Here is a 57,671-nt window from a genome sequence, read left to right as displayed (position 1 = left end):
ACCGTGGCGAAACCCAGTACCTTGCGGGTATCGAGCCCGGCGGTCTGCGACGGCGTCAGTTGTTCGGCGATCAGGATCGCCCCTTCAGGCAGCTCCATCACCTGATCCCGTACGCCGAGGATCTGCTTGAGCACCCGCTGGCTCACATCGGCGAGGTCCGCAGCCCGCTCCGCGAGCAGGGAGTTACCCAGACTCTTGAACAAGGTGGCTGCTGACTCGGTGGCCGAGCGCCACGCAAACCCGGCGCTTTTGCCTTCATCGATCAGCACGTGAGCCACTTCCAGCAGACCAGGATCTTCGAGCAGCTCCTGATGCGCCTTGAAAATGTCGGCCTGCGCGTCGCTCTTGGCGTTGTCACGCAGCTGTTGCAGGGCCACCAGTGCTTCGGCCAGGGCACGGGACAGATGATCGCGTTCCACCTGCGGTGTTGAGCCGAGTTCATTCACTTCCAGGTTTTGTTCGGCGATCTGTACCACTTGGCCAAACGCCGACCCGGGTGATGCACAAACCCCGCGCAGCACCGTCAGCGATGAAGCTTCGACCGCATTTACCTCAACCTGCATCGGACCCGCGACCACTTCACCGCATCCAGTCAGCAGCAGTTCGGCCAGCGTCTTGATCGCCGCTTCCGCATCCGGACCGGCCGCGCTGACTTGCATGACATCACCGTGCGCCGTCTGCAACGCCATGATCGCCACCAGGGATTTCGCGTTCGCAGTCTCCTGCTTTTTATGCAGGTAGATGCTCGCCGAAAAAGCTTTTGCCGCCTGGGCGAATACCGCGGCTGGACGGGCGTGCAAGCCGTTGAGGTTGGCCAGCGTCACCGGTTTTGAAAACAGCGCTTCGGCCGCTTCGGTTAGCGGCGTATCGCTTGTCTGCTCGACAAGGTTCAGGCTCAGCAGCGGCTGGCCACTGTCTACCAGACCCGTTTCCGGCGCCAGCCAGGTGAACGATTCTCCACTGACCACCAGCATCAACGTCAGCAGGCTGCGGGCATTCAATGCAACAAAATCGGCATCGAACTCGATCAGCGCCTGCCCAACGTCAACCTGCTGGCCTTCCTCCACCAGCCGCGTAAACCCGTTTCCGGCCAGGTTCACCGTGTCGAGGCCGATGTGCATCAACACCTGCACACCCTTTTCGTCAGTGATGCTGACGGCATGCCCACTGGCCTGCACATTGCTGACAACCCCGGCCAGCGGCGCGCACAAGGTCGTTGAAGTCGGGTCGATGCACAGCCCGTCGCCGATGAGACGGCTGGAAAACACCGGGTCGGGCACGAGGTCCAGCGGCACCAATACGCCTGACAGGGGGGCGTGCAGTTGCAATTGTTGGGGTGTGGCCATGACGTCACCTGCTGTTTTGTTCTTTGAAGTGCCGATGGAGCGCGAGGCTCCGACAGCATCGCTTATTTCCACCAATACTCGACCTGCAATCCGACATTCGCACCGTGCCGCGCCGTGCCGAAGGCGCCGGTATCGGACAATGCCGAGCCCGCCGCCAGTTCATTGGCTGCCCGTTTGGCCGCCTCGTTCCAGCTGGCATAGGTGTAATACAGACGCACTTCGGGCCGCGCCCAGAATTCCGGACCTTTGGGCGACCATGTCGGGGCGAAGGTGAACTTGCTCAGCTTGCGCGTGCCGCCCGCAGCTTCGACCTGATCGTGGCCCAGTTCGGTCACCAGTTTGAACTGCTCGGTGATCGCGTACGCCGGACGAATTCCCAGGGAAATCCAGTTCTGATCGGCCCCGTCCGGGCGAATATCCTTCTGGTAAACCGCCTCGACTTGTCCGCCAAACCGTGGCGTCACTTGCCAGTCGAAGAACTCCACCACCCGGTAGCTTTTGTTGCTGTCGTCCAGCTTTACGTTGCCGGTATAGCCCAGCCCGGTGCCGGGGCCTTCGCCGTACTGGAAGGCCAGTTTGTTCTTGCCGCCCAGAAAACCTTTTTGCACATGCTGTGCGGTGATTGCCCAGCCGCGGTGTGCGTCGCGGCTGTCGGGTTTGTCGATGTAGCTCAGTCCGAGTTCCAGTTCACCACCGGGGTTGGTGTGGAAACCGGCGACGTTGAAATCGTGACGGTTGATGTAGTCCTTCTGATACAGGTTGTCCTTGCGCGAGAAGGCATAGCTGTATTTCAGATCGCCGATCAGCACATCCTCGATACCACCGCCCGTGGCGCTCTGGTTCCAGTAGTAGAAGTCGGAGATGTGGATGTCGTTTCGCTTGTAGTAACGCCGACCGGCCCACAGCGAACCGCCGTTGAGGCTCGGCATGTTCGACCACTGCGCGTACAACTGCGGCATGCGCACCGAGCCATTGTCGCCATTGAACGTCAGGTCCTTGTCGTACTGGTTATACAGAGAAGCCATGCCGTCGACGCTCAGCACCGAACCATCGTCCAGGCTGTACAGGTCCTGGCGAAGTTCAAGCTCACCGTACTGCTCACACTCGTTGCCCAAGCGGTATTTGGTCTGCGCGCCGGGCAGTTGGAAACACTGTTGTTTTCCACTGTTGACCGATGTCCCGACGCCGCTGCGCACGTAGCCGCCGAACTCCAGGGCCTGCGCTGACAACGGCAACGCCAGGCATAAGCTCGCGGCAGCAAGGCTGCGATTTAGTGTTGTTTTCAAGAACCACCCCATTATTTTTATTGTGTTGTTCCGCAAATTCGGCGCGCAAAACTCCCCCGCGCAGCGTTCTGCGTTTTTTTTGAAGTCGGTGTTTTTAGTGGTCGGTCAGTCGGTCAGGTGCAAAACGAACGACTCATAGGGCCTTAAAGAAATCTGCCGGTTTCGCGGCGGACAGTTCGGGTAATTGCTGATGACCAGGCGTTGAGTCATGGCTTCGCTGATCACGTCATCGGGCAGCTCGACGTCGCACGGCGTGCCATAGAAGTTGTTCAGTACCAGCAAACGCTCGCCTTGACCTTCACGCACATACGCCCAGATTTGCGGGTGCTCCGGCAACAATTGCCGATAGACGCCATCGGAAATCAGCGCTTCGCTACGGCGCAGGGCAATCAACTGACGGTAGTGATGCAGCACGGAGTCCGGATCGTCGAGCTGGGTGGCGACGTTGATCTGCGTCGCGTTGGCCGGCACGCCAATCCAGGGTTCTGCGGCGCTGAATCCTGCGTTCGGCTCGGTGTTCCAGTGCATCGGCGTACGGCCGTTGTCCCGGGATTTCTGCATGATCGCCGCCATGTTGTCGGCATCACTTGCACCGGCCTCCCGCTTGAGGCGAAAGATGTTGAGCGTCTCGACATCGCGGTACTGATCGATGTGATCAAACCCCGGATTGGTCATGCCCAGTTCTTCGCCCTGATACACAAACGGTGTGCCCTGAAGGAAGTGCAGCGCGGTGCCGAGCATCTTCGCCGAGATCACCCGAAACTCGCCGTCGTTGCCGAAACGCGACACCACCCGTGGCTGGTCGTGGTTACACCAGAACAACGCGTTCCAGCCACCGCCGGCCTGCATGCCGGTCTGCCAGTCCGAGAGAATGCGCTTGAGTTCGAGGAAGTCGAAGTCGGCGCGAATCCACTTCTGCAGGTTCGGGTAATCGACCTTCAGGTGATGAAAGTTGAAGGTCATCGACAGTTCTTTCGACTCTGGCTTCGAGTAGCGAATGCAGTGTTCCAGGCTGGTGGACGACATCTCGCCGACGTTGATCAGGTCGTGACCTTCGAAGACTTCGCGGTGCATTTGCTGCAAGTATTCATGCACGTTCGGGCCGTCGGTGTAGAAGCGTCGACCGTCGGTGTTGTCTTCTGGAAAGTCCGCTGGTTTGGAGATCAGGTTGATCACATCCAGACGGAAACCGCCCACGCCTTTATCGCGCCAGAAACGCATCATCTTGAAGACTTCGGCGCGTACGTTCGGGTTGTCCCAATTCAGGTCGGCCTGGGTGTGATCGAACAGGTGCAGGAAATACTGACCGGTCTGCGCTTCGTATTCCCAGGCCGAACCACCGAACTTGGATTCCCAGTTGTTGGGCTGATCGCGCCAGATGTAAAAGTCGCGGTACGGGTTGTCGAGGCTGCTACGGGCCTGCTGGAACCAGGCGTGTTCGATCGAGGTGTGGTTGACCACGATATCGAGCATCAGCTTGATCCCGCGCTTGCCCGCCTCGGCAATCAGCAACTCGCAATCGGCCATGGTTCCGTAGCTAGGGTCGATGGCGTAGTAATCGCTGATGTCGTAACCGTTGTCGCGCTGGGGCGAACGCAGGAACGGCGTGATCCACAGGCAATCGACACCCAGCCATTGCAGGTAATCGAGCTTGGCCACGACGCCGAGCAAATCTCCCGTGGGGTTGCCGGCGTGGCTGTGAAAACTCTTCGGGTAGATCTGATAGATCACCGAACGTTGCCAGTCTTGCATGGCGCTATTCCTTCAATAATTTTGTCCAGGCCTTGCTCGGGAATCCGGTCTGTCAGGCAACCCGATACCCTGGCCGGATAATCTTCATGCTCAACCCACAGGTCAGAACAAACGGCACGACCATCGCAATCACCATTCCAATCACAAACATCGGAATGAACTGCGGAATGATCGAGATGAAACCGGGCAAGCCGCCCACTCCGATGGCCGAGGCCTGGACCTTGTTCAGCGACAGGAAGATGCAACCCAGGGCCGAGCCGCACAGGGCCGCATAGAACGGAAACTTGTAGCGCAGGTTGACCCCGAACATGGCCGGTTCGGTGATGCCGAAATAGGCGGAAATCGCCGAGGTCGAGGCCATGCTTTTGTCGCGTACATTGCGGGTCATGTAGAACACCGCCAGTGCCGCGCTGCCCTGGGCAAGGTTGGACATGACGATCATCGGCCAGATGAACGTGCCGCCCTGGGTGGAGATCAGTTGCAAGTCGACCGCGAGGAACATGTGGTGCATGCCGGTGATCACCAGCGGCGCGTAGAGCAGCCCGAAAATCGCCCCGCCGACCATCGGCGCGAGGTCGAACAGCATGACCACGCCTTCGGTGATGAGAATCCCCAGATGCCGGGTCACCGGGCCGATCACGGCCAGTGCCAACACGCCGGTGACCACGATGGTGGTAATCGGCACCACCAGCAATTGCACGGCGTTCGGCACCCGCGCCCGCAGCCATTTTTCGATGACGCTCATGACATAGGCCGCCAGCAGGATCGGCAGGATTTGTCCCTGATAACCGACCTTCTCGATCTGGAACAACCCGAGAATGTCGAAGTACGGCAGGCTTTGCCCGTCCAGCCCGGCCACCGCTTTGCCGTAGTTCCAGGCGTTGAGCAGGTCCGGGTGAACCAGCATCAGGCCGAGCACGATGCCGAGAATTTCGCTGCCACCAAACCGCTTGGCCGCCGACCAGCCCACCAGTGCCGGCAAGAACACAAACGAGGTGTTGGCCATCAGGTTGATCAGGCTCCAGAGCCCGTCGAGTTTCGGGTAGGCATCCAGCAGGGTCTGGCCTTCGATGAACATCCCCTTGGCGCCGATCAGGTTGTTGATGCCCATCAACAGACCCGCAATGATCAACGCCGGCAGGATCGGCATGAACACGTCGGAAAACACCCGCACAAGACGCTGCATCGCGTTTATCTTGTCGGCGCTTTTTTGTTTAACGTCGGCGATGGTTGAGGCGGCTAGACCGGTTTGACGGCGCAGTTCGGCGTACACCTTTTCAACCTCGCCGGGGCCGATGACCACCTGGAACAGACCACCGGTGAAGAATGAGCCTTTCACCAGGTCAATCTGATTCAACGTGGCGCTGTCGACCAGGCTAGGGTCCTTGAGGGCCAGACGCAGACGTGTGACGCAGTGCGCGGCCTGCTCGAGGTTGTCGCTCCCACCGAGGCTTTGCAGCAGCTCGCTGGCGATGTTCGGATAGTCGTGGCTCATGCTTTTCTTCCGCTGTAGTTTTTTGTTTTTGGCAGCACGCCGAAGCGAAAAGTACTCGTCTGTACGAGTTAAAGCAACAACTCGTACAGACGAGTTTGATTTTGTTTACTACGACCCCGTCAATCGGCGACTTTTCCTACCTCCCGAAACGATGAAACCCAAAGCCGCATGGACAAACCCCTACCCTGCCCTTAAGGTTCGAAACCTTGAGTACATCGCGGCACAGAGCCATCCCCATGAGTAAATACAACCAGATCTACAGCGATCTGCTTGCCAGCATCACGACCGAACGTCTGGAACGCGGCGCCCGGTTGCCTTCCGAAACCGAATTGATGGACACCTATCAGGCCAGCCGCGGCACCGTGCGCAAGGCCATCGAGCAATTGCAGGAGCGCGGTTTCGCCCAGAAAGTCCACGGTAAAGGCACTTTCGTGTTGTCGACCAACCCGATCGAATTCCAGTTGGGCGGCATCGTCAGCTTCCAGGAGACCTATCCGCGACTGGGCAATGACGTCAGCACCGAGGTGGTCGAATTCACCCAAATCCCCCTCGAAGGCCCGCTGCTCGACCACATCAAGGCTGAAGAAGGCAGCCTGATCACGCGGATCAAGCGCGTGCGGCGGATTGACGGCAAACGCGTGATCCTCGACATCAACCATTTCGTCAGCGACGTGATTCCCGGCCTGAACCGCGACATCGCCGAGCAGTCGATCTATGCCTTCATCGAACAGACCCTGCAGCTGCAAATCGCCTACGCCCAGCGCACCATCGAAGCGGTCCCTCGAAGCAAGGACGACCAACACCACCTGGACCTCGACGGCCAGAGCCATGTGATCGTGGTCAGCAACCAGACGTTCCTGCAGGACGGTCGCCAATTCGAATACACCGAATCACGGCATACCCTCGACAAGTTCTACTTTTCGGATGTGGCACGGCGCTGACCCTACACGGTCACGAAAGGCATGTGGGCATAACTATGTAGTGCACTTGCCTTGAGCAAACGGGTCATCCTCACGGCCCATTTCTCAAGGAGCGAGATCATGCCTGCCGATCAAAGTACTGAAGCGTTACCCAATGCTGCCGACAGGGAGCAGCTGAAAACGATTGCCCCCGTCGTTGTCACAGCCTGTCCGGGGTTGAAGGAAGAAGCCCACGCGGTCGCCAGTGAAATCCTGAAAAAACACGGCATCACCGACAAGGACCCTGACCAGGTCTGGTGGCATCGGTTCGATAACGTCTCGGCCAGCAGCACCAAGGCCTTTCTGAGTTGGGAACACGCCCCCAAACCCTGTGAATCACTGACCCTGACGCAACTGGTGATCCAGGGATATCGCGTGACCGATCAAGACGACGCCCTCGAACTGAACAGTAACGGCGGGTTTTACACTGAAGACGCAAACGCCAGCATTTTCAATGAAACCAACGAGGTGCGGATGTACCCCAGCAAGGTCCTCACAGACCTGTGGGAGATGAACCTCAGTGAACGCTACCTGAATAAGCTGAACGCTTTCTGGACCACGCATTTCGATGACTTCCGGACCCTGGCCAAATCCAGCTACCTCAGCAAAGCGGTCGAGGCGCGGCAAAACGGTCAGCTGGAAGAGGACGATTTCCAGACCGTCGTAAGGGCCGTTGTCGCTGACGCAGCCTGGCCGATTACCCTGGCGACGCTGCAATCCCAAACCACGGCGCCTGCGGATCTTCGTGTCTGCGCCCTGGATGTCGCAGGGCACGTCGCCACCGATATTCTGCGCATCGTTGACCGCAACGGCCGACAGATCACTTATGTTCCCGGCGCCGCACAGGCCTTCCACGTGCATCCCACACAAACGGACATGCACTGGTGGATGTTGCTGCAAATGAATGAGGCGCAGCCGCGCACCGAGTTCATGACCCATTTCCCGCTGTCGGTTCGCAAGGAAGTCCATGACAACATCACTCCGCTGATGAACCAGCTGGTCGGCACCTGGGGAAAATACGACCATCACTTGATCAATCAGAAAAACATCACCATCAGTGGCGATGCCTTCACCTGGCAGAGCCGGGCAGTCCAGAGCACGATGCTGGAAGAGGCGGACCTGACGCTGGTGACCCACGGACAAATGCGCAAACAGCTCTGGCTGGGTTACCTGAGTGCCGGTCTGCATGTTTTTGGTCCCTTGGCGATGATGGGCTGGCCAATCGCGCTGCCGGTGATCGGTGCCAGCCTCGCCGCGATGGGCTTGAACATCGACAAGGCGGTGAATGGCAAAACGGCGGCGCAGCGCAAGGCCGGCGTCATTGGCGCGGTGCTCGATGGCATCAATGCGCTGTTCAACATTCCGCTGCTCAAGGAAGTCAACGTATTGGAAGACGTCGGGGCTGCGGCCGAGGCGGCTGAAGCGACCGAGATGGCGGATTTGAACAAGACCCTCAATCCGGAAGAAAGCGTCGTCACGCAAGACCCTCTGGCGCCCGGAGAGTCAGAGCAAGGGCCTGTGCAACCGGGTGTGTTGCCGACCCTGCCCGAGGAAACCGCCGAAGCTTTTGAAGTGCCGGAGCACTACCAAAGCAATGAAATCCTCGAAAACTACCCGATGGCCACGAGCGGAAAATTCCAGGGTATCTATACGCTGGACTCAAACCCTTCCACCGCCATCATGATGAACGATCAGGCTTATTACGTGCGCTACGAAGCCGACATCAACGGTGGCGGTACGTGGGCGATCATCGACCCCAGTCATCCGCAGGCGTCCACGGGATCGATTCCCGTGCGCCTGAATGACGAGGGCGAATGGGAGTTGGCACCCACAGCCGGATTGAAAGGCGGCGGCAAAGGCCTCAGCAAGCCTGCGCCCGTACCCGGTCCTTCCAGGCCGACGACTCACGCCCGGCCAAGGTCTGATTTTTTCAGTCATTTGACGCGATACGATGCACCCAATGGACGTTCGCTGAACTTCCTGGCCCTGGGAAAGCCGGAAACCCATATAAAAGTCGTGGCCATGCCTAACGGGTTCATCAGAGGAGTCTCCCCCTACGAAGAGTATGTCGCTGGGCGTCGAGCGGTGCTGATCAGGGATGCGATCGTATTCCAGACCCCGGAGGACTTTTTTGCCTCGTTGCCCGCCCGGCCGGTGCAGCCCGTGATCACACCCTCCACCACCGTGACGGAACTCATCGAGAACATTTTCAACACTGCGCCCGGCCTTGTCGTCGGTGAAAGTCAGGATCGCATTGCCAGCATGCGGTTCCTGATCGAAAACATGCAGACCCTGGCGAAACAAGGCGTCAAGACGATCTACATGCATCGCCTGCTCAACGACTTCAATCAGGTCGACCTGAACGAGTTCGCCGAAACCGGGGACATGCATGGGATGCTGGAGAAGTACCTGCAGAAACTGCCAGGTGATCCTGCCGGACAGTACACCCCTCTTGAAGTCGTCAAAGCGGCCCAGCAGAACGGCATTCGAATCCAGGCCACCGATTGCCTGGCGAGTTATCGCTACACAGATTCAAACTTCCGTGCCATCTCACGACAATCCGTCAAGACCTACCTCACCCATACCATCATGCAGGCCACTCAAGCCCGCAATGGCGGCGGAAAATGGCTGGCGCTCACCGACCAGGAGAGTACAAACACATTCAGGGGGATGGCCGGCATCAGCGAAACGGAGGGAGGTATCGGTCTACGCATCGAAGAAGTGGGCCCAGACCAGCCTATGCACCTGGGCATCGACCATGGCATCGAGGTCGGCCGTGATGTTTCGGAGGCCGGCGCTCAAATGCGCGGTGATTTCGACACCCTGTATGCCGACATCAGCTTGCAGATGCCGACTCCGGTCATTCAACGATCGTCTGAGCAAATCAATCAGCTGCTGTTCCGCCAGGGCATGTTCACCATTGAAAGGTCGGAAGACACGTTGACGCTGATCCATCGCAGCCGGTCGAATCAGATTGTGCGAACGATGATTGAGCGAACGGCGAATGGGGGCTTTCTGATCAACCGCCCTGCCTGGGCCGCCGTGCATCAGGTCACTTACGCGAATCTGATCAGCCTTGTCCACGCGCTCAATCGCATGGGCCTGATGCTTGAAGGGCGCCTGCCCACTGTAGCGGCCTGATCGCAAAAAGGCCCCGTGAACTCACGCTCACGGGGCCTTTCAGGTGTTACGGGCGATCAGTCAGACCGGGATCATTCCCACTCGATCGTCGCTGGCGGCTTGCTCGACACGTCGTAAGTCACGCGGGAGATGCCTTCGATTTCATTGATGATCCGGCCGCTGACGGTTTCCAGCAGTTCGTAAGGCAGGTGTGCCCAACGCGCGGTCATGAAGTCGATGGTTTCCACTGCACGCAGGGCCACGACCCAGGCGTAACGACGGCCATCACCAACCACGCCAACCGATTTCACCGGCTGGAACACCACGAAGGCCTGGCTGACTTTGTGGTACCAGTCGGCTTTGCGCAGTTCTTCGATGAAGATGTGGTCGGCGCGACGCAACAGGTCGGCGTATTCCTTCTTCACTTCACCGAGAATGCGCACGCCCAGGCCCGGGCCCGGGAACGGGTGACGGTAGACCATGTCGTACGGCAGGCCGAGTTCCAGACCCAGACGACGGACTTCGTCCTTGAACAGCTCGCGCAGGGGTTCAACCAGCTTGAGGTTCATTTCTTCCGGCAAGCCACCCACGTTGTGGTGCGACTTGATCACGTGGGCCTTGCCGCTTTTGGCGCCAGCCGACTCGATCACGTCCGGGTAGATGGTGCCTTGAGCGAGGTACTTGATGTTGTCCAGTTTGTTGGACTGGGCATCGAAGACGTCGATGAAGGTACGGCCGATGATCTTGCGCTTCTTCTCCGGGTCGGACTCGCCGGCCAGGTTGTTCAGGAACTGGTCTTCAGCGTTGGCGCGGATCACCTTGACGCCCATGTTCTCGGCGAACATGGCCATCACTTGCTCGCCTTCGTGCAGACGCAGCAGGCCGTTGTCGACGAAGACGCAGGTCAGCTGGTCGCCGATGGCTTTGTGCAGCAGCGCGGCAACCACCGAAGAGTCAACGCCGCCGGACAGGCCGAGCAGCACGTTGTCAGTGCCGACCTGGGCGCGGATATTGGCGATGGCGTCTTCCGCAATCTTCGACGGCGTCCACAGGGCTTCACAGCCGCAGATGTCGAGGATGAAGCGCGACAGGATGCGACCGCCCTGCTTGGTGTGGGTCACTTCCGGGTGGAACTGCACGCCGTAGTAGCCACGAGCATCGTCGAACATGCCGGCAATCGGGCAGCTCGGGGTGCTGGCCAGGATGTGGAATTCCTGCGGCATCTTGGTGACCTTGTCACCATGGCTCATCCACACGTCGAGACCGAACAGGCCGTCAGCGTCGATGTGGTCTTCGATGCCGTCGAGCAGGCGGCTCTTGCCGACCACGTCGACACGGGCATAACCGAACTCACGCAGTTCGGAACCTTCAACCTTGCCACCCAGCTGTTCAGCCATGGTCTGCATGCCGTAGCAGATACCGAAGACCGGAACGCCCAGGTCGAACACCGCCTGCGGGCAGCGAGGGCTGTCGGCTTCGTGCACGGACTCGGGGCCGCCGGCGAGAATGACGCCTTTTGGAGCGAATTCGCGAATCGCGTCTTCATCCATATCGAACGGATGCAGTTCGCAGTACACGCCGATTTCGCGCACGCGGCGGGCAATCAGCTGGGTGTACTGGGAACCGAAATCGAGGATCAGGATGCGGTGAGCGTGAATGTCGAGGGCCATGATTCAGTCTCGTCTAGTAATTCAGAAACAGTCGTGATTCAGAAACAACTCGGGGCTGAATAAAACAGCCCCGGTTACTTAACGTTTTGCTTGAAGCCTCAACCTACGCGGTAGTTTGGCGCTTCTTTGGTGATCTGTACGTCGTGGACGTGGGACTCGGCCATGCCAGCGCCGGTGATCCGCACGAACTCAGGCTTGGTGCGCATTTCTTCGATGTCGGCACTGCCGGTGTAACCCATCGAGGAACGCAGGCCGCCCATCAGTTGATGGATGATGGCGCTCAGGCTGCCCTTGTAAGGAACACGCCCTTCGATGCCTTCCGGAACCAGCTTCTCGGCACCCGCGGAGGAGTCCTGGAAGTAACGGTCGGAGGAACCCTGGGCCTGGGACATGGCGCCCAGCGAACCCATGCCACGGTAAGCCTTGTACGAACGACCCTGGAACAGTTCGATCTCGCCCGGGGCTTCTTCAGTACCGGCGAACATCGAGCCCATCATCACGCAGGAAGCACCGGCCACGATGGCCTTGGACAGGTCACCGGAGAAACGGATGCCGCCGTCGGCGATCAACGGAACGCCAGTGCCTTCAAGGGCAGCGGCGACGTTGGCGATGGCACTGATTTGCGGGACGCCGACACCGGCGACGATACGGGTGGTGCAGATCGAGCCAGGGCCGATACCGACCTTGACCGCATCAGCGCCGGCTTCGGCCAGGGCCTTGGCAGCAGCGCCGGTGGCGATGTTGCCGCCGATGACCTGCACTTCAGGGAAATTCTGTTTGACCCAGCGAACGCGGTCGATCACGCCTTTGGAGTGACCGTGTGCGGTGTCGACCACCACCACGTCAACGCCGGCATTGACCAGGGCCGCGACGCGGTCACCGGTGTCTTTACCGGTACCGACTGCTGCGCCAACACGCAGACGACCTTGATCGTCCTTGCTGGCCAGCGGGTACGCCTTGGCTTTTTCGATGTCGTTGACGGTCATCATGCCTTTGAGGGCAAATTTGTCGTCGACGATCAGCACGCGTTCGATGCGGTGTTTGTGCAACAGCTCGCGAACGTCGTTCTTGTCGGCGCCTTCCTTGACCGTGACCAGACGCTCTTTGGGCGTCATCACTTCGCGGACCGTGGCTTCCAGACGATTTTCGAAACGCACGTCACGGGAAGTGACGATGCCGACCAGGTCGCCATTGTGCAAAACCGGAACGCCGGAGATGTTGTGCAGACGGGTCAGTTCGAACAGTTCACGCACCGTGGCTTCAGCCTCGATGGTGATCGGGTCCTTGACCACGCCGGCCTCGTAACGCTTGACCTTGCGCACTTCGGCAGCTTGCTGCTCGATGGTCATGTTCTTGTGGATGATACCGATGCCACCTTCCTGAGCCATGGCGATTGCCAGACGGGCTTCAGTGACGGTGTCCATGGCGGCAGAAACCAGAGGAATATTCAGCTCGATGCCACGGGTAAGGCGGGTCTTGAGACTGACTTCGTTAGGAAGCACCTCGGAATAACCGGGCACTAGGAGAATGTCGTCGAATGTCAGAGCTTCTTGGCTGATACGCAGCATCGCGGGGGCTCCCGAGCGGGAAAATGGAAGCGCGCCATTATAGTCAGACACCCCCTCGTGTTCAATGTAAAACTCTTTCTATTATTAGCATTACTGATATACGGGGATTGTCGCTTCCTACAACTCGACTTTCACCCAACTGACGGGCTGATCCAGCCAATCGGCAAACTCATCGATAAAGCTCTGCTTGAACCCGGCTTCGGCCCAGTTGTTGAAAATGAACCCCAGGTTGGAAAAGCCGCATTCCTGCAGGAAAAGAAAGCCGTTGATGTCGTCTTCATGCCCGCATTCCGGGCAGGTGAAGTTATCGGTGCGCCCCGGCATCCAGTCTTCCAGGCTTTCGAACAGCGCTTCGCCGATTTCCTTGCGGCACTCGGCGCACCCCGCCTCTTCCAGGAACCCCTTGGCCGGCGTGTAGATGCAGCGCTTGGTGATGATCTCCAGGCCATTGATCGGCTCGCCGAACGGCAGCGCTTGTGGGTGCAACACCACGGCGCGGGCACCGTCGGCGATGGCGTGGCCCATGCGGTTACCGGTACGGCCACACGTGGTCAGCTCTTCCTTGATGATGTTCTTGCGCACCAGCCAGCGCACGACCGCCCGGGCCCGGGGTTCGTGTACCGGCAGTGTGGAGATTTTCGGGACGATGATGCTTTGCGAATTCATGGTGCAAGCCTACTGCGTCAATTGGATGTTTCTGCGGTGTTCTTACTGACGCCTTCGCGGGCAAGCCTCGCTTCTACCAGAAAAGTTTGCGAACGACTGTAGGAGCGAGGCTTGCCCGCGAAGGCATCGGAACGGCCGGCAGCTTAATCCCTGACGAAATCCGGTCAAGTACTCAAATAACGCCCGATCAAGGCAATCCCGCTCGCCAGCACCAACCAGGTCACCAGCCGCACAAACGCCTCGCGGGACAATCTCAGGGTCAATCTCCGCCCGACCCACAGCCCCACGGCCATGGCCGGCAATAGACACAGGGCCAATATCAATAAGGGTAGCTCGGCATAGGCACCTGCGACGGCAAACAGGCTCAAGCGCACCACGGTGCTGCAACTGATCAGCGCACTCTGGGTCGCCCGTGCCGCCTCTTTCGGCAACCGGCTGTTCAGATAGATCGCATATAAGAAGCCGCCACTGCCAAACAGCGCGCCGAACAGCCCACCCACAGTGCCCATCGGTACGGCCCAACCGGCGGACAATTGCGTCGGCCGGGTTTTGACCCACAGGCTGTAAATCGCATAGGCGCTGATGAACAGACCCATCAACAGCAATAACACATCGGATTTGAGGTTCAGCAGAAAGATCACCCCCAACGTGCAGCCCACCGCCATGCAGGGCAGCAGCCGCAGCAACTCGGGTTTCGCCACATCCCGCCGCGAAGGCAGCAGATTGCCAAACGCTGCGACGAAATCCAGCAGCACCAGCAACGGCACGATCTTCGACAGCGGCATGAACAGAATCAGAATCGGCCCCGCCACCAGCGCAGTGCCAAATCCGGCGATACCAAACACGATATAGGCCAGGGCAATGCCCAGCCCGATCACCAGCCAATCCGTGGCGCCGAATGGCCATGGGTTCAACAACTCAAGCACACTCATTCCCTCGTCTTCCCTGAATCCCGGGGCTGACTTTACTCCTTATGGGAGCGCGCAGGCCCGCTCTCACAAGGGATTTGTGCGCACTCATGGAGATTGTTCGACGAATGCCTTTATCATGCGCTCCATGATTAAAGATCCCTTTGCAAGACTCGGCCTGGACCGTGAAGTCCTGACTGTCAGCCAGCTCAACGGCCGCGCGCGGGTGTTGCTCGAAGACGTGTTCAGCAACATCTGGGTCGAAGGCGAAATCTCCAACCTCGCCCGGCCGGCGTCCGGCCACGTGTATTTCACCCTCAAGGACAGCGGCGCCCAGGTTCGTTGCGCGCTGTTTCGGCAGAACGCAGCACGAGTTCGCCAGGCGCTGAAGGACGGCCTGGCGGTCAAGGTGCGCGGCAAGGTTTCGCTGTTCGAGGGGCGTGGCGACTATCAGCTGATCCTCGACACCGTGGAGCCGGCCGGTGACGGTGCGCTGCGTCTGGCGTTCGATGCACTGAAGGAAAAACTCAGCGCCGAAGGCCTGTTCAGCGCCGAGCGCAAAGTGCCGTTGCCGGCGCATCCGCAGCGCATCGGCATTATCAGTTCGCCGACTGGCGCGGTGATTCGCGACATCATCAGCGTCTTTCGCCGCCGCGCACCGCAGGTTCAACTGACTCTGATCCCGACCGCCGTACAGGGCCGCGAAGCGACTGCGCAAATCGTCCGCGCCCTGAAACTGGCGGACGCTCGCGGTTTTGATGCGCTGATCCTCGCCCGTGGCGGCGGTTCGCTGGAAGACCTCTGGTGTTTCAACGAAGAAGCCGTGGCCCGCGCCGTGGATGCGTGCGTGACGCCGATTGTCAGCGCCGTCGGCCATGAAACCGATGTCTCGATCAGTGACTTCGTCGCCGACGTCCGCGCCCCGACGCCCTCCGCCGCCGCCGAATTGCTCGCGCCGGATTCCAGCGACCTGGTGCGCCGGGTCGAAAGCCTTCACCGGCGCCTGGTGATGCGCATCCGCGACCGCTTGATGCGTGACCGTCTGCGCCTGGAAGGCATGTCCCGTCGCCTGCGTCACCCTGGCGAACGTCTGCGCCAGCAAGCGCAGCGCCTGGACGATCTGGACATGCGCATGCGCCGCGCGTTCGAACGCAGCCTCAATACCCGTCGCGAACGCTTGATCCGTCTGGAAACCCGCCTCGCCGGGCAACACCCGGGACGGCAATTGGCAATGCTTCGTCAGCGCCTCGACAGCTTCGCCGAGCGCCTGCCGCGAGCCATGCGCGAAGGGCTCAAGTCCCGTCGCCTGCAATTGCAAAGTCAGGTGCAGACGCTGCAAGTGGTCAGCCCGCTGGCGACCCTGGCCCGTGGCTACAGCATTCTGCTGGATGAACGCGGCAACGCGATTCGCAGCGCCGAGCAAACCCATACCGGTCAGCGCCTGAAAGCCAAACTGGGCGAAGGCGAGCTGCACGTCCGGGTCGAAGACAATCACCTGACGCCTGTCACCCTTTCTTTACTGGATTGATCCATGCCGCGTTTTTTAGCTCCGCTGCTGTTGCTATGCCTGACCTTCAATGCCCACGCCGACAGCTACATCACCCGCCTGTTGAATAAACCGGTGCCGGGGGGCGTGGCCGTGGTGGACCTGGGTGCTTCTGCACAGGCGCCAAAAGCCAGTTACCAAGGCAAGTCGGTGCTGGTGGTCAAGGAACAGAACAATTGGCTGGCGATTGTCGGCGTGCCGTTGACGGTTAAACCGGGCACGCAGCAGGTCAGCAGCGGCGGTCGCACTCTGAGTTTCACGGTCGGCAACAAGAAGTATCCGGAACAGCACATCACCCTGAAGAACACGCAGCAGGTCAATCCGAACCCGGAGAACCTTAAGCGCATCGAAGGTGAACTGGCCGAGCAAATCGCCGCCTACCGCACGTTCAGTCCGAATACCCCGAGCAACCTGCTACTGGACAAACCAGTCAACGGGCCGCTGTCGAGCAAGTTCGGCGTTCGCCGATTCTTTAATGGCGAAGAGCGCAATCCCCACTCGGGCCTGGATTTCGCCGTGGGCGCCGGCACACCGATCAAGACTCCGGCGGCGGGCAAGGTGATCCTGATCGGCAACTACTTCTTTAATGGCAATACGGTGTTCGTCGACCATGGGCAGGGCTTTATCAGCATGTTCTGCCATATGTCGAAGATTGACGTGAAGGTGGGGCAGCAACTGGCGCGCGGCGGTGTAGTCGGGAAAGTCGGCGCCACCGGGCGGGCGACCGGGCCGCACATGCACTGGAATGTCAGCCTGAATGATGCGCGGGTGGATCCGGCGATTTTTATTGGTGCTTTCCAGCCCTGAATCTTCTTTGAGGCGACTGGCCCATTCGCAATCAGGCTCGCGATAGGGCCTTCACTGCCGCCGCTTATTCAGCGTCCAGATCCTCAATACCATGGACCTCCCGGTTCGCCAGACAATTGCTGATCCATGTTTGAGTGTCTTGTGAGAAGCCAGCCAATTCTTCAGCCGTGATCAACTCGCGGGCACACAACGCCAGCAAGTGAGAGCTGGCGTCATTGCGTGAGAACCTGAAAGCGCCAAATGCCCAATACAGCTCCTTTTGCCCGGCTTTGAGCAGCTCTTCGCTCACTTCAATTCGATCATAAGGCGCTTGGCTTCTATCCAGCACCGTGCGCTCGACTTCGTCCATGATCCGGTTACACATCCGCTCATGGGCCAACGGGCGCAACGCACTGTAAAGCTTCCAATCCGACTCGTTCATCGCTGACTCCTGCATTCCAGTCGTCTGGTTGAGGCTTTAAGAATAGCTGCCGTCGCCAAGACAAGGCTGCCAACTTTCAATTGCGCACCCTTCAAACCTCGCGCAAACATCAACACAATAACCCGGCCTGACCGCAATAAAATCGCGATAATCCCGACTATTCGAGTATTCCTCTCAATTTTTTTCGACTGCTTGCCATCCTCAATCACGGCGGTTAGGGTTGAAGGCATGAAAACCTCTCACACCCTCATTCAGCTTCGTCAGCACCGCAGCCTGTGCCTCGTCAGTGCACGACTGCCAGGCTGAATCGCGGTGCCTCGCCCCACGCTTTTCCCCAAGAACATTGATCCACCGGCAGGCCGCCTTTTTTCGGCCCACACAATAAGGATTTCCCGATGAGCATGCTCAAAGACCCGTCTTCGAAATACCGCGCGTTCCCGACCATCGACATCCCGGACCGTACCTGGCCATCGAAGACCATCACCGCAGCGCCGATCTGGTGCAGTTCCGACCTTCGTGACGGCAACCAGTCGCTGATCGAGCCAATGGACGCGGTCAAGAAGCTGCGTTTCTGGAAGACGTTGGTGCAAGTCGGTGTGAAAGAGATCGAAGCGTCGTTCCCGGCCGCTTCGCAAACCGACTTCGACTTCGTGCGTACCCTGATCGAAGGCAACCACATCCCGGACGACACCACCATCCAGGTGTTGACCCAGGGCCGTGAAGACCTGATCGAGCGCACTTTCGAATCCCTGCGCGGGGCGAAGAAAGCCATCGTTCACTTGTACAACGCGACCTCCCCGTCCTTCCGCCGCATTGTCTTCAACCAGGACAAGGAAGGTGTCAAGGCCATCGCCGTGAACGCCGCCAAGCTGTTCGTCAAATATGCCGCCCAGCAACCGGACACCCAGTGGACCTTCGAATACTCGCCGGAAACCTTCAGCGCGACCGAATTGGAGTTCGCCAAGGAAGTCTGTGACGCGGTCATCGAAGTCTGGAACCCGACGCCTGAGCACAAGGTGATCCTCAACCTGCCGGCCACCGTCGAATGCGCGACCCCGAACATCTATGCCGACCAGATCGAATGGTTCGGCCGTCACATCAACCGTCGTGACAGCGTGATCATCAGCCTGCACACCCACAACGACCGTGGTACGGGCGTGGCGGCCACCGAACTGGGCCTTATGGCCGGTGCTGACCGTGTCGAAGGCTGCCTGTTCGGTAACGGCGAGCGTACCGGTAACGTTGATCTCGTGACCGTGGCACTGAACCTCTACACCCAGGGCATTCACCCTGAGCTGGACTTCTCCGACATCGACGGCGTGCGCAAAGTCGTTGAAGAATGCAACCAGATCCAGGTGCACCCACGCCACCCCTACGTCGGCGACCTGGTTCACACCGCGTTCTCCGGCTCCCACCAGGATGCGATCCGCAAGGGCTTTGCCCAGCAGAAACCGGACGCCTTGTGGGAAGTGCCGTACTTGCCGATCGACCCGGCCGACATCGGCCGCAGCTACGAGGCGGTGATCCGCGTCAACAGCCAGTCGGGCAAGGGCGGTATCGCCTACTTGCTGGAACAGGAATACGGCATCAGCTTGCCGCGTCGCATGCAGATCGAGTTCAGCCAGGTGGTACAGCGTGAAACCGATCGCCTCGGCCTGGAGATGACCGCCCAACAGATCCACGCGTTGCTGCACAGCGAGTATTTGCAGGCCAACACCCCGTATGCGCTGGTCAGCCATCGCCTGCAGGAAGAAAACGGTCACAGTGCCGTGGAAGTGGAAGTCTCGGGCAAAGGCCAGGGCGAAACCAACCTGCACTGGCGCGGCAAGGGCAACGGCGCGCTGGAAGCCTTGGTGGCCGGCCTGCCGATCCCGGTGGAAATCATGGACTACAACGAACACGCAATCGGCGCGGGCACCAATGCCAAGGCAGCGGCTTACATCGAACTGCGTGTGAACGGTGAACGTGCGGTGCATGGCGTCGGTATCGATGAAAACATCACCACCGCGAGCTTCAAGGCCCTGTTCAGCGCGCTGAACCGCTCCCTGAGCCAGCCGGAAGCGAAAGCGGCGTAAGCGTTCGCGGCAATGCAAAAGGCCCCGAGGTGAAAACCTCGGGGCCTTTTTGTTTGCCTGGCATTTTTAGGGTGCCTGTCATGGCCTCTTCGCGAGCAGGCTCACTCCCACAGGAGGCTTCGGGTGCACACAAAATCTCTATTCACGCGATCCACTGTGGGAGTGAGCCTGCTCGCGATGAGGCCGGCTCAGGCTGCCGAGATATCAGGTGAACTCGAACGTATCAGCATCGAGATTCGCCGGAAACCGTGTGCGATAGGCTTGCAGATCCGCCGCATTCAGCACGACCTGAAACACACCATCGGCTTCGCCGGCACTGAGCAATGTCTCACCCTGGAAATCCAGCACTTGGCTATCACCGGTGTAAGCAAAGCCTTTGCCGTCGGTACCGATGCGATTGACCGCCGCCACGTAGCACAGGTTTTCAATCGCCCGCGCTGGCAGCAAACGGTTCCAATGCTGACGACGCGCGCCGGGCCAGTTGGCGGTGTAGAGCAGCAAGTCAGTGTCTTGTGCATCGCGACTCCAGACCGGGAATCGCAAGTCGTAGCAAATCAGCGGCCGCACACGCCAGCCCTTGAGCTCGAACTGCACCTGGCGCTCGCCCGGTGTGTAGTGGTTGTGCTCACCGGCCATGCGGAACAGGTGACGCTTGTCGTAGTGCCAGACTTCCCCGTCCGGCCGTGCCCACAACAGTCGATTGCGGTGGCTGCCATCAGCGGCCTGGACGATGACGCTGCCGGTGATCACCGCATCAAGTTTCGCCGCCTGGACGCGTAGCCATTTGCTGGTCGGACCGTTTTCCGCTTCGGCGAGGGTCTGCGATTCCATGGAAAAACCGGTGGTGAACATCTCCGGCAGAATGATCAGATCCGCCCCGCGAGCCTGCTCAAGCAATGGCTCGAAATGCTCCAGGTTGGCCTGACGGTCGTGCCAGGCCAGGGTGGTCTGGATCAGCGCGACGTTCAGATTGGGCAGTGCACTCAGATCACGCATAGTTTTGCCGCTGCTTCACGCAACGTCTCCTCGCGTTTGGCGAAGCACAAGCGCACCAGGCGCTGGCCTTCAGGTGGTGTCTGGTAGAAAACCGAGATCGGGATGCTCGCCACGCCATGTTCACGGGTCATCCACAGCGCCATTTCGACATCATTGAGGTCCGGGCGGATCTGCGAATAATCGACCAACTGAAAATACGTGCCGGTCACGCGCTTGAAGCTGAAACGCGACGACGCCAGCAGATCGCAGAACAGATCGCGCTTGGCCTGGTAGAAACCCGGCAGTTCTTCGACGTGTTCAGGATGTTCGGCCATGAAGTCGGCCAAGGCGTATTGCAGCGGGGTCACGCCGCAGAAACTGACGTACTGGTGAACCTTGCGCAGCTCGGCGGTGAGCGCCGGCGGTGCGACCACGTAGCCAGTTTTCCACCCGGTGACGTGATAGGTCTTGCCGAAAGAACTGACCACGAAGGCGCGCTGATACAGCTCTTCGTGATTCAGCACGCTGACGTGAGGCACGCCGTCGAAGACCAGGTGTTCGTAGACTTCGTCACTGACGATGTAGATGTCGCGATCCCGAATCAACGCTGCCAGCTGGTCCAGCTCAGCACGGCTGATCAGCGCGCCACTCGGGTTATGCGGAGCGTTCAGCACGATCATCCGCGTGCGCGGCGTAATCGCTTCGGCGAGTTTCTCGAAGTCGATGGAAAAATCATTCAGACCCAGTTGCACATGCACGCATCGCCCACCGGCCAGCTCCACCGACGGCTCGTAGCTGTCGTAGCACGGATCGAACACGATCACTTCATCGCCGCTGTGGATAACCGCTTGAATCGCACAGAAGATCGCTTGGGTGGCACCGGGAGTGACCGTCACTTCATGGTCGGCATCCACGCTGACGCCGTAGGTGCGGGCGATCTTCGCCGAAATCTGCTGACGCAGCGCCGGCAGGCCGGTCATCGGTGAATATTGGTTGTGGCCATTGGCAATGTGCCGACCGACCGCATCGCACAGAGCTTGCGGTGCATCGAAATCAGGAAACCCCTGGGACAGGTTGATCGCCCCGGTTTGCGCCGCGAGCTGAGACATCTGAGTGAAGATAGTGATGCCGACATTCGGCAGCTTACTGGTGATCATCGGTAGCCCCTTGCAGGTGAGCTGCAAGTTTCAAGCTGCAAGCTGCAAGTGGTCAAGCAACAAACCATCAGACACAAAAAAGGGCTCTGACTTGAGCCCTTTTCTGCAGTGACTTGAAGCGCGCAGCTTGAAACTTAAAGCTGCTTCTATTTCTTATCGCGGCGCTTTTTGTCGGCCTTTTTGTGGTGCGACATCATGCGACGCTTCTTGTTGACCTGACGGTCGGTCAGCGTGGTCTTTTTGCCTTCGAACGGGTTCTCGCCGCCCTTGAACTCGATGCGGATCGGCGTACCGACCAGCTTCAAGACACGACGGTAAGTGTTTTCCAGATAACGGACGTAAGACTTCGGCACCTTCTCGATCTGGTTACCGTGGATCACGATGATCGGCGGGTTCGCACCACCCAAGTGGGCATAACGCAGCTTGATCCGGCGGTTGTTGACCATCGGCGGCGCGTGCTCGCTGACCGCATCTTCCAGGATTGTGGTCAGGCGGTTGGTTGGCCAGCGGGTAACCGCGGACTTGAACGAGTTCTGTACGGAGGCATAGAGGTTGCCCACGCCCGTACCGTGCAGGGCCGAGATGAAGTGGATGTCGGCGTAGTCGACGAAGAACAGTCGACGTTGCAGCTCGACCTTCACGAAGTCACGCTCGCTCGGCGTCATGCCGTCCCACTTGTTGATCGCGATCACCAGCGCACGACCCGACTCAATGGCGAAGCCCAGCAGGTTGAGATCGTGATCGACCACACCCTCACGGGCGTCCATCACAAAGATCACCACGTTGGCGTCTTTGATCGCTTGCAGGGTTTTGACCACGGAGAACTTTTCGACTTCTTCGTGGATCTTGCCGCGCTTGCGCACACCGGCGGTGTCGATCAGCGTGTACTTCTCGTCGTTACGCTCGAACGGGATGTAGATGCTGTCACGAGTGGTACCAGGCTCGTCATAGACGATAACCCGGTCTTCACCGAGCATGCGATTGACCAGGGTCGACTTGCCGACGTTCGGGCGGCCGATGATGGCGATCTTGATCCCGTCTTTTTCGCTAGGGCCAGGAATGCGCTTGGCTTCCTCGCCTTCGGCAACGATCTCTTCCTCGCCTTCTTCCTGTTCGTCATCGTCTTTCGGGAAGTCGCTCAGGGCGATTTCCAGCATCTGGGTGATGCCACGACCGTGGGCGCCGGCGATCGGAATCGCGTGGCCCATGCCCAACGGGGCGAACTCGGCGCGGGCCATTTCAGGGTCGATGTTGTCGACCTTGTTGGCAACCACGTAGGAACGCTTGTTACGTTTGCGCAAATGCTCGGCGATCATCTGGTCGGCGGCGGTAAAACCGGCCTTGGCATCTACCAGGAACAGAACGACATCCGCTTCTTCAATGGCCAGCAACGACTGCTCGGCCATTTTTTCGTCCATACCGTGCTCGTCACCGGAGATACCGCCGGTGTCGACCAGAATGTAGGAACGCCCTTGCCACTTGGCCTCACCGTATTGGCGATCACGGGTCAGACCGGACAAGTCGCCGACGATGGCGTCGCGAGTCCTGGTCAGGCGGTTGAACAAGGTGGACTTGCCGACGTTCGGTCGGCCCACCAGGGCGATTACGGGAACCATGCGGCTCTCCACTTCGTTATTTCAGAAAATACAAAAGCCGCTGCGAGGCAGCGGCTGGTGCTCGGGGCAGCGCTTGAAGGCGCCGCAAGCCTTGCAGAACAAGGCCGCCTGGGGGTTAAACCCCAAGCATAGTCAAACCTTTACTTAATGGTCAGGGCTTCCAGTTTGCCACTGTTGCCATACACATAAATCGTGTCACCCACCACCAGCGGACGGGCACGCAGGCCGTCGCTGTCGATGCGCTCGCGGCCGACGAAACGACCGTCCACCTGGCTCAGCAGGTGCAGGTAGCCTTCCATATCGCCGACTGCAACGTAGCTGGAGAACACTTCCGGAGCCGACAGTTGACGACGAGCCAGCGAATCGTTGCTCCACAAGGCTGTGGTGGAACGTTCGTCGACGCCTTCAACGGTGCCCGAAGACAGGCTCACGTAAACGCTGCCAAAACCCTGCGCGACGCCGGCATAGCTGGAAGCATCACGCTGCCAGAGCTGACGACCGCTTTGCAGGTCCAGTGCCGCAACGCGACCCTGGTAGCTGGCGACGTACAGTGTTTCGCCGGACAGCAGCAGGCCACCGTCGATATCGACCACACGCTCCAGTTCCGAACGACCTTGTGGAATCGCGACCCGTTGTTCCCACACCGGCACGCCGTTGGAAATATCGAGAGCGACCACTTTACCGGTCGACAGGCCAGCCACCGCGAGGCGGTTGGTGACGATCGGTGCGCTGGTGCCGCGCAAGGTCAGGACCGCAGGCGTGCTGTCATACAACCAGCGCTGGGTGCCGGTGGCGGCATCCAGACCAATCAGACGGTCGTCCTGAGTCTGAACCACAACCACGTCACCGTTGTTGGCCGGCGGTGCGAGTACTTCGCTGGACACGCGAGCGCGCCATTTCTCTTCACCATTGATCGCATCCAGAGCAACGATTTCGCCCTTGATGGTGCCGAACATGACCAGACCGTAACCCACGCCAACGGCGCCGGAAACAGGCAGTTCAAGGTCCTTCTTCCATTTGACGTCGCCGTTGCTGCGATCCAGCGCCATCACCACACCGGTGACGTCGGCAGCATAGATGGTATCGCCTTCGATCGCCGGAACCAGCATGTTGTAGGTTTCGCCCTGACCGTCACCGATCGAACGACTCCACTGCTTTTGCAGAACCACTTCTTCTTTGAAGTCGGTCAACTCGGCCGGTGGCAATTCTTTTTTGCTGTTGCTGCTGCAACCCGCGGCCAAAATGGCCAGAGCCAGCAATGCTGCATGTTTCCAACGGATCACGTCACGCATCCCCTTTGGCCAGGTCGTCCAGCTTGATTTGTAGGCCACCGACCGCCGCTTCATCCGACAGTGCCGCCTTGGCTTTTTGATACGCCGTGTTTGCTTCGTCGGTACGACCCAACTGCACCAGCAGGTCGCCTTTGAGTTCTTCGCGCGTGGCCAGGAATGCCTTGTCAGCATCGCCTTCGAGCAGCTTCAGGGCCTCATCGACCTTGTTCTGCGCCGCCAGTACCTGCGCCAGACGCTGACGGGCGATTTCGCCCAGCGCCGGGTTGGCCGGTTTTGCCACGATGGCTTTCAGCTCGGTGGCCGCGTCGTCCAGCTTGCCGCTGTCGACCGCGACTTTCGCCACGAACAAGCTGCCGTACTGTGCATAGGCGCTACCGCCGAACTCGCTGTTGAGCTTGCCGGCCAGGTCCGAAACACGGGCGGCATCAGGCTTGCCGTCAGGCGTCAGCGTGGTTTCGAGCAATTGCTGATAGAGAATCGAGGCGCCTTGCGACTGATTGCTCTGATACTTCTGAAAGGCCTGCCAGCCGAACACGATGACCAGCGCCAACAGGCCGCCAGTGACCAGGGGCTTGCCGTTGCGTGTCCACCAGTCCTTCAAATCTGCCAGGTTTTCGTCTTCGGTACTCGACACCCCAATACTCCTTAATCGCTAAATCGGCTGTTTATGACAGCTTCAACCCTGCACGACGCAGGTGGCCAGGTGTGCAGCAAGCGCATCCCAGGCAATGCTTTGTTGTTCGCCCTGGCCACGCAGGGGTTTGAAACCTACCACTTGCTGGGCCATTTCGTCGTCACCGAGGATCAGCGCATACAGCGCGCCGCTCTTGTCGGCCTTCTTGAACTGGCTTTTGAAGCTGCCCGCGCCGGCATTGACTTGCAGGCGCAGGTTGGGCAATTGATCACGTACACGTTCACTCAGGGCCAGACCGGCCAGCTCGGCGGCTTCTCCGAAGGCGCAGAGGTAAACGTCGACCTGACGGGAGATCTCTTCCGGAATCTGTTCCAGGGTTTCAAGCAACAGCACCAGGCGCTCGATACCCATGGCGAAACCGACGCCCGGGGTTGGCTTGCCACCCATCTGCTCCACCAGACCGTCGTAACGACCACCGGCACACACGGTGCCCTGGGCGCCCAACTTGTCGGTGACCCATTCGAAAACGGTCTTGCTGTAGTAATCCAGTCCGCGAACCAGCTTCGGGTTGATCACGTAAGGAATGCCGGCGGTGTCCAGTCGAGCCTTCAGGCCCTCGAAGTGCACACGGGATTCTTCGTCCAGGTAGTCGGCCATTTTCGGCGCATCGACCAGCACGGCTTGCGTGTCGGCGTTCTTGGTATCGAGCACCCGCAAAGGGTTGGTTTTCAGACGGCGCTGGCTGTCTTCGTCCAGCTTGTCCAGGCGGGACGAGAGGAACTCGACCAGCGCTTCGCGATAACGAGCACGGGACTCGGCGGTGCCCAGGCTGTTGAGCTCAAGCTTGACCGCATCACGGATGCCCAGCTCGCCCCACAGGCGCCAGGTCAGCACGATCAGCTCGGCGTCGATGTCCGGACCGTCGAGGTTGAAGACCTCGCAACCGATCTGGTGGAACTGGCGATAACGGCCTTTTTGCGGACGTTCGTGACGGAACATCGGGCCGATGTACCAGAGTTTCTGCACCTGACCACCGCCGGTGATGCCGTGCTCGAGCACAGCACGCACGCAGGCCGCCGTGCCTTCAGGGCGCAGGGTCAGGGAATCGCCGTTGCGGTCGTCGAAGGTGTACATCTCTTTTTCGACGATGTCGGTCACTTCACCAATGGAGCGCTTGAACAGCTCGGTGAACTCGACGATCGGCATGCGGATCTGCTTGTAACCGTAGTTATCCAGCAGACGCGAGACGGTGCCCTCGAAATGACGCCACAGCGGGGTCTGTTCGGGCAGGATGTCGTTCATGCCACGTATGGCTTGCAGAGACTTGCTCACTATAAATCCTTAAATTCGTTCGATCAGCCGCGGGCGATGACTGCCGCGTCGGCTTCGACCTTTTCGGCCGCTTTCTGGCGGATCAAGCGTTCAAGCTCATCCACCAGATTGTCATTCGTCAGTTTCTGCGACGGCTTGCCGTCGATGTAAATCAGGTTCGGCGTGCCGCCGGTCAAGCCGATATGGGCTTCCTTGGCTTCACCCGGCCCGTTGACCACGCAACCGATGACCGCGACATCCAGCGGCACCAGCAGATCTTCGAGGCGCCCTTCCAGCTCGTTCATGGTTTTGACCACATCGAAATTCTGCCGCGAGCAGCTCGGGCAGGCGATGAAGTTGATGCCACGGGAACGCAGGTGCAGGGACTTGAGAATGTCGTAGCCGACTTTCACTTCCTCGACCGGGTCGGCCGCCAACGAGATGCGAATAGTATCGCCAATCCCTTCGGCGAGCAGCATACCGAGGCCCACGGCGGATTTCACCGTGCCTGAGCGCAAACCACCGGCTTCGGTGATGCCCAGGTGCAGCGGCTGGACGATTTCCTTGGCCAGCAGGCGGTAGGCGGCGACGGCCATGAACACGTCGGAGGCCTTCACGCTGACCTTGAAGTCCTGGAAATTCAGGCGTTCAAGGTGCTCGACGTGACGCAGGGCAGACTCGACCAGCGCCGCCGGGGTCGGCTCGCCGTATTTCTTTTGCAGGTCTTTTTCCAGGGAACCGGCGTTGACGCCGATGCGGATCGGGATCCCGCGATCACGGGCGGCATCGACCACCGCGCGCACGCGGTCTTCACGACCGATGTTGCCCGGGTTGATCCGCAGGCAATCAACGCCCAGTTCGGCGACGCGCAGCGCAATCTTGTAGTCGAAGTGGATGTCGGCAACCAACGGCACCTTGACCAATTGCTTGATCTTGCCGAAGGCTTCGGCGGCGTCCATGTCCGGCACGGAAATCCGCACGATATCGACACCAGCGGCTTCCAGACGATTGATCTGGGCCACGGTGGCGGCCACGTCATTGGTGTCGCTGTTCGTCATGCTCTGAACAGCGATGGGCGCATCGCCGCCGACGGGCACGTTACCGACCCAGATCTTGCGGGATTCGCGACGTTTGATTGGAGATTCGCCGTGCATGACTTATTGACCCAACTTCAGGCGAGCAGTCTCGCCACTGGTGAACGGAGCGACATCAACCGCCTGCCCGTTGTAGCTGACCTGCGCGCCACGGGCGAAGCCCAGACGCACGGCAAACGGCGGCTTGCCGCTGACGGAAACACTTTCGCCTTTACGCTTCAGACCGCTCAACAGCACTTTGCCGGTGCCATCGGTCACTTGCGTCCAGCAATCGGCGGTGAACTGCAGTTGAACCTGACCTTGGCCGGCAACCGGAGCTGCCGGTGCTGCCGGTGCTGGAGCGGGGATGGTCGGCGTCACCGAAGCGCTTGCAGGCGGAGTTGATACAACAGGAGCCGTCGGAGCCGGCGCTACGGGAGTCGCGACAACCGGAGCGCTGCTGTGCGCCGGTGCAGCAGGCGCTGGGACAACGGGCGCAGTCGGCGCGGCGGCAGGCGCAGTGGCTTCAGTCCCGGCCGGTGCTTCAGTGGAATTCTCGGCTTGCGGCAACGCCAGCGCGGTTGCCCCGTCAACCTGACTTTCCGCGACGGCCTGGTCTTCCGGCTCGTCCAGCGGATGGATCTGGGTGGTGCCATCAGCACCTTCGACTTCGACGTGTTCCGGGCTCGGGGTGATCAGGTCCTTGGTGCGCTGGGAGGTTTGATCCTGCCACCAGACAAAACCACCGCCAATCACTGCGATCAGCAACAGCAGGCTGACAATGCGCAAAATAGTGTGGGAAACCCGAACCGGTTCTTCGATACGCCCCAGGCTGTGGACGTTGCTGCCCTGGGAGTCGGTGCCGGTGGATTGGTCGAACTGCTGGACCAGAACGGTCTGGTCCATGCCCAACAATTTGGCATACGCGCGAATATAACCGCGAGCAAAGGTGTGCCCCGGCAGCTTGTCGAAAGCGCCGGCTTCCAGATTACTCAAGGAATTAACGGTGAGGTTGAGCTTGAGGGCCACTTCAGCCAGCGACCAGCCATTGCTTTCGCGGGCCTGGCGCAAAGTCTCACCGGGGTTAACGCGATTCGCTGCTACAACTTCGGGATGCGCCGCTTTCATCATTGCTCCGACAGGTATTGCTGATATTCCGGCGTACCGGGATAGAGTCGTTTTAGTTGCAGGCCAAAACTGGCGGCCTTGTCGCGATCTTCAAACACTTTTGCCAGCCGAACGCCGAGCAATAGACTACGTGCATTTTGCTCGGTGAGCAGGCTAAAACGATCGTAATAGTCACGCGCGGGCACATAATGCCTGTCTTCGAAGGACAACTCAGCCATTTCCAGCAATGCACGCGGTTGTTGGCGGTTCAAACGCAGGGCTTTTTCCAGTTGCTGCTGGGCCAGATCACGCTGACCCAGCTTCGAAGCGGTCATGCCCAGGTTCTCGAACACCCGCGAACGCTCAGGATACAGGGTATCGGCGGCGGCCTGTTCAAAGCGCTCGTAAGCCTCTTTGTAACGTTTTTCTTCGAAAAGAAAGCTGCCGTAGTTGTTCAGGATTCGAGCATCGTCGGGGCGGGAAGACAGCGCCTTGCGAAAGTGCTGGTCTGCCAGTTCAGGTTCCATTTCAGCCTGAAACACCAACCCTAGCGCCGCATTGGCATCCGGGTCCGAGTCATCCAGATCCAAGGCTTTCTTCAACGGCACTTTCGCCCGTTCGGTCATGCCTTGCTGCAAGTATCCCAAGCCCAGTTGCACATAGGCAGCACGCGCTTCATCGCGACCTTTGCTGGTTTTCATCGGGTTGAAATCGCCCGACAGGACGCAACCAGCACACAGGCTGGCCAACAGCAAAAGCAGCGCAAAGCGCAGGGACATAGAGATCCTCTCTTGATTTATTCCGCAGCGTTTTGAGCCATATCGTTCTCGGCGTTCAACTCACGCACGGCGATATAACGTTCGCTGCGACGGGTGCGATCCAGCACCTGCCCTACCAATTGGCCACACGCGGCATCGATGTCTTCACCGCGGGTGGTGCGCACGGTGACATTGAAGCCGGCATGGTGAAGCTGATCCTGGAAACGGCGAATCGCGTTGTTGCTCGGGCGCTCGTAACCGGAATGCGGGAACGGGTTAAACGGAATCAGGTTGATCTTGCACGGGATGTTCTTGAGCAACTCGATCATCTCAACGGCATGTTCAACCTTGTCGTTGATGTCCTTGAGCAAGGTGTACTCGATGGTCAGCACGCGCTTTTCGCCCAGGGACGACATGTAGCGCTGGCACGACTCGAGCAGCATCTTAAGCGGATATTTCTTGTTGATCGGCACCAATTGGTTACGCAATGCGTCGTTTGGTGCGTGCAGCGACAACGCCAGGGAGACGTCAATGTGCTTGGACAGCTCATCGATCATCGGCACCACGCCCGAAGTGGACAGGGTCACGCGGCGCTTGGAGATCCCGTAGCCCAGGTCATCCATCATCAGATGCATGGCGGCCACTACGTTGTCGAAGTTCAGCAGCGGCTCACCCATGCCCATCATCACGACGTTGGTGATGGCACGGTCGGCGGTCGCCGGGATGCTGCCGAACGATTTATTGGCAATCCACACCTGGCCGATGACTTCAGCGGCGGTGAGGTTGCTGTTGAAACCTTGCTTGCCGGTGGAGCAGAAACTGCAATCCAGGGCACAGCCTGCCTGGGACGAAACGCACAAAGTGCCGCGCTTGCCCTGGGGAATGTAAACGGTCTCGACGCAGCTGCCGGACGCCACGCGCACTACCCATTTACGGGTACCGTCGGTGGAGATGTCCTCGCTGACGACTTCAGGACCGCGAACTTCGGCAATAGCCTTGAGCTTGTCGCGCAAGGCCTTGCTGACGTTCGTCATGGCGTCGAAATCATCGACGCCAAGGTGGTGAATCCATTTCATTACCTGACCGGCACGGAAACGCTTCTCCCCGATTGAGTCGAAGAATTTTTCCATTTCCAGCTGAGTCAGACCCAGCAGGTTGGTTTTTACAGTCGATGTAGTCATGGATTCACCTTCACTCATAAGCCAATGCTTAGCGAGTGGTTACTTCAGTAGCTGCGAAGAAGTACGAGATTTCGCGAGCAGCAGCGGCTTCGGAGTCCGAACCGTGTACAGCGTTGGCATCGATGGAGTCAGCGAAGTCAGCACGGATGGTGCCGGCAGCAGCTTCTTTAGGGTTGGTAGCGCCCATCAGCTCACGGTTCAGAGCGATAGCGTTTTCGCCTTCCAGAACCTGAACGACAACTGGACCGGAGATCATGAAAGCAACCAGGTCGCCGAAGAAACCACGAGCGCTGTGCTCAGCGTAGAAGCCTTCAGCTTCGGCTTTGGACAGTTGCTTCATTTTCGAAGCTACAACCTTCAGGCCGGCTTTTTCGAAACGAGTGGTGATCTCGCCGATGACGTTTTTTGCAACAGCGTCAGGCTTGATGATGGAGAAAGTACGTTGAACAGCCATGGTGTAACTCCAGAAACGGTAATTTGCGAAAAATTAAACCCGCGAATTATACGCGGGTTCTTTGGTATTGCCTAACTGCATACGGCGCAGACTCAGTCTGCTTCTTCGATCCAGGCGGCCTGAATGGCTTCAAGTACCTTCTCGCCACCGCGGGTCGGATCATCACTGAACTCCGGCAATGCCAACACCCATTTGTGCAGATCGACGAAGTTCACATAACGCGGATCCACTTCCGGCCGGGATTCAGCCAGCTGGATCGCGATTTCCAGCACATCAACCCATTTCAGACTCATGACGTTTCCTTGAATCAGTGCGGCGCTTCGGCCGCATGGTTGAGCGAGTACTTCGGAATTTCGACGGTCAGGTCTTCAGTCCCGACTTTTGCCTGACAGGCCAAGCGTGAGTGGGGCTCCAGCCCCCAAGCCTTATCAAGATAGTCTTCTTCCAGCTCATCGGCCTCTTCCAGCGAGTCAAAGCCCTCGCGAATCAGGCAATGGCAGGTGGTGCAGGCGCAGACGCCGCCGCAAGCGCTTTCCATCTCGATATGGTGTTCGTGAGCCAGTTCGAGGATGGAGATGCCGGGTTCAGCCTCCACAACCATGCCGTCCGGGCAAAACTTCTCGTGTGGCAGAAAAATGACCTGCGGCATCGTTATTCCTCAATCTCATTCAGGTTGCGCCCCGCCAGCGCGGCTTTCACCGTTGAGTCCAGGCGGCGGGCAGCAAAAGCGTCGGTCACTTGCGACAGACGCTTGGTCTGCTGCTCGATGGCGAAACCATCGGTACCTTTCATCAGTTCGGTCAGTTCCTGCATCTGCAACTCGATGACCATGCGCTCTTCGGCGTCGAGCAAGCGCTCACCGTCGACATCAAGGGCAGCCTGCACCGCTTCGATCAGGCGCTGGGCGTCGACCTGCTGCTCACGCAACACACGGGCGACCTTGTCGTCGTTGGCGTGCTGGAACGATTCCTTGAGCATTTTGGCGATTTCGCCGTCGGTCAGACCGTAGGACGGCTTGACCTGAATGCTGGCCTCGACGCCTGAACCCAACTCGCGAGCGGAGACACTGAGCAGACCGTCGGCATCGACCTGGAACGTCACGCGGATTTTCGCGGCACCGGCGACCATGGCCGGAATGCCGCGCAATTCGAAGCGTGCCAGGGAACGGCAGTCGCTGATCAGCTCACGCTCGCCTTGCAGCACGTGAATCGCCATGGCCGACTGGCCGTCTTTGTAAGTCGTGAAGTCCTGGGCGCGGGCAACGGGGATGGTGGTGTTGCGTGGAATCACCTTCTCCATCAGGCCGCCCATGGTTTCCAAACCCAGGGACAACGGAATGACGTCGAGCAAGAGCAATTCGCCGCCATCGCGCTTGTTGCCAGCCAACGTATCGGCCTGGATCGCAGCCCCAATGGCCACCACTTGATCCGGATCGATTTCAGTCAGCGGCTGGCGACCAAAGGCTTCAGCGACGGCTTCACGAACGCGAGGCACGCGCGTCGAGCCGCCGACCATGACCACAGCGTGCACTTCGTCCAGCTCGATGCCGGAATCACGCACCGCGCGGCGGCAGGCTTTCAGGCTGCGGGCGACCATTGGCTCGATCAGCGCATCGAAGGCTTCGCGGGTCAGTTGCGCTTTCCAGTCGCCGTAAGCGACTTCAACCGTCGAGGCATTGGTCAGGGCTTCTTTGGCCGCACAAGCGGTTTGCAGCAGATGGCGCTGAGCACCCGGGTCGAGGTCGGCGGACAAGCCGGCGCTCTCGATGATCCAGCCAGCGATGGCGTGGTCAAAGTCATCGCCACCCAAGGCGCTATCGCCACCGGTAGCGAGGACTTCGAATACACCGCCCGTCAGGCGCAGGATCGAAATATCAAACGTACCGCCACCCAGGTCGTAAATCGCGACCAGGCCTTCGGCATGCTGATCCAGACCGTAAGCCACTGCGGCTGCGGTCGGTTCATTGAGCAAACGCAGCACGTTCAGACCGGCCAGCTTGGCCGCATCCTTGGTCGCTTGACGCTGAGCATCATCGAAATAGGCCGGAACGGTGATCACCGCGCCCACCAACTCGCCGCCCAATGCCGCTTCAGCACGCTGACGCAGCACCTTGAGGATATCGGCGGAGACTTCGACCGGGCTTTTCGGCCCCTGAATCGTGTCGATGAACGGCATGTGCGACTCGCCACCGACAAAGCGGTACGGCAGTTGGTCGCCCAATTGCTTGACGTCGGACAGACCACGACCCATCAAGCGCTTGACCGACAGCACGGTGTTCAAAGGATCGGTAGCGGCCGCCAGCTTGGCGGACTCGCCGACTTCGACGCGATCGGCGTGGTAGCGCACGGCGGACGGCAAGATGACCTGCCCTTCGGCGTCGGCCAGAGGCTCGGAAAGACCACTGCGCAACGCAGCGACCAGCGAATTGGTAGTGCCCAAGTCGATCCCCACAGCCAGACGACGCTGGTGCGGTTGAGGACTTTGGCCGGGTTCGGCGATCTGCAGTAGGGCCATCGTTATCAGGACTTATCTGTATATCAGGCGTGCGACCGGAGCGGCACTGGGTTAATCGTCGAGGCGCTCTTCTAACTGGCGCACTTCGTAGGTGAGCTTGTCGAGGAACTGCATGCGCCGCATCAGGCGTTCGGCCTGTTCACGTTGCGCTGCATCATCCCAACAGGCTGCGAAGCTTTCGTTCAGTTCATCCTGAGCCGTCTTCAGGCGACGCTTGAACACTGCAACACCCGCCAGGTCGGCGCTGTCTTGCAGGTCTTCGAGCTCTTCACGCAATTCCATCTGCTGCAGAAGGAATTCCGGATCATGCACCGTGACCTCCAGCGGCAGCTCGCCTCCATTCAAAGCGAGCAGGTATCGCGCGCGCTTTGGGGGACTTTTGAGCGTCTGATAGGCCTCGTTGAGGCTCGCGGATTGCTCCAGCGCCAGCCGCTGCTCGCGCTCGGAAGCGTCTGCAAAGCGGTCCGGATGAACACCGCGCGCCAACTCACGATAGCGCGTGGCCAACTGATCGAGATCCAGACGGAAGCTCGGCTGCAGTTCAAATAAAGCGAAATGACAAGGAGTACCCACGAGCAGCCTCAGATGTTGAAGCTTTCGCCGCAGCCACATTCACCGCGCACGTTGGGGTTGTTGAACTTGAAGCCTTCGTTCAACCCTTCCTTGACGAAATCGAGTTCGGTGCCGTCCAGGTAGGCCAGGCTTTTCGGGTCGATGATCACTTTCTCGCCGTGACTTTCGAACACCTGATCCTCTGCAACCACCTCGTCGACAAACTCCAGCACGTAGGCAAGGCCGGAACAACCTGTGGTGCGAACACCCAGGCGAATCCCCTCACCTTTGCCGCGCCCGTTAAGGGAGCGTCGCACGTGTTGAGCAGCCGCTTCTGTCATGCTGATAGCCATCGTTGACTCCTTACTCGTCGCTTAATGCTTAGATCAAGCCTTTCTTCTGCTTGTAGTCGCGAACGGCCGCTTTGATAGCGTCTTCAGCGAGTACGGAGCAGTGAATTTTTACCGGCGGCAGTGCCAGTTCTTCGGCCAGCTGAGTGTTCTTGATGGTCTCTGCTTCATCCAGAGTCTTGCCTTTCATCCACTCGGTCGCCAGGGAGCTGGAGGCGATCGCCGAACCGCAACCATAAGTCTTGAACTTGGCATCTTCGATGATGCCTTGCTCGTTGACCTTGATCTGCAGGCGCATCACGTCGCCGCACGCCGGAGCGCCGACCATGCCGGTGCCGACATCAGGGTCTTCCGCGTCCATCTTGCCGACGTTGCGCGGGTTTTCGTAGTGGTCGATGACCTTTTCGCTGTAAGCCATGATTCTTAATCCTCACTCATCAGAGAGTCGCTCTTGAGCCCTGAAAACCTTGGTTTTGCAGGGCCGGTTTGCGGCGACTTGAAATCAGTGTGCCGCCCACTCGATTTTCGAAATGTCGACACCGTCTTTGTACATGTCCCACAGCGGCGACAGGGTGCGCAGCTTGGTAACGGCCTCGCAGACTTTCTGCGCGGCGTAGTCGATTTCTTCTTCGGTGGTGAAACGGCCGAAGGTGAAACGGATCGAGCTATGGGCCAGTTCGTCGTTGCGGCCCAGGGCGCGCAGTACATACGAAGGCTCAAGCGATGCCGAGGTGCAGGCCGAACCGGACGAAACCGCCAGATCCTTGAGCGCCATGATCAGCGACTCGCCTTCAACGTAGTTGAAGCTCAGGTTCAGGTTGTGCGGTACGCGGGCGGTCATGCTGCCGTTGATGTACAGCTCTTCCAGGCCTTCGACCTGCTTGAAGAAACGGTCGCTCAGGGCTTTGATACGGATGTTCTCGGCCGCCATGTCTTCTTTGGCTACGCGGAACGCTTCACCCATGCCGACGATCTGGTGGGTCGCCAGGGTGCCGGAACGCATGCCACGCTCGTGACCGCCGCCGTGCATGGTCGCTTCGATGCGAACACGCGGCTTGCGGCTGACGTACAGCGCGCCGATGCCTTTAGGGCCGTAGGTTTTGTGGGCAGAGAACGACATCAGGTCGACTTTCAGCTTCTGCAAGTCAATCTCGACCTTGCCAGTGGACTGAGCGGCGTCGACGTGGAACAGAATTCCCTTGGAGCGGGTCAGTTCGCCGATGGCTGCGATGTCGTTGATGGTGCCGATTTCGTTGTTCACGTGCATGACCGAGACCAGGATGGTGTCGTCGCGCAGGGCGGCTTCGATCATCGCTGGCGTAACCAGGCCGTCAGTCTGAGGCTCGAGGTAGGTCACTTCGAAACCTTCACGCTCCAGTTGGCGCATGGTGTCGAGGACAGCCTTGTGCTCAATCTTGGTGGTGATCAGGTGTTTGCCTTTGGTCGCATAGAAATGCGCCGCACCCTTGATTGCCAGGTTGTCGGACTCGGTGGCACCGGAGGTCCAGACGATTTCACGCGGGTCGGCGTTAACCAGGTCAGCGACCTGACGACGAGCGTTTTCGACGGACTCTTCAGCTTTCCAGCCGAACACGTGGGAACGGGACGCCGGGTTACCGAAGTTTCCGTCGACCAGCAGGCATTCACTCATCTTTTGCGCAACACGCGGATCAACCGGGGTGGTCGCAGAGTAATCAAGGTAAATCGGCAATTTCATGGACTATCTCCTAATCAGGCTGGCTGGCGTACCGCTTTGCTCTCTGGCTGTCATTCGACGGCGGACGCTTCAATCTTGTCCAGGCGTGGCGCCTTGCTGTTGCAACGGCGCTGGTCCTGACGCTGGGCTACTTCTTGCACCTCACGGCGAGTTACAAGGTCAGCCAAGCTGATACCGCTCAGAAATTCGTGAATCTGCAGGCTCAGATCGCACCACAAGTGGTGGGTCAGGCAGGTGTCGCCTTGATGGCAATCACCTTGGCCTTGGCATTTGGTTGCATCGACCGATTCGTTCACCGCATCGATCACCTGGGCGACCTGGATGCCCTGCATGTCGCGGGACAGTTGGTAGCCACCGCCCGGGCCACGAACGCTGGAGACCAGATTGCTGCGGCGCAATTTGGCGAAAAGCTGTTCGAGGTAGGACAGGGAGATGCCTTGGCGCTCGGAGATATCGGCCAGGGACACCGGCCCGTGCTGCGCGTGCAACGCCAGGTCGAGCATGGCGGTTACGGCGTATCGGCCTTTTGTAGTCAGTCGCATGGACAATTACCACGGAGTTCGGAATGGGGCGAGTATGCAATTCCCGAGTATTTAAGTCAACTATAAGACCTAGTACTTTAGTCAGGATTACCCGCAAAAGAGCGCGCGCATCATAGCAAAGGCTGGCCGCGTACAGCCAGCAGTACCGCGTTATCGTTCTTCGCGGGCAAGTCTCGCTCCTACAGGGGTCGCGCCGAGGCTTGCCCGCGAAGGGGTCGGCGCGGTTTAGCTGGCCTGACTCTGATCCTTGTCCTTCACACAGGCAAAGTCTTCTTCGCGCAACTCAGGCAGATCTTTCGCACAGTAATTACTGCCCAGGTCCTTCAACGCTCCGCACATCCCCTCCAGACGGCCATCGACTGCCTGCAGGTGATCGAGCAATTGGTTGATAGCCCGCGCCACCGGGTCAGGCATGTCTTCGCCAACACCGTAGGCATCGAAACCGATCTTCTCGGCCATGGCCTTGCGCTTGGCGTCCTGCTCTTCATCAGACTTGACGATGATCCGCCCCGGAATCCCGACCACCGTGGCCCCGGCCGGAACCGCCTTGGTCACGACGGCGTTGGAACCGACCTTGGCACCCGCGCCCACCGTGAACGGACCGAGCACCTTGGCGCCCGCCCCGACCACCACGCCATCTTCCAGCGTCGGGTGACGCTTGCCCTTGTTCCAGCTGGTGCCACCCAACGTCACGCCCTGATAAAGGGTGACATCGTTGCCGATCTCGGCGGTCTCGCCAATGACGATGCCCATGCCATGGTCAATAAAGAAGCGACGACCGACCTTGGCGCCGGGATGAATCTCGATCCCGGTCAGCCAGCGACCGAAGTTAGAGACAACCCGCGCCAGCCACTTCCAACCCATACCCCACAGGGCCGATGACAGGCGATGGATCCAGATGGCGTGCATGCCGGGGTAGCAGGTCAGGACTTCAAAGGCGTTGCGCGCTGCCGGGTCACGATGGAAAACACTCTGGATATCTTCACGCAAACGCTCGAACATTTTTAATCCTTCCGCTTTAGAAGCTCGCCACGGGCCGCTTTCTGGGTTTCCGTGAGGATGCCACGCAATATATTCATTTCCGCCCGGCTGACCGAGCTGCGACCGTACAACCGGCGCAGGCGCGCCATCAAGTGCCGTGGTTTTTCCGGATCGAGGAATTCGATGGCCACCAGGGTTTGCTCCAGGTGCTCATAGAATCGCTCCAGCTCATCCATGGTCGCCAGCTCACCACTTTTGGTGGACGCCACCTCATCCTTCTCGACCTTGCTCGGCTGGCCTTGGGCCGCGAGCCAGGACATGCGCACTTCATAACTCAACACCTGCACCGCTGCCCCAAGGTTCAGCGAACTGAACTCAGGGTCTGATGGGATGTGCACGTGATAATGACATCGCTGCAGCTCTTCATTGGTCAGGCCGGAATCTTCACGACCAAAGACCAAGGCAATCTCGGCACCCGATGCCGCTTCCTCGACCACCTTCACACCGCATTCGCGGGGATCGAGCAACGGCCAGGGGATGCGACGGTCACGGGCGCTGGTGCCAAGCACCAGATTGCAGCCGACCAAGGCATCTTCCAAGGTGGCGACGACTTGCGCGTTTTCAAGGATGTCCCCGGCGCCGGAAGCACGGGCATCGGCCTCGTGATGCGGGAACAACCGCGGTTCGACCAGCACCAGCCGCGACAGGCCCATGTTCTTCATGGCACGCGCAGCCCCGCCGATGTTGCCGGGGTGGCTGGTATTGACCAGGACGACACGAATGTTATGCAGCACGGGAGGCGTTCTCGAACACAAATTTGGGAGCAGAATCTTACAGTTGATCCTACCGTTAAGCTATGAAAGCGAACACCAACCTTCACCTGTAGAAAAGTTCTGATAGAATGCCCGGCTTTCTTTAACAACCTTAGGTGACACATCCATGCAGCCCATGCTGAATATCGCGCTGCGCGCCGCCCGCAGCGCCAGTGAATTGATCTTCCGCTCCATCGAGCGCCTGGATACCATCAAGGTCGACGAAAAAGACGCCAAGGATTATGTATCCGAGGTGGATCGCGCCGCCGAACAGAAAATCATCGACGCGCTGCGCAAGGCCTACCCGAATCACTCGATCCTGGGTGAAGAAACCGGCATGCACGCCGGCACCGGGATCGAAGGCGAAGAATACCTGTGGATCATCGATCCGCTGGACGGCACCACCAACTTCCTGCGCGGCATTCCTCACTTCGCTGTCAGCATCGCCTGCAAATACCGCGGTCGCCTGGAACACGCTGTTGTTCTGGACCCGGTTCGCCAGGAAGAATTCACCGCCAGCCGTGGTCGAGGCGCTCAACTGAACGGTCGTCGCCTGCGCGTCAGCGGTCGCACCAGCCTGGACGGCGCCCTGCTGGGTACCGGCTTCCCGTTCCGTGACGACCAGATGGACAACCTCGACAACTACCTGGGCATGTTCCGCGCCCTGGTAGGCCAGACCGCCGGCATCCGCCGCGCAGGTTCGGCGAGCCTGGACCTGGCCTACGTGGCCGCCGGTCGTTTTGACGCCTTCTGGGAGTCGGGCCTGTCCGAGTGGGACATGGCGGCAGGCGCCCTGCTGATCCAGGAAGCCGGCGGCTTGGTGAGCGACTTCACCGGTGGCCACGACTTCCTTGAGAAAGGCCATGTCGTTGCAGGCAACACCAAGTGCTTCAAGGCAGTATTGACGGCGATCCAGCCGCACCTGCCGGCCTCGCTGAAACGCTAAGCGAACGCCCTCAAAAAAGCACCCTTCGGGGTGCTTTTTTTATGCCTGGAATTCGCTCTCAAGCACACCACCCATTCCCTGTGGGAGCGAGCCTGCTCGCGAAGGCGTCCTCACATCCAGCAATGGAGGTGGCTGATACACCGCTTTCGCGAGCAGGCTCGCTCCCACAAGGGACGGTGGTGAGGCACAAATCGTGGGCACAAAAAAAGCACCCATCCGGGTGCTTCTTTTTGAATCTGAATTGCAGTTTTTTAGTGAGCCTGTTCGTTCTGCGACAGGACCAGCTTGCCTTCCTTGTCGACCGGAATCTGGTTACCCGGATCACGATCCATCCGCACCTTGCCTTCCTTGCCATCCAACGAATAACGAACGTCGTAGCCTACAACCTTGTCGCTGATGTCATTCACTGTGTTACAGCGAGTCTGAGTCGTGGTGTAGGTGTCACGCTCTTGCATGCCTTCCTGAACCTTGTTGCCCGCATAACCACCACCGACAGCGCCTGCGACCGTGGCAATCTTCTTGCCGGTGCCGCCGCCGATCTGGTTACCCAGCAAACCACCGGCTAATGCACCGACCACCGTACCGGCGATCTGGTGTTGATCTTTCACCGGCGCTTGCCGGGTTACTGCTACATCCTTGCACACTTCACGTGGCGTCTTGATTTGTGTCTTGACCGGTTCAACGGCTAGCACTTGCGCATACTCAGGGCCGCTTTTAACCAGGCTGTAGGTGGCAACAGCACCCCCGGCTGTTACACCGACAGCACCCAATACCGCACCAACCAGCAACGACTTGTTCACATGAACCTCCTGACCATCACATGCGGGCAAAGCCCGCGCTTCTCCCAGCCTTGGAGCATAAAAAAAGGCGCGAGTTCAACTCGCGCCTTTTTGGGCTGACAGCTGGAGGAGCGATGGCCGTTATGGACGGTCGTCGACTTCCTTGTCAGTGGCCGCAGGAGGAATCAGGTCCTCGCTGCTCAGGTTCAGCCAGATCAGCACCACGTTCGCGATGTAGATCGACGAGTAAGTACCCGCCAGAACACCGATAAACAGGGCAATGGAGAAGCCGAACAGGTTGTCGCCACCGAAGAACAGCAGGGCCGCGATCGCCAGCAAGGTGGAGATCGACGTCGCCATGGTGCGCAGCAGGGTTTGCGTGGTCGAGATGTTGATGTTCTCGATCAGGCTGGCCTTGCGCAGTACACGGAAGTTCTCACGAACCCGGTCGAATACCACGATGGTGTCGTTGAGCGAGTAACCAATGATCGCCAGTACCGCCGCCAGCACCGTCAGGTCGAAGGTGATCTGGAAGAACGACAGGATACCGATGGTCACGATCACGTCGTGGATCAGCGAAACGATGGCACCGACCGCGAACTTCCACTGAAAGCGGAAAGCCAGGTAGATCAGGATACCGCCCAGCGCCATCAGCATGCCGAGGCCGCCCTGGTCGCGCAGTTCTTCACCCACCTGCGGGCCGACGAACTCGACGCGCTTGACCGTTGCCGGGTTGTCGCCGCCGACTTTCAGCAGCGCTTCTGCCACTTGATGGCCCAGCTGCGGGTCTTCACCCGGCATACGCACGAGCAAATCGGTAGTCGCACCGAAGCTCTGCACGATTGCCTCGTGATACCCCGAAGTGACCAGCTGCTCACGCACCTTGGTGACATCGGCCGGACGCTCGTAGGTCAGCTCGATGAGCGTACCGCCGGTGAAGTCCAGGCCCCAGTTCATGCCCTTGGTGGCGACGCTGAACAAAGCCAGCACGGTAAGGAACAATGTGACGCCGAACGCAACGTTGCGAACGCCCATGAAGTTGATTGTACGTAACATGGCAGCCCCTTAAATCCACAACTTCTTGAAGTCACGACCGCCGAAGATCAGGTTGACCATCGCGCGGGTCACCATGATGGCCGTGAACATCGAGGTAAAGATCCCGAGGGACATGGTCACTGCGAAGCCTTTGACTGGACCTGTGCCCATAGCAAAGAGAATCCCGCCGACCAGCAACGTTGTCAGGTTGGCGTCGAGAATCGCAGTAAATGCCCGGCCGAAGCCTTCGTTGATTGCCCGTTGTACGGTCATGCCCGCCGCGATCTCTTCACGAATCCGCGAGAAGATCAGAACGTTGGCGTCGACCGCCATACCCATGGTCAATACGATACCGGCGATACCCGGCAGGGTCAGCGTTGCACCCAGCAGCGACATCAAGGCCAGCAGCAGCACCATGTTCACCGACAGTGCGACGGTGGCGATGATGCCGAAGAAGCGGTAGATGGCGATGATGAACAGCGAGACAAACAGCATGCCCCACAGCGATGCATCGATACCTTTGGTGATGTTGTCGGCACCTAGGCTCGGGCCAATGGTGCGCTCTTCAGCGAAGTACATCGGTGCAGCCAGACCACCGGCACGCAACAGCAGCGCCAGTTCGGACGACTCGCCCTGACCGTTCAGGCCAGTGATGCGGAATTGAGCACCCAGCGGCGACTGGATGGTCGCCAGGCTGATGATCTTCTTCTCTTCTTTAAACGTCTGGACCGCAACGTCTTTCTCGACGCCGTTGACCATTTGCTTGGTGTACGTGGTGACCGGGCGCTGTTCGATGAAGATCACCGCCATGCTGCGACCGACGTTGCTGCGAGTCGCACGACTCATCAGCTCGCCACCGTGACCATCCAGACGGATGTTCACTTCTGGCGTGCCGTGCTCGCCGAAGCCAGCCTTGGCGTCAGTCACCTGGTCACCGGTGATGATCAGGCCACGCTCGATCTGTGCCGGTGGACGATTGCCTTCACGGAACTCGAAGCTTTCGGAAGTGGCTTTCGAAGCGCCCGGCTCAGCCGCCAGACGGAACTCAAGGTTGGCCGTCTTGCCGAGGATACGCTTGGCTTCTGCGGTGTCCTGCACGCCCGGCAGCTCAACCACGATGCGGTTGGCGCCCTGACGTTGAACGATCGGTTCGGCAACACCCAGCTCGTTGACGCGGTTACGTACCGTGGTCAAGTTCTGCTTGATGGAGTATTCACGGATTTCCGCCAGCTTGGCCGGGGTCATCGCCAGACGCAGCACCGCCTGACCATTGAGGTCGGCCGGAACAATGTCGAAATCGTTGAAGTTCTTGCGGATCAGTGCGCGGGCCTGTTCGCGGGAAGCTTCATCAGCGAAGCCCAGCTGAATGGCACCGTTGAGTTGCGGCAGGCTGCGATAGCGCAGTTTCTCTTTACGCAACAGGCTCTTTACATCGCCTTCGTACACTTTCAAGCGTGCGTCGAGGGCTTTGTCCATGTCCACTTCCAGCAGGAAGTGCACACCACCGGACAAGTCCAGACCCAGCTTCATCGGGTGCGCGCCGAGGCTGCGCAGCCATTGCGGGGTGGTTTGTGCCAGGTTCAGCGCTACGACGTAGTCATCACCCAGTGCCTTGCGCACGACGTCTTTGGCCGGCAGCTGATCTTCAGCCTTGGTCAGACGAATCAGACCGCCCTTGCCATTGGCCGCCAGCGTGGCTGCCTTGACGTTGATCCCGGATTCCTTGAGCGCAACGCTCACACGATCCAGATCAGCCTGAGTGACTTGCAGCGCAGTGCTTGCACCGCTGACCTGAATGGCCGGGTCATCAGGATATAAATTGGGAGCGGAATAAATCAGACCGACCGCCAGCACCGCCAGGATCAGAATGTATTTCCACAGAGGGTATTTGTTCAGCATCACGCCGCCCGCTTATGACGCGGGGCGCCTTGCGCGCCCCGTCGATTGAGTAGAAGTTGAAACTTAGATCGCTTTTAGCGTGCCTTTTGGCAGCGTGGCGGCAATGGCGCCTTTCTGGAACTTCATTTCGACGGTGTCGGAAACTTCCAGAACCACGAAATCATCAGCCACTTTAGTGATCTTGCCGGCGATGCCGCCGGTGGTCACAACTTCGTCGCCTTTCTGCAGGCTGCTCAGCAGGTTCTTCTGCTCTTTGGCGCGCTTGGCCTGTGGACGCCAGATCATCAGGTAGAAGATGACCAGGAAACCGACCAGGAAAATCCACTCGAAACCGCCACCCATTGGGCCGGCAGCTGCCGGTGCAGCAGCGTCAGCCATGGCATTAGAGATAAAAAAGCTCATTTAGCACTCCAGTTGCAAATGTTGAATCTTGGGGTCAGAAAACTCAGTCCAAAGGCGGAACAGGTAACCCGCGTTTGGCGTAGAAGGCATCGACAAAGGCGGCCAATGTACCCTGTTGAATAGCCTCGCGCAAACCAGCCATAAGCACTTGATAATGACGCAAGTTATGGATGGTATTGAGCATGCTCCCCAGCATTTCGCCGCACTTGTCCAGGTGATGCAGATAAGCGCGGGAGAAGTTCTGGCAGGTATAGCAATCGCAGGTCGGATCGAGCGGCGAATCATCATGGCGATGGAACGCGTTTCGGATCTTCAGCACGCCTGTATCAATGAACAGATGCCCATTGCGGGCATTACGGGTTGGCATCACGCAATCGAACATGTCCACACCGCGGCGCACACCCTCAACCAGATCTTCCGGTTTGCCAACGCCCATAAGGTAACGAGGTTTGTCAGCCGGCATTTGCCCCGGCAGGTAATCCAGCACCTTGATCATCTCGTGCTTGGGCTCGCCCACCGACAGACCGCCAATGGCCAGGCCATCGAAGCCGATCTTGTCGAGGCCTTCCAGGGAGCGCATGCGCAGATCCTGGTGCATGCCGCCCTGAACGATGCCGAACAGCGCCGCCGTGTTGTCGCCATGGGCTTCTTTCGAACGCTTGGCCCAACGCAACGACAGCTCCATGGAAATCCGTGCGACGTCTTCGTCGGCCGGGTACGGCGTGCACTCGTCGAAAATCATCACGATGTCCGAGCCCAGGTCACGCTGAACCTGCATCGACTCTTCCGGGCCCATGAACACTTTGGCGCCGTCGACCGGAGAAGCGAAGGTCACGCCCTCCTCCTTGATCTTGCGCATCGCGCCCAGGCTGAACACCTGGAAACCACCGGAGTCGGTCAGAATCGGGCCTTTCCACTGCATGAAATCGTGCAGGTCGCCGTGCTTCTTGATCACTTCGGTGCCAGGACGCAGCCACAAGTGGAAGGTGTTGCCCAGAATGATCTCCGCGCCGGTCGCGACGATATCCCGCGGCAGCATGCCCTTGACGGTGCCATACGTGCCCACCGGCATGAACGCCGGGGTCTCGACGGTACCGCGCGGGAAGGTCAAACGACCGCGACGAGCCTTGCCGTCGGTAGCAAGCAACTCAAACGACATACGACTTTGGCGACTCATTCTTTGTCCTCAGGGCCACGTGGTGCGGGGTTACGGGTGATAAACATCGCATCACCGTAGCTGAAAAAGCGGTATTCATGCTCAACAGCCGCTTTATAAGCGGCCATGGCTTCGGGATAACCGGCGAACGCCGAAACCAGCATCAACAGCGTGGATTCGGGCAAATGAAAGTTGGTGACCAGGGCATCGACCACATGAAACGGCCGGCCCGGGTAGATGAAGATGTCCGTGTCGCCACTGAACGGCTTGAGCACACCATCGCGCGCGGCGCTTTCCAGGGAACGCACGCTGGTGGTCCCCACCGCCACCACACGACCACCACGAGCGCGGCATGCAGCGACGGCATCGACCACGTCCTGGCCGACTTCCAGCCATTCGCTGTGCATGTGGTGATCTTCGATCTTCTCGACGCGCACCGGCTGGAACGTGCCCGCGCCGACGTGCAAGGTCACGAACGCCGTCTCGACGCCCTTGGCGGCAATCGCCTCCATCAGCGGCTGATCGAAATGCAGCCCCGCCGTCGGCGCCGCCACCGCGCCCAGGCGCTCGGCGTACACCGTCTGATAACGCTCACGGTCCGAGCCTTCATCCGGGCGGTCTATATAAGGAGGCAGCGGCATGTGCCCGACGCGGTCGAGCAGCGGCAACACCTCTTCGGCGAACCCCAGCTCGAACAACGCATCGTGCCGCGCCAACATCTCGGCCTCGCCACCGCCATCGATCAGGATCTTCGAACCCGGCTTCGGCGACTTGCTGGACCGCACATGCGCCAGCACGCGATGACTGTCGAGCACGCGCTCGACCAGAATTTCCAGCTTGCCGCCGGAAGCCTTCTGGCCAAACAGCCGCGCCGGAATCACCCGGGTATTGTTGAACACCATCAAATCGCCCGGGCGCAAATGCTCGAGCAAATCGGTGAATTGACGGTGTGCCAGGGCGCCGCTGACCCCATCAAGGGTCAACAGGCGACTGTTGCGACGCTCGGCCAAAGGGTGGCGAGCAATCAGCGAATCTGGGAGTTCGAAAGTAAAGTCAGCAACGCGCATGATGGGGTTCGTCTAGCAGGGGCCGGAAGTCTAGCCGAAATAGTGAAAATTCTCTATGTACCTGATTGACCGACGGTAATCTCATCTCTATACTTCGCCGCCATTGAGCCCTGATGGCGGAATTGGTAGACGCGGCGGATTCAAAATCCGTTTTCGAAAGGAGTGGGAGTTCGAGTCTCCCTCGGGGCACCAAAATTAAGAAAGGTCTTGCTTAGCAAGGCCTTTTTTTCGTCTGTAGGAAAGTGAGCTTGCTTACCGCTGTCGTGTAGCGGCTGCCGAAGGCTGCGAGCTTTTGATCTTCGTATTCTTGGCCGGTACGCCCCTTCTCAAGGATTCACCCCATGGAACTGCTGCTGGAAACCGTCGCCCTGTTCTGCCTCAAGCTTGCTTATGAGCGAGAGGGTGAAAGCCCGATTCTGCGGGATGATCCAATCATGAGTGATTATGAGCGCGAGGTTTTTGGGTTGTTGGTGCGTCGGGGAGATATTGAGGGGATTCAGTTTCGGGTGGCGCGCTGCGTTAGTTTGGCGATGGACGCTTTAGGCGGAATTCATACGCCACTGGGACGGGAGCTGCACAGGTTGTCAGCTGATTTCAGCACTGCGCAGTCGATGGATCAGCTTGAAGAGCCGCTCTTCGCGCTTAAGGATTATCTTAAAGACATTCAGTAATGATTGGGTTGGAGCCCCTTCACACCTACTGATACTGGCAGGGGTATGGTTGAAGTGAGAATGGACCTGCCACTTATCCATTGCCCCAACTGACAACAACGAAAGATTTTTTCGGCACCACAAGGACGTATCAATGCGGCAAATCGCCCTCAGCAACAAACCACTCAGAGGCATTCCCCGCCGCCTTCGCGCTCTGGAGCGCTGGGCCTCCAGCTTTCGCGATGAGTTTTACCCGCGATCCGCCCACATGGAGCGCTATACACACTGGAAGATCCCGGTGCATGCGGCCTTGGTTCAAGGTCCTCAAGCCAGGATCGAAGCTCAAGCCTTCTGCATTCAGCAACTGCTCGAAGCCGCTAGCCACCTGTCCAACGCTGCTGACCACTCACAAGGTTACTACCGGGTCGCTTGCCTGGTGGTGTGGCCATGGGTTCATCAGAGCGAGGTCACCGTCTTCTATGACAGGGACTATTATCTGGGTTTTCTTGGTGAAACAAACGCTCTAATGCCAGAGCGGATCAGTCAAGTTCTCGCGTTGCAGTCACCAGCAAATTTCATCGAGCACGGGCATGACGTAACTCAACCTGACGATGAAGTTGCAGTACAGTGGTGGTGCATTGGGGAACCGGCCTGACGGATTTGACGAGTAGGCTCGCGTCCACAGGGATCGTGGTGAGCTGACAGGCATTACTTAACCCGAGTGCGTGGATGATCAATCTGTTCCTTTTCCAAAACTCCTTTCATACCTGTGCATAGGCCTTATCAAAACTTTCAAAAGCTTGCTCGACCTTGTATCGAAGCATCAAAGACGCGGAAAGCTTCACCATGGCCTCGAAAAGTATATGCCCTGATGGAATCTCACACTGATCAACGCATCGACCGGAATTTTCGTCGGGTTCATACGCATAGACCTTGTAAAAAACACCTCGAGGCTCTCTACACAACCCGACATTGATGTGCGTAACAGAGCTTCCCCTACAAGTTGACTCAGGTAGTGAAAACTCCAATACATCCTCGAACGGAATGAACATAGCAGAAGCAGACATTACAAAAAGACTCGCGATATCCAGCGAGTCCTCTACAAACTCAAAGTCAGGGATTTTGTATTCATGTTCAAGAATATTCCGCACATCCACTATTTTGCGTAACAGACTTGGTGCCAACAGGCCAAGCGCTCGCAATCGCTCTAGTTTTTTCGGTACATTCCATCTAAGCGACTGGTAACCAAAAGAAATCAGTAGCTGATCTATCTGACAGATAATCGCGCGCTTTGAATTGGTCATTGCGTTAACAAGCGCAGACAGACCGCCCCGTTCAAAATCGTCTTCCGCCAAGTTCAAGAATTCGACAGGTGACGTTTTTAGCTCCGTCATCGTGAAGCTGCCACCAGCTAAATTTACCGCGCATTTGCTGATATTGAATTCATGAGCTTGGCAAAACTGTTTGAAATCCATTTTATGACCGGGTTGATTGGCAGCCCTAAGGGCCGCACAGCAGTTGTGGTTGCTGGCTTGCGTTTTTCGTGAGCTCGCTCCTACATTGCAGCGATGAACTCACGGGGCGGGCGGCCCGAATTCTTCCGGGGCTGTCCGCCGCTATAGCCAGGCAAAATGTTTGGAAGTCACTTTTGAGTAACAGGCAATTCACATTAGCGCTGAATCGCTTGGCATTTCAGTTCGAATTTCATTTAAACAAGCAGCACAAACCTGGCTTCAAGCTTGTGCAGCAACTCAAACGTATTCAAAAAAGAGACGTTAAGCTGCTCGCAAATATTAGGAATGATGAATTTTCGTCTTGCGTCGCGATTCAGCCTTTCGTGAGTTACTAACGTCGCACCTGTCGTCAAAGCCTTTGCAATTAGCCAAGGGTCCGCACCCGCTAAGAACTCTTCCATGGCACCTATCTTCATTCTCGGCGCCTGATCAGCCACAAGCCCTGCCACTTGAGCGAATGCTTCTTGCGTAGAGTCATCGGTGGTGTTGTGGAAGAAACCAGCGTTCTCCTTCGCCCAATCAGCGAGTTCGTCATTCCCTTTGGTCAACTCATCCATTACGGGGGCGATGCTAGATAAAGCTAACGCTTCATTTTTCAGCAATAACCATTGCCAAAACCCAGGACAGATAGTCATCCCGTAATATCGATTTTTTGCTTCGATCAGTGTATTAGCGTCTAGTAAATAATTCATTCCGTGATCTTACTGGCAAGCGTCCTTAACTTGGCAGGTTGCACGCCGAGCAAGTGTCCCGCCTCGCGCAGCAGCATCCGGCCACTCATTGCTTCAGTCAGCACTGCCTTGCTTAGGCGAGGGCTGTTTTTCGCGGTGGCGTTACGGTAATAGTCACCCGCTCCACCTTTTTCATCCTGGAAAGCCTTGAAGATCTTTAGATAGTAAGCGCTGTAATGAGCTTGGCTTATATATCCAAGATCCAATGCGCGGCGACCGATCGCCAATCTACTGATGTGAAACCGAGTGGCTAGCGGAGCTAAATTGTCTTCCCAGTTAACATCAGGGTTCCACAGGGCACGAAATTGCGCTTCGGGAGCCAGAAACTCACCTGCAACTGCATTGCAGAATCGCTCCTCATCTCGACCATTGGCGGTATTTCCGTCAGACACTCCACTGCTACCAATCCAGATATGGGCCAGTTCGTGAAGTAAGGTGAACAGTCTGGCGGTGGGAGCGTCGGAACTGTTGACGAATACCACGGGGGCGTAGGTATTACTGATGGCAAAACCCCGGAACTCGCTGACTTCAAGTTTGCGATGAGTATTTCCTAGCGCAATGCCACTGCGCATAACCAAAATGCCAGCCGCTTCTGCAGCTTCTATCAAGGCACGGCTGTATTTGTCGTAATCCAATCGAGCAGCGTCAGGGTTCACGCCGAGCGTCCGGCGAATATCGTCCACCACCTCTGCGACTCGAGATTGGCTGTTGAAGCGACCGACGAATGCCAGCGGCTGATGCTCCTGATATTGCAGATACTCCAGGTACCAGTCCTGCTTACGCATGGAGTCCCTGACAGTGTCCAACAATTCCAGGCTGGGACGTTGAGGCGCAATACCACCGACGGTCCGAAGATCAGGTAAAGGCAGTTGTTCGACAGGCGGGCGCGGAAGAAACAAGAAGCCAAAAGGGATGTGAGCGAGACTCGCCCACTTTTGAGCCTGAAGGAATGTTGGTTTGGTCTCGCCAGCCTCCCATTCCTCTACTCGATCAGGTTTCACTGGCAGCTTTTTAGCAACCTGCGCAGTGGAGAGACCTGCGCGCTCACGAGACCATGTGAGCAGGCTTGGATTGACTAAGGCGGCTTGGCTCATAGGGTCGCAGGCAAATCAGATGGGGCCAGCAAACGCTCGAGAGCATCCTTTGCAGATGCAGCCGAATGACGCGGGGTCCGGTTATCTGGCATTGCCTTTCTCCTTGGCTGTTTAAGGTCGGGTTGCAGCGACTACAGATTAGTAGAGAAGCAGAGCTACCGACGGCAGAAGCGCGGATTATGAGGTAAATCCGCAACGACCCGAAGCGCAAATATGTAACCTACAGACAGATGGTATTGAACTGTTTCAGCGCGTTTCATGACGCAAGTACGCCTTTACTTCCCTGCCCACCACCGAGCCCTCATCACCAGAATATCCACAGTGATTGACCACATAATCACCCACCGCTCTCGGAGGTTGCAGGAAAATGACCTGCACGATACCCTCCCACCGTCGCTGCCAATTCAGCGGCCGGGCTTGGTAACCCGAGGTAAATCACTGCGCAACAGTGCTATGCGTTCGCAGGCGCTTTTTTTTCGCCTGCGATCTGCGTTATGGCGGCTGTGCGTGGGACGTCTTCGGACGTGCCGGTTTCCTTGATTTCCCGGTTTACCAACCTGCGCACAGCTGCCACCCATTCGCTTGGTAACGAATTGTGGCGGCTCTTAAAAATTAAGGAGCTTCACAATGCGCTGTATGGATACGTACAAAATCTGGCTTTTCCCTCAACGCGACTCCCAGTTGCGTATCGCCCCACCATCCACCCTCTCCCACCGCCTCTCCCTCAATGGAGGTGGCCAATGACCGATCAATCCGAGCTGAAAACCATCGGCCTAACCCCTGCCATTTACTGCGCAGACCAACCGCTTTTCCACGTCACTCGCGGCGTTCCCCTCGGCGATGCATTAGCCATGGCTTCTGACTTTCTCTTCCTCGCCAAGAAGCTGAATGAAGATGTCGCCTACGCAACAGACACCGACCGCCATGCCTGGGCTGCGCATTATTTGACGGCGATGAGTAAGGCGGTGGTTGATGATGCGGTGAAGGTGCTGACGCGGGATCGGAAGGTTGCGCCGATGTCGAAGCAGGCAGCGGAGGTTGAAGAGTAGCTTCTGGTTTTTAGACGTCAGGCGTAACGCATGTAGGGGCGGGTTTGGTCGCGGGGTGGGGCATTCAGCGGGAATGGTGGTTGCCTTGAGTTTTTCGCGAGCAGGCTCGCTCCCACAAGGGGCGGTTAAGCCAATTTCCATGTTCCAGAAACAAGAAGGCCCGCACGTAATGCCGGACTGAGCCAGCACCAGAGGATCGGGCGCGATTGGGATTGATGCTGGCGGAGCCTGATGACTATGCCAACGTCGACGTCGCATGAAAAACTGGTTTGTGCCGACACCTAAGCGGGTGGGGGCTAAGGCTGGAGGTAGTGGCTAGCTTTAAGCGTTGATGGTGGCTGGTCTGGCGCTTTCGCGAGCAGGCTCGCTCCCACTTTGGATGTGTGTTTAGTCAGTTGGGGCCCCGAGGTTTCGGGGCTTTTTCGTTTTGGGGTTAGAGCAAGTGCTGGGAGATCAGTTTTGAGATTTCGACCATGGATGTCCTGCCGGTGAATTCGAATTTCACTTTTCCCAACGACGAGAAATAAACCTCCAGTTCGGAGTCCAGGTCGAACGTGCCAGAGGTTTCCACCGAGTACGCCACGATGTTTTTGTAGGGTAATGAGGTGAAGTCTTTTTTGCTGCCGGTGAGACCCTGGACGTTGACGGCGATGATGCGTTTGTTGGTGAACACCACGCCGTCGCGCATGGACTTATAAGCGTCGATGACGTGCTCGCCGTCGATCAAAAGGTCGGAAACGCGTGCGGCGTATTCGTCGTTTTGCTTGAGCTTGAAGAATCCTTTGTTGTTGAAATCAATCATCAGTCTTTCCCTGTTTTCAAATGAACATCGCGAGCAGGGCTTCATAGCGCATTTCCCACTACGCCGCCACGTCCCCTACTCCAGGTGGTCTGTCGCCCGCACCGCATTTTCAATCGCCCGAATGCTGATCGCCGCAAATATTGCCGTCATCAGCACCCCGTTAAACCCCAGCAAAATCGCCAGCACCCGTGAGACGGCCAGTTTCGGGACGAGATCGCCATAACCGATGGTCAGGCCGGTCACGAACGCGAAGTAGATACCGTCAAAAGGACCCCATCCTTCCAGATAGCTGATGATCAGACCGAACAGCACGATCAAAAACAGCAGGATGGAAAAAATCGGCCAGACAACGTGAAAGTAGAACCTGACGGCTTTATAGAATTCTCGACGGACGTGTGCTGCATGAGCGATGTTCATGTTATGGGCCCTTTGGGGGTTTGCCTGACCGGCAATCGAATGCTCGGCGCTTCAACACCCTTCAGCTTGGCACAAGCGAGGTGGATCGCCCGCTCATCGTACTCAAGGCGTATCTGAAAGATATTCGGTAAGCAAACGCTTGGCTTTGTGCTCTTCTAGACTTACTGGAGAGTCGTAGGCAGAACCGAACACGTCGCTTTGGTGCAGTTCGATCAATAGCAGCGTGGCAAGCTGCCCTTTATGCCCAATAGAGGTGCGGCGAAGACCGTATCGGGCACAACAAGATGCCCGCTCAGGGTGCCCTGGCCAACGGCCTGACAATGCCACGATACCGTGACGTGGTGTGAATGCCGCAGCCGACACTTTCGGACGACCGACAACCACCTGGTTTGTCCGTGACCGTGAGGAATGCTGTATGCCTGATGAGATGTTGCAATTGCCTATGGTCAACAGCGTGCTGGAGCGCCACAAAGGCTCTGCGGGTGCACTGTTGCCCATCCTTCATGAGATTCAGGCCGGTATCGGTTACATCCCCGATGCCGCCATCCCCGAGATTGCCCACGCGCTCAACCAGAGTCAGGCCGAGGTTCGCGGGGTGATCAGCTTTTACCATGACTTCCGTACCGCGCCGCCGGCCCGGCATATCCTGCGGTTGTGCCGGGCTGAGTCGTGCAAGAGTCGTGGCGCCGAGCAGCTCGCCGCGCAGTTGCGTGATCGCCTGCAACTGGATGATCACGGCAGCAGCGCCGACGGCAGCATCAGTTTGCGTCCGGTGTATTGCCTCGGTGCCTGCGCCTGTTCGCCGGCGCTGGAGCTGGATGGTCAGGTGCATGCGCGGCTCAGTGCCGAGCGTCTCGATGCTTTGCTCGACGCTTGCCGGGAGGACGCATGAGCCTCTATCTACCCTGTGATTCTCTTGCCCGTGCCGTGGGTGCCGATGCGGTGGCGTCTGCCCTTGCCGGTCAGGACCTGCAACGCACCAGCTCTCGCGGCCTGTATTGGCTGGAACCCTTGCTGGAAGTGGACACCCCGCAAGGCCGTATCGGCTTCGGCCCGCTGACCGCTAGCGATGTGCCGTCGGTGCTCGATGCGCTGCAAGGCGACCCGTCCTCGCACCCACTGGCCTTGGGCCTGGTGGAAGAATTGCCCTATCTGAAATCTCAACAACGCCTGTTGTTCGCTCGCGCCGGCATCACCCGGCCGTTGTCGCTGGACGATTACCGGGCCCACGGCGGTTTCGAAGGTTTAACGAGAGCCGTGACCGTTGGCGGTGATCAAACCGCAACGGAAGTGTTCGATTCAGGCCTGCGTGGCCGTGGCGGCGCAGCGTTCCCCGCCGGGATCAAATGGCGCACGGTACGCGCCACCCAGGCTGTGCAGAAATACATTGTGTGCAACGCCGACGAAGGCGACTCCGGCACATTCGCCGACCGCATGTTGATGGAAGGCGATCCCTTCCTGCTGATCGAAGGCATGGCCATTGCCGGCATCACCGTCGGCGCCAGCTACGGCTACATCTATGTGCGCTCGGAATACCCACAGGCCATCACCACGCTGAACGAGGCGCTGGAGATTGCCCGGTCCAACGGTTACCTCGGGGCCAATGTCGGCGGCAGCGGCTTGGCTTTTGATATGGAAGTGCGTGTCGGGGCCGGCGCTTACATCTGCGGTGAGGAAACCGCGTTGCTGGATTCGCTCGAAGGCAAACGCGGGGTCGTTCGCGCCAAGCCGCCGATTCCCGCGTTGAAGGGCCTGTTCGGCCTGCCGACGCTGGTGCACAACGTGCTGACCCTGGCCTCGGTGCCGCTGATTCTGGCCAAGGGTGCGCAGTTCTATCGCGATTACGGCATGGGCCGTTCCCTAGGCACGATGCCCTTCCAGTTGGCGGGCAATATTCTTCACGGTGGCCTGGTAGAACGGGCCTTTGGCCTGACGCTGCGCGAACTGGTGGAAGACTACGGCGGTGGCACCGCCAGTGGTCGACCGCTGAAAGCCGCACAGGTCGGCGGCCCGCTCGGCGCCTGGGTGCCGCCGTCGCAATTCGACACGCCGCTGGATTACGAAGCCTTCGCCGGTATCGGCGCGATGCTCGGTCACGGTGGTGTGGTGGTCGCGGACGACAGCCTGGACATGGCGCAAATGGCGCGTTTCGCCTTGCAGTTCTGCGCCGAGGAATCCTGCGGCAAATGCACGCCCTGCCGCATCGGCTCGACCCGCGGCGTGGAGGTGATCGACCGCCTGTTGGCCGCGCCGGACCAAAGTGGTCGCGATGAGCAGGTCATCATCCTCAAGGACCTGTGCGACACGATGCAATACGGTTCGCTGTGCGCCTTGGGCGGCATGGCCCCCTTTCCGGTGGTCAGCGCCCTCAAGTACTTCCCCGCCGACTTCGGTCTGCAATCTTCGGAGGCCGACCAATGATTACCCTCTTCGACCCGAAAACCGATATTGATCTGGGCACCCCGGCCCGCGACAGCGACGTGCAGATAACCCTGAGCATCGACGGGCGCAGCATCAGCGTGCCCGAAGGCACTTCGGTGATGCGCGCCGCCGCGTTGATGGGCACGACCATTCCGAAACTGTGTGCCACTGACAGCCTCGAAGCCTTCGGCTCCTGCCGCATGTGCCTGGTGGAGATCGACGGCATGCGCGGCTATCCCGCGTCTTGCACCACGCCGGTCACCGAAGGCATGACCGTGCACACCCAGACGCCGAAGCTCGCGACCCTGCGTCGCAATGTCATGGAGTTGTACATCTCCGATCACCCGCTGGACTGCCTGACCTGCTCGGCCAACGGCAACTGCGAGCTGCAAACCGTCGCCGGTCAGGTTGGCCTGCGGGAAGTGCGTTACGGCTATGAAGGTGACAACCATCTGGCCGACGTGAAGGACACGTCCAACCCTTACTTCGATTACGACCCGAGCAAGTGCATCGTCTGCAACCGCTGCGTGCGTGCCTGCGAAGAAACCCAGGGCACCTTTGCCCTGACGATTACCGGACGCGGTTTTGAATCACGGGTGGCGGCGGCCGGTGGCGATAACTTCCTCGACTCCGAATGCGTGTCCTGCGGCGCTTGTGTGCAGGCTTGCCCTACGGCGACGCTGATGGAAAAAAGCGTGGTCGAACTGGGTCAGCCGGAGCACAGCGTGATCACCACCTGCGCCTATTGCGGCGTGGGCTGCTCGTTCCGCGCCGAGATGAAAGGCGACCAGTTGGTGCGCATGGTTCCGGACAAGAACGGCCAGGCCAACCATGGCCACTCGTGCGTCAAAGGGCGCTTCGCCTGGGGCTACGCTACCCACCCGGATCGCATCACCAAACCGATGATCCGCAAACACATCAACGACCCGTGGCAGGAAGTCAGCTGGGATGAAGCGGTGACTTACGCCGCCAGCGAATTCCGTCGGTTGCAGCAAAAGTACGGCCGCGATTCCATTGGTGGCATCACCTCCAGCCGCTGCACCAACGAAGAAACCTATCTGGTGCAGAAACTGGTGCGCGCTGCGTTCGGCAACAACAACGTCGACACCTGTGCGCGGGTCTGCCACTCGCCGACCGGTTATGGGCTGAAACAAACCTTGGGCGAATCCGCCGGCACCCAGAGTTTCGACTCGGTGATGCAGGCCGACGTGATCCTGGTGATGGGCGCCAACCCCAGCGACGCCCACCCGGTGTTCGCCTCCCAACTCAAACGCCGCCTGCGTGAAGGCGCACGCCTGATCGTCATCGACCCACGGCGCATTGACCTGGTGGACGCGGTGCATGCCCGCGCCGAACTGCACCTGGCCCTGCGCCCGGGCACTAACGTCGCCATGCTCAATGCGTTGGCCCACGTCATCGTCACCGAAGGTTTGCTCGATCAGGCGTTTATCGACGCCCGTTGCGAGGGCAGCGATTTCGCTCGCTGGAGCGAGTTCGTCAGCCGTGCGGAACACTCGCCGGAAGTCCTCGGCCCGATCTGCGGCGTCGCCGCTGCCGATATCCGCGCCGCCGCTCGCCTGTATGCCGGTGCCGGCAATGCGGCGATCTACTACGGCCTGGGCATCACCGAACACAGCCAGGGCAGCACTGCGGTCATGGGCATCGCCAACCTCGCCATGGCCACCGGCAACATCGGCCGCGAAGGCGTGGGCGTGAACCCGCTGCGTGGGCAGAACAACGTCCAGGGCTCCTGCGACATGGGTTCGTTCCCCCACGAATTGCCCGGTTACCGGCACATCTCCAACGAAGTGGTACGGGCGCAGTTCGAACAGGCCTGGAACGTCACCTTGCAACCCGACCCGGGCCTGCGTATCCCGAATATGTTCGAGTCGGCGCTGGCCGGCAGTTTCAAAGGCCTGTATTGCCAAGGCGAAGACATCGCCCAGAGCGACCCGAACACCCAGCACGTCACCGCAGCCCTGTCGGCCATGGAATGCATCGTGGTGCAGGACATTTTCCTCAACGAAACCGCCAGGTTCGCTCACGTGTTCCTGCCGGGCAGCTCGTTCCTGGAAAAGGACGGCACCTTCACCAACGCCGAGCGGCGTATCTCGCGGGTCCGCAAGGTCATGGAACCGCTGGGCGGCAAGGCTGACTGGGAAGGCACAGTGGCGCTGGCCAACGCCTTGGGCTACCCGATGAACTACACGCATCCGTCGCAAATCATGGATGAAATCGCCAGCCTGACGCCGACGTTCACCAACGTCAGTTACGCCGCACTCGACAGCCACGGCAGCCTGCAATGGCCGTGCAACGCCGAGGCGCCGGACGGCACGCCGACCATGCACATCGATCAGTTCGTGCGCGGCAAAGGGCGCTTCATGCTCACCGGGTATGTGCCCACCGAGGAGAAGGTCAACAATCGTTATCCGCTGCTGCTGACCACCGGGCGCATCCTCAGTCAGTACAACGTCGGCGCTCAGACACGGCGAACCGAAAACGTCGCCTGGCACGATGAAGACCGCCTGGAAATCCACCCGACCGACGCCGAGAGCCGAGGCATCAACGAAGGCGACTGGGTCGGCATCGGCAGCCGCGCCGGTCAGACCGTACTGCGTGCGCGGGTCACCGAGCGGGTCGCGCCGGGCGTGGTGTACACGACGTTCCACTTCCCGGAATCGGGGGCCAACGTCATCACCACCGACAACTCCGACTGGGCTACCAACTGTCCGGAGTACAAGGTCACGGCCGTGGAAGTCAGCCGCGTCTACCACCCTTCCGAGTGGCAAAAACGCTATCAGGCCTTCAGTGATGAACAGGACCGTCTGCTCAAGGAACGCCGGCATGCCCGTGGCGCCAAAGCGGAGGTGCGCCGATGAGTACGGAGAACCTGATCAAGATGGTCAACCAGATCGCCCTGTACTTCGCCACCGAACCGGACCAGCAAGCGGCCGTGCTCGGTGTGCGTAATCACCTGCAGATGTACTGGACGCCGGGCATGCGCAAGGAATTGCTGGCCTGGCAGACAGAACATCACGGGGCGGATTTGCATCCGTTGGCGCAG

The 57,671-nt window shown here is 58.9% G+C and carries 54 protein-coding genes and 1 tRNA gene (2 of these 55 running past the window's edge); 14 read left to right on the top strand and 41 right to left on the bottom strand.

Annotated elements, in window-relative coordinates; genetic code table 11:
* The 4 genes from ptsP to treP all read right to left on the bottom strand — a co-directional run.
* Nucleotides 1–1,346, bottom strand: partial view of a phosphoenolpyruvate--protein phosphotransferase gene (ptsP, locus tag AB4N91_RS02790; protein WP_169857887.1) — the 5' portion only. The gene continues 1,189 nt to the left of window position 1, outside the view; 1,346 of the gene's 2,535 nt are visible here — the first part of the coding sequence; its start codon is at nt 1,344–1,346; the stop codon falls past the left edge of the window.
* Nucleotides 1,347–1,408: 62 nt separating this feature from the next.
* A complete protein-coding gene (locus AB4N91_RS02785) occupies nt 1,409–2,632 on the bottom strand; it encodes a carbohydrate porin (RefSeq protein WP_460112098.1) in 1,224 nt (407 codons plus the stop codon).
* 105 nt (nt 2,633–2,737) lie between these two features.
* Nucleotides 2,738–4,384, bottom strand: a complete 1,647-nt coding sequence (treC, locus tag AB4N91_RS02780; protein ID WP_460112097.1) for an alpha,alpha-phosphotrehalase — start codon at nt 4,382–4,384, stop codon at nt 2,738–2,740.
* Nucleotides 4,385–4,436: 52 nt separating this feature from the next.
* Complete coding sequence (gene treP, locus AB4N91_RS02775; protein ID WP_145308456.1) at nt 4,437–5,879, bottom strand: PTS system trehalose-specific EIIBC component; 1,443 nt, start codon at nt 5,877–5,879, stop codon at nt 4,437–4,439.
* 236 nt (nt 5,880–6,115) lie between these two features.
* Between treP and treR the strand changes: the two genes are divergently transcribed.
* Both treR and AB4N91_RS02765 read left to right on the top strand, forming a co-directional pair.
* Complete coding sequence (gene treR, locus AB4N91_RS02770) at nt 6,116–6,820, top strand: trehalose operon repressor (protein ID WP_010457814.1); 705 nt, start codon at nt 6,116–6,118, stop codon at nt 6,818–6,820.
* 99 nt (nt 6,821–6,919) lie between these two features.
* Nucleotides 6,920–9,979: a membrane-targeted effector domain-containing toxin gene (locus AB4N91_RS02765; protein ID WP_460112096.1), complete on the top strand. Its 3,060-nt coding sequence runs from the start codon at nt 6,920–6,922 to the stop codon at nt 9,977–9,979.
* Between the two features lie 71 nt (nt 9,980–10,050).
* Here the strand turns inward: AB4N91_RS02765 and guaA are convergent, their stop codons facing one another.
* From guaA to AB4N91_RS02745, 4 genes are all read right to left on the bottom strand, one after another.
* Nucleotides 10,051–11,628, bottom strand: a complete 1,578-nt coding sequence (gene guaA / locus AB4N91_RS02760) for a glutamine-hydrolyzing GMP synthase (RefSeq protein WP_010457818.1) — start codon at nt 11,626–11,628, stop codon at nt 10,051–10,053.
* A gap of 98 nt (nt 11,629–11,726) precedes the next feature.
* Nucleotides 11,727–13,196, bottom strand: a complete 1,470-nt coding sequence (gene guaB, locus AB4N91_RS02755) for an IMP dehydrogenase (protein ID WP_010457821.1) — start codon at nt 13,194–13,196, stop codon at nt 11,727–11,729.
* 117 nt (nt 13,197–13,313) lie between these two features.
* A complete protein-coding gene (locus AB4N91_RS02750) occupies nt 13,314–13,862 on the bottom strand; it encodes a sugar ABC transporter ATPase (RefSeq protein ID WP_214380832.1) in 549 nt (182 codons plus the stop codon).
* A gap of 164 nt (nt 13,863–14,026) precedes the next feature.
* Nucleotides 14,027–14,794 carry a sulfite exporter TauE/SafE family protein gene (locus tag AB4N91_RS02745; protein WP_460112095.1) on the bottom strand — a complete coding sequence of 256 codons (768 nt, stop codon included), beginning with the start codon at nt 14,792–14,794 and terminating at the stop codon, nt 14,027–14,029.
* 124 nt (nt 14,795–14,918) lie between these two features.
* Between AB4N91_RS02745 and xseA the strand changes: the two genes are divergently transcribed.
* Complete coding sequence (xseA, locus tag AB4N91_RS02740) at nt 14,919–16,298, top strand: exodeoxyribonuclease VII large subunit (protein WP_010457826.1); 1,380 nt, start codon at nt 14,919–14,921, stop codon at nt 16,296–16,298.
* Between the two features lie 3 nt (nt 16,299–16,301).
* Entirely contained in the window at nt 16,302–17,123 is an 822-nt protein-coding gene (locus tag AB4N91_RS02735) for a peptidoglycan DD-metalloendopeptidase family protein (protein ID WP_102593573.1), read from the top strand.
* A gap of 64 nt (nt 17,124–17,187) precedes the next feature.
* On the opposite strand, the gene AB4N91_RS02730 is transcribed toward AB4N91_RS02735, so the two are convergent.
* A complete protein-coding gene (locus AB4N91_RS02730) occupies nt 17,188–17,544 on the bottom strand; it encodes a hypothetical protein (RefSeq protein ID WP_200666949.1) in 357 nt (118 codons plus the stop codon).
* Nucleotides 17,545–17,939: 395 nt separating this feature from the next.
* Here AB4N91_RS02730 and leuA point away from each other — a divergent pair, with 395 nt between their 5' ends.
* Entirely contained in the window at nt 17,940–19,619 is a 1,680-nt protein-coding gene (leuA, locus tag AB4N91_RS02725; protein WP_077749336.1) for a 2-isopropylmalate synthase, read from the top strand.
* Between the two features lie 204 nt (nt 19,620–19,823).
* On the opposite strand, the gene AB4N91_RS02720 is transcribed toward leuA, so the two are convergent.
* The 21 genes from AB4N91_RS02720 to trmJ form a co-directional block, all read right to left on the bottom strand.
* Nucleotides 19,824–20,615, bottom strand: a complete 792-nt coding sequence (locus tag AB4N91_RS02720) for an amidohydrolase (protein WP_010457836.1) — start codon at nt 20,613–20,615, stop codon at nt 19,824–19,826.
* Nucleotides 20,603–21,751, bottom strand: a complete 1,149-nt coding sequence (locus tag AB4N91_RS02715) for a pyridoxal phosphate-dependent aminotransferase (RefSeq protein WP_077749337.1) — start codon at nt 21,749–21,751, stop codon at nt 20,603–20,605. Before AB4N91_RS02715 ends, AB4N91_RS02720 begins: the two co-directional genes overlap by 13 nt.
* 146 nt (nt 21,752–21,897) lie before the next feature.
* On the bottom strand, nt 21,898–23,367 hold the full coding sequence (der, locus tag AB4N91_RS02710; RefSeq protein WP_010457840.1) for a ribosome biogenesis GTPase Der: 1,470 nt from the start codon (nt 23,365–23,367) through the stop codon (nt 21,898–21,900).
* A gap of 140 nt (nt 23,368–23,507) precedes the next feature.
* Complete coding sequence (gene bamB / locus AB4N91_RS02705) at nt 23,508–24,659, bottom strand: outer membrane protein assembly factor BamB (RefSeq protein WP_042932605.1); 1,152 nt, start codon at nt 24,657–24,659, stop codon at nt 23,508–23,510.
* Complete coding sequence (locus tag AB4N91_RS02700; RefSeq protein ID WP_010457845.1) at nt 24,652–25,293, bottom strand: tetratricopeptide repeat protein; 642 nt, start codon at nt 25,291–25,293, stop codon at nt 24,652–24,654. The genes bamB and AB4N91_RS02700 overlap by 8 nt, the downstream gene beginning before the upstream one ends.
* A 42-nt stretch (nt 25,294–25,335) precedes the next feature.
* On the bottom strand, nt 25,336–26,625 hold the full coding sequence (gene hisS / locus AB4N91_RS02695) for a histidine--tRNA ligase (protein WP_010457847.1): 1,290 nt from the start codon (nt 26,623–26,625) through the stop codon (nt 25,336–25,338).
* Nucleotides 26,626–26,648: 23 nt separating this feature from the next.
* Nucleotides 26,649–27,758, bottom strand: a complete 1,110-nt coding sequence (gene ispG / locus AB4N91_RS02690) for a flavodoxin-dependent (E)-4-hydroxy-3-methylbut-2-enyl-diphosphate synthase (RefSeq protein ID WP_010457850.1) — start codon at nt 27,756–27,758, stop codon at nt 26,649–26,651.
* A gap of 3 nt (nt 27,759–27,761) precedes the next feature.
* Entirely contained in the window at nt 27,762–28,805 is a 1,044-nt protein-coding gene (locus AB4N91_RS02685; RefSeq protein ID WP_154501594.1) for a RodZ domain-containing protein, read from the bottom strand.
* On the bottom strand, nt 28,805–29,563 hold the full coding sequence (pilW, locus tag AB4N91_RS02680) for a type IV pilus biogenesis/stability protein PilW (RefSeq protein ID WP_010457854.1): 759 nt from the start codon (nt 29,561–29,563) through the stop codon (nt 28,805–28,807). Before pilW ends, AB4N91_RS02685 begins: the two co-directional genes overlap by 1 nt.
* Before the next feature lie 17 nt (nt 29,564–29,580).
* Nucleotides 29,581–30,723 (bottom strand): dual-specificity RNA methyltransferase RlmN, encoded by a 1,143-nt coding sequence (rlmN, locus tag AB4N91_RS02675; RefSeq protein WP_010457857.1) that lies wholly within the window; start codon nt 30,721–30,723, stop codon nt 29,581–29,583.
* A gap of 28 nt (nt 30,724–30,751) precedes the next feature.
* The gene (ndk, locus tag AB4N91_RS02670) at nt 30,752–31,177 is read right to left on the bottom strand and encodes a nucleoside-diphosphate kinase (RefSeq protein WP_010457859.1); all 426 of its coding nucleotides are present in this window, start codon (nt 31,175–31,177) and stop codon (nt 30,752–30,754) included.
* Between the two features lie 92 nt (nt 31,178–31,269).
* Nucleotides 31,270–31,470: a Fe-S cluster assembly protein IscX gene (iscX, locus tag AB4N91_RS02665; RefSeq protein ID WP_047538086.1), complete on the bottom strand. Its 201-nt coding sequence runs from the start codon at nt 31,468–31,470 to the stop codon at nt 31,270–31,272.
* A 14-nt stretch (nt 31,471–31,484) separates the two neighbouring features.
* Nucleotides 31,485–31,826 carry an ISC system 2Fe-2S type ferredoxin gene (gene fdx, locus AB4N91_RS02660; protein ID WP_010457863.1) on the bottom strand — a complete coding sequence of 114 codons (342 nt, stop codon included), beginning with the start codon at nt 31,824–31,826 and terminating at the stop codon, nt 31,485–31,487.
* Nucleotides 31,827–31,828: 2 nt separating this feature from the next.
* Nucleotides 31,829–33,691 carry a Fe-S protein assembly chaperone HscA gene (gene hscA, locus AB4N91_RS02655; protein ID WP_083375808.1) on the bottom strand — a complete coding sequence of 621 codons (1,863 nt, stop codon included), beginning with the start codon at nt 33,689–33,691 and terminating at the stop codon, nt 31,829–31,831.
* A 51-nt stretch (nt 33,692–33,742) separates the two neighbouring features.
* Nucleotides 33,743–34,264, bottom strand: coding sequence for a co-chaperone HscB (gene hscB / locus AB4N91_RS02650; protein ID WP_010457866.1), 522 nt, complete (start codon nt 34,262–34,264; stop codon nt 33,743–33,745).
* 8 nt (nt 34,265–34,272) lie between these two features.
* Entirely contained in the window at nt 34,273–34,596 is a 324-nt protein-coding gene (iscA, locus tag AB4N91_RS02645) for an iron-sulfur cluster assembly protein IscA (RefSeq protein WP_007903589.1), read from the bottom strand.
* A gap of 28 nt (nt 34,597–34,624) precedes the next feature.
* Nucleotides 34,625–35,011 carry a Fe-S cluster assembly scaffold IscU gene (iscU, locus tag AB4N91_RS02640; protein WP_003443374.1) on the bottom strand — a complete coding sequence of 129 codons (387 nt, stop codon included), beginning with the start codon at nt 35,009–35,011 and terminating at the stop codon, nt 34,625–34,627.
* An 84-nt stretch (nt 35,012–35,095) separates the two neighbouring features.
* Nucleotides 35,096–36,310 (bottom strand): IscS subfamily cysteine desulfurase, encoded by a 1,215-nt coding sequence (locus tag AB4N91_RS02635; RefSeq protein ID WP_010457878.1) that lies wholly within the window; start codon nt 36,308–36,310, stop codon nt 35,096–35,098.
* Between the two features lie 50 nt (nt 36,311–36,360).
* A complete protein-coding gene (gene iscR / locus AB4N91_RS02630; protein ID WP_007903581.1) occupies nt 36,361–36,852 on the bottom strand; it encodes a Fe-S cluster assembly transcriptional regulator IscR in 492 nt (163 codons plus the stop codon).
* A gap of 225 nt (nt 36,853–37,077) precedes the next feature.
* Nucleotides 37,078–37,854, bottom strand: coding sequence for a serine O-acetyltransferase (gene cysE / locus AB4N91_RS02625; protein ID WP_010457882.1), 777 nt, complete (start codon nt 37,852–37,854; stop codon nt 37,078–37,080).
* A gap of 2 nt (nt 37,855–37,856) precedes the next feature.
* Nucleotides 37,857–38,627, bottom strand: a complete 771-nt coding sequence (gene trmJ / locus AB4N91_RS02620; RefSeq protein ID WP_010457884.1) for a tRNA (cytosine(32)/uridine(32)-2'-O)-methyltransferase TrmJ — start codon at nt 38,625–38,627, stop codon at nt 37,857–37,859.
* Nucleotides 38,628–38,772: 145 nt separating this feature from the next.
* Between trmJ and suhB the strand changes: the two genes are divergently transcribed.
* Complete coding sequence (gene suhB / locus AB4N91_RS02615; protein ID WP_008053258.1) at nt 38,773–39,591, top strand: type III secretion system regulator SuhB; 819 nt, start codon at nt 38,773–38,775, stop codon at nt 39,589–39,591.
* 251 nt (nt 39,592–39,842) lie between these two features.
* Here suhB and AB4N91_RS02610 read toward each other — a convergent pair whose 3' ends face one another.
* From AB4N91_RS02610 to queA, 6 genes are all read right to left on the bottom strand, one after another.
* Nucleotides 39,843–40,391, bottom strand: a complete 549-nt coding sequence (locus tag AB4N91_RS02610) for a glycine zipper 2TM domain-containing protein (RefSeq protein WP_010457893.1) — start codon at nt 40,389–40,391, stop codon at nt 39,843–39,845.
* A gap of 120 nt (nt 40,392–40,511) precedes the next feature.
* Nucleotides 40,512–41,426 (bottom strand): protein translocase subunit SecF, encoded by a 915-nt coding sequence (gene secF, locus AB4N91_RS02605; RefSeq protein WP_010457895.1) that lies wholly within the window; start codon nt 41,424–41,426, stop codon nt 40,512–40,514.
* A 9-nt stretch (nt 41,427–41,435) separates the two neighbouring features.
* Nucleotides 41,436–43,304: a protein translocase subunit SecD gene (secD, locus tag AB4N91_RS02600; RefSeq protein WP_083375807.1), complete on the bottom strand. Its 1,869-nt coding sequence runs from the start codon at nt 43,302–43,304 to the stop codon at nt 41,436–41,438.
* A gap of 63 nt (nt 43,305–43,367) precedes the next feature.
* Entirely contained in the window at nt 43,368–43,706 is a 339-nt protein-coding gene (yajC, locus tag AB4N91_RS02595) for a preprotein translocase subunit YajC (protein ID WP_007916913.1), read from the bottom strand.
* 43 nt (nt 43,707–43,749) lie between these two features.
* Nucleotides 43,750–44,865 (bottom strand): tRNA guanosine(34) transglycosylase Tgt, encoded by a 1,116-nt coding sequence (gene tgt, locus AB4N91_RS02590; protein ID WP_010457900.1) that lies wholly within the window; start codon nt 44,863–44,865, stop codon nt 43,750–43,752.
* A gap of 14 nt (nt 44,866–44,879) precedes the next feature.
* On the bottom strand, nt 44,880–45,929 hold the full coding sequence (gene queA / locus AB4N91_RS02585) for a tRNA preQ1(34) S-adenosylmethionine ribosyltransferase-isomerase QueA (protein ID WP_008025479.1): 1,050 nt from the start codon (nt 45,927–45,929) through the stop codon (nt 44,880–44,882).
* Between the two features lie 107 nt (nt 45,930–46,036).
* Between queA and AB4N91_RS02580 the strand changes: the two genes are divergently transcribed.
* From AB4N91_RS02580 to AB4N91_RS02570, 3 genes are all read left to right on the top strand, one after another.
* A tRNA-Leu gene (locus AB4N91_RS02580) sits at nt 46,037–46,121 on the top strand.
* A gap of 149 nt (nt 46,122–46,270) precedes the next feature.
* Entirely contained in the window at nt 46,271–46,600 is a 330-nt protein-coding gene (locus tag AB4N91_RS02575) for a hypothetical protein (RefSeq protein ID WP_282411385.1), read from the top strand.
* 133 nt (nt 46,601–46,733) lie between these two features.
* Nucleotides 46,734–47,234, top strand: a complete 501-nt coding sequence (locus AB4N91_RS02570; protein WP_077749346.1) for a DUF3916 domain-containing protein — start codon at nt 46,734–46,736, stop codon at nt 47,232–47,234.
* A 106-nt stretch (nt 47,235–47,340) separates the two neighbouring features.
* Here the strand turns inward: AB4N91_RS02570 and AB4N91_RS02565 are convergent, their stop codons facing one another.
* The 3 genes from AB4N91_RS02565 to AB4N91_RS02555 form a co-directional block, all read right to left on the bottom strand.
* Nucleotides 47,341–48,054, bottom strand: coding sequence for a hypothetical protein (locus AB4N91_RS02565; protein WP_077749347.1), 714 nt, complete (start codon nt 48,052–48,054; stop codon nt 47,341–47,343).
* A gap of 233 nt (nt 48,055–48,287) precedes the next feature.
* On the bottom strand, nt 48,288–48,785 hold the full coding sequence (locus AB4N91_RS02560; RefSeq protein ID WP_077749348.1) for a DUF4411 family protein: 498 nt from the start codon (nt 48,783–48,785) through the stop codon (nt 48,288–48,290).
* Nucleotides 48,782–49,918 (bottom strand): XRE family transcriptional regulator, encoded by a 1,137-nt coding sequence (locus AB4N91_RS02555; RefSeq protein ID WP_077749349.1) that lies wholly within the window; start codon nt 49,916–49,918, stop codon nt 48,782–48,784. Before AB4N91_RS02555 ends, AB4N91_RS02560 begins: the two co-directional genes overlap by 4 nt.
* Before the next feature lie 740 nt (nt 49,919–50,658).
* Here AB4N91_RS02555 and AB4N91_RS02550 point away from each other — a divergent pair.
* Nucleotides 50,659–50,967: a DUF3077 domain-containing protein gene (locus AB4N91_RS02550; RefSeq protein WP_460112094.1), complete on the top strand. Its 309-nt coding sequence runs from the start codon at nt 50,659–50,661 to the stop codon at nt 50,965–50,967.
* A 433-nt stretch (nt 50,968–51,400) separates the two neighbouring features.
* Here the strand turns inward: AB4N91_RS02550 and AB4N91_RS02545 are convergent, their stop codons facing one another.
* Nucleotides 51,401–51,769, bottom strand: coding sequence for a PH domain-containing protein (locus AB4N91_RS02545; RefSeq protein ID WP_010457986.1), 369 nt, complete (start codon nt 51,767–51,769; stop codon nt 51,401–51,403).
* 75 nt (nt 51,770–51,844) lie between these two features.
* Nucleotides 51,845–52,186 carry a potassium channel family protein gene (locus AB4N91_RS02540; RefSeq protein WP_083375801.1) on the bottom strand — a complete coding sequence of 114 codons (342 nt, stop codon included), beginning with the start codon at nt 52,184–52,186 and terminating at the stop codon, nt 51,845–51,847.
* A 415-nt stretch (nt 52,187–52,601) separates the two neighbouring features.
* Between AB4N91_RS02540 and AB4N91_RS02535 the strand changes: the two genes are divergently transcribed.
* The 4 genes in view from AB4N91_RS02535 to AB4N91_RS02520 are tightly spaced (each overlapping or abutting the next) and all read left to right on the top strand, a layout consistent with a single transcriptional unit that may run on beyond the window.
* A complete protein-coding gene (locus tag AB4N91_RS02535; protein ID WP_010457990.1) occupies nt 52,602–53,078 on the top strand; it encodes a formate dehydrogenase subunit gamma in 477 nt (158 codons plus the stop codon).
* Complete coding sequence (locus tag AB4N91_RS02530) at nt 53,075–54,607, top strand: formate dehydrogenase beta subunit (RefSeq protein ID WP_460112093.1); 1,533 nt, start codon at nt 53,075–53,077, stop codon at nt 54,605–54,607. The genes AB4N91_RS02535 and AB4N91_RS02530 overlap by 4 nt, the downstream gene beginning before the upstream one ends.
* Entirely contained in the window at nt 54,604–57,486 is a 2,883-nt protein-coding gene (fdhF, locus tag AB4N91_RS02525; protein WP_102593560.1) for a formate dehydrogenase subunit alpha, read from the top strand. The genes AB4N91_RS02530 and fdhF overlap by 4 nt, the downstream gene beginning before the upstream one ends.
* Nucleotides 57,483–57,671, top strand: the 5' portion of a protein-coding gene (locus AB4N91_RS02520) for a formate dehydrogenase subunit delta (RefSeq protein WP_010457997.1). The gene runs 33 nt beyond the window's last position; only the first 189 of its 222 coding nucleotides appear in the window; it begins with the start codon at nt 57,483–57,485; its stop codon lies off the right edge, out of view. Before fdhF ends, AB4N91_RS02520 begins: the two co-directional genes overlap by 4 nt.

It is taken from the genome of Pseudomonas sp. H3_D04 (genome assembly GCF_054669175.1).
This window is presented reverse-complemented; position numbering and strand designations above follow the sequence as displayed.

Bases quoted from the DNA above. Each gene is read 5' to 3' on its own strand.
- AB4N91_RS02735 (WP_102593573.1), top strand. From the start codon at position 16,302: ATGCCGCGTTTTTTAGCTCCGCTGCTGTTGCTATGCCTGACCTTCAAT.
- treC (WP_460112097.1), bottom strand. From the start codon at position 4,384: ATGCAAGACTGGCAACGTTCGGTGATCTATCAGATCTACCCGAAGAGT.
- iscA (WP_007903589.1), bottom strand. From the start codon at position 34,596: ATGGCTATCAGCATGACAGAAGCGGCTGCTCAACACGTGCGACGCTCC.
- AB4N91_RS02685 (WP_154501594.1), bottom strand. From the start codon at position 28,805: ATGAAAGCGGCGCATCCCGAAGTTGTAGCAGCGAATCGCGTTAACCCC.
- cysE (WP_010457882.1), bottom strand. From the start codon at position 37,854: ATGTTCGAGCGTTTGCGTGAAGATATCCAGAGTGTTTTCCATCGTGAC.
- rlmN (WP_010457857.1), bottom strand. From the start codon at position 30,723: ATGACTACATCGACTGTAAAAACCAACCTGCTGGGTCTGACTCAGCTG.
- iscU (WP_003443374.1), bottom strand. From the start codon at position 35,011: ATGGCTTACAGCGAAAAGGTCATCGACCACTACGAAAACCCGCGCAAC.
- treR (WP_010457814.1), top strand. From the start codon at position 6,116: ATGAGTAAATACAACCAGATCTACAGCGATCTGCTTGCCAGCATCACG.
- AB4N91_RS02730 (WP_200666949.1), bottom strand. From the start codon at position 17,544: ATGAACGAGTCGGATTGGAAGCTTTACAGTGCGTTGCGCCCGTTGGCC.
- AB4N91_RS02720 (WP_010457836.1), bottom strand. From the start codon at position 20,615: ATGCGTGATCTGAGTGCACTGCCCAATCTGAACGTCGCGCTGATCCAG.
- ispG (WP_010457850.1), bottom strand. From the start codon at position 27,758: ATGCACGGCGAATCTCCAATCAAACGTCGCGAATCCCGCAAGATCTGG.
- der (WP_010457840.1), bottom strand. From the start codon at position 23,367: ATGGTTCCCGTAATCGCCCTGGTGGGCCGACCGAACGTCGGCAAGTCC.
- AB4N91_RS02570 (WP_077749346.1), top strand. From the start codon at position 46,734: ATGCGGCAAATCGCCCTCAGCAACAAACCACTCAGAGGCATTCCCCGC.
- tgt (WP_010457900.1), bottom strand. From the start codon at position 44,865: ATGTCGTTTGAGTTGCTTGCTACCGACGGCAAGGCTCGTCGCGGTCGT.
- AB4N91_RS02565 (WP_077749347.1), bottom strand. From the start codon at position 48,054: ATGGATTTCAAACAGTTTTGCCAAGCTCATGAATTCAATATCAGCAAA.
- queA (WP_008025479.1), bottom strand. From the start codon at position 45,929: ATGCGCGTTGCTGACTTTACTTTCGAACTCCCAGATTCGCTGATTGCT.
- fdhF (WP_102593560.1), top strand. From the start codon at position 54,604: ATGATTACCCTCTTCGACCCGAAAACCGATATTGATCTGGGCACCCCG.
- suhB (WP_008053258.1), top strand. From the start codon at position 38,773: ATGCAGCCCATGCTGAATATCGCGCTGCGCGCCGCCCGCAGCGCCAGT.
- AB4N91_RS02530 (WP_460112093.1), top strand. From the start codon at position 53,075: ATGAGCCTCTATCTACCCTGTGATTCTCTTGCCCGTGCCGTGGGTGCC.
- AB4N91_RS02555 (WP_077749349.1), bottom strand. From the start codon at position 49,918: ATGAGCCAAGCCGCCTTAGTCAATCCAAGCCTGCTCACATGGTCTCGT.
- AB4N91_RS02540 (WP_083375801.1), bottom strand. From the start codon at position 52,186: ATGAACATCGCTCATGCAGCACACGTCCGTCGAGAATTCTATAAAGCC.
- secF (WP_010457895.1), bottom strand. From the start codon at position 41,426: ATGTTACGTACAATCAACTTCATGGGCGTTCGCAACGTTGCGTTCGGC.
- guaB (WP_010457821.1), bottom strand. From the start codon at position 13,196: ATGCTGCGTATCAGCCAAGAAGCTCTGACATTCGACGACATTCTCCTA.
- secD (WP_083375807.1), bottom strand. From the start codon at position 43,304: ATGCTGAACAAATACCCTCTGTGGAAATACATTCTGATCCTGGCGGTG.
- iscX (WP_047538086.1), bottom strand. From the start codon at position 31,470: ATGAGTCTGAAATGGGTTGATGTGCTGGAAATCGCGATCCAGCTGGCT.
- AB4N91_RS02535 (WP_010457990.1), top strand. From the start codon at position 52,602: ATGCCTGATGAGATGTTGCAATTGCCTATGGTCAACAGCGTGCTGGAG.
- AB4N91_RS02550 (WP_460112094.1), top strand. From the start codon at position 50,659: ATGACCGATCAATCCGAGCTGAAAACCATCGGCCTAACCCCTGCCATT.
- AB4N91_RS02745 (WP_460112095.1), bottom strand. From the start codon at position 14,794: ATGAGTGTGCTTGAGTTGTTGAACCCATGGCCATTCGGCGCCACGGAT.
- AB4N91_RS02560 (WP_077749348.1), bottom strand. From the start codon at position 48,785: ATGAATTATTTACTAGACGCTAATACACTGATCGAAGCAAAAAATCGA.
- fdx (WP_010457863.1), bottom strand. From the start codon at position 31,826: ATGCCGCAGGTCATTTTTCTGCCACACGAGAAGTTTTGCCCGGACGGC.
- pilW (WP_010457854.1), bottom strand. From the start codon at position 29,563: ATGTCCCTGCGCTTTGCGCTGCTTTTGCTGTTGGCCAGCCTGTGTGCT.
- bamB (WP_042932605.1), bottom strand. From the start codon at position 24,659: ATGCGTGACGTGATCCGTTGGAAACATGCAGCATTGCTGGCTCTGGCC.
- leuA (WP_077749336.1), top strand. From the start codon at position 17,940: ATGAGCATGCTCAAAGACCCGTCTTCGAAATACCGCGCGTTCCCGACC.
- xseA (WP_010457826.1), top strand. From the start codon at position 14,919: ATGATTAAAGATCCCTTTGCAAGACTCGGCCTGGACCGTGAAGTCCTG.
- AB4N91_RS02715 (WP_077749337.1), bottom strand. From the start codon at position 21,751: ATGATCACCAGTAAGCTGCCGAATGTCGGCATCACTATCTTCACTCAG.
- AB4N91_RS02750 (WP_214380832.1), bottom strand. From the start codon at position 13,862: ATGAATTCGCAAAGCATCATCGTCCCGAAAATCTCCACACTGCCGGTA.
- AB4N91_RS02545 (WP_010457986.1), bottom strand. From the start codon at position 51,769: ATGATTGATTTCAACAACAAAGGATTCTTCAAGCTCAAGCAAAACGAC.
- AB4N91_RS02575 (WP_282411385.1), top strand. From the start codon at position 46,271: ATGGAACTGCTGCTGGAAACCGTCGCCCTGTTCTGCCTCAAGCTTGCT.
- AB4N91_RS02765 (WP_460112096.1), top strand. From the start codon at position 6,920: ATGCCTGCCGATCAAAGTACTGAAGCGTTACCCAATGCTGCCGACAGG.
- yajC (WP_007916913.1), bottom strand. From the start codon at position 43,706: ATGAGCTTTTTTATCTCTAATGCCATGGCTGACGCTGCTGCACCGGCA.
- hscA (WP_083375808.1), bottom strand. From the start codon at position 33,691: ATGGCCCTACTGCAGATCGCCGAACCCGGCCAAAGTCCTCAACCGCAC.
- ndk (WP_010457859.1), bottom strand. From the start codon at position 31,177: ATGGCTGTTCAACGTACTTTCTCCATCATCAAGCCTGACGCTGTTGCA.
- treP (WP_145308456.1), bottom strand. From the start codon at position 5,879: ATGAGCCACGACTATCCGAACATCGCCAGCGAGCTGCTGCAAAGCCTC.
- iscR (WP_007903581.1), bottom strand. From the start codon at position 36,852: ATGCGACTGACTACAAAAGGCCGATACGCCGTAACCGCCATGCTCGAC.
- AB4N91_RS02635 (WP_010457878.1), bottom strand. From the start codon at position 36,310: ATGAAATTGCCGATTTACCTTGATTACTCTGCGACCACCCCGGTTGAT.
- guaA (WP_010457818.1), bottom strand. From the start codon at position 11,628: ATGGCCCTCGACATTCACGCTCACCGCATCCTGATCCTCGATTTCGGT.